Origin of the sequence: Desulfotomaculum sp. OF05-3, assembly GCF_003435535.1 — a bacterium.
GTDB lineage: Bacteria > Bacillota > Clostridia > Lachnospirales > Lachnospiraceae > Pilosibacter > Pilosibacter fragilis.
In genome coordinates, this window is record NZ_QWGO01000005.1 from 55,658 (window position 1) to 113,328 (window position 57,671).

48 protein-coding genes and 2 pseudogenes are annotated in these 57,671 nt (G+C 46.7%); 42 read left to right on the forward strand and 8 right to left on the reverse strand.

Annotation, left to right across the window (positions count from 1 at the left end):
• Positions 1–201 (reverse strand): hypothetical protein (locus tag DXA87_RS18250; protein WP_207659033.1); only part of this gene is annotated, 201 nt, incomplete at its 3' end.
• A 138-nt stretch (positions 202–339) separates the two neighbouring features.
• Between DXA87_RS18250 and DXA87_RS04280 the strand changes: the two genes are divergently transcribed.
• From DXA87_RS04280 to DXA87_RS04330, 10 genes are all read left to right on the forward strand, one after another.
• Positions 340–1,149 carry an AzlC family ABC transporter permease gene (locus DXA87_RS04280; RefSeq protein ID WP_117470084.1) on the forward strand — a complete coding sequence of 270 codons (810 nt, stop codon included), beginning with the start codon at positions 340–342 and terminating at the stop codon, positions 1,147–1,149.
• Between the two features lie 58 nt (positions 1,150–1,207).
• Positions 1,208–1,516: an AzlD domain-containing protein gene (locus DXA87_RS04285; RefSeq protein WP_117470083.1), complete on the forward strand. Its 309-nt coding sequence runs from the start codon at positions 1,208–1,210 to the stop codon at positions 1,514–1,516.
• A 421-nt stretch (positions 1,517–1,937) separates the two neighbouring features.
• The gene (locus tag DXA87_RS04290; RefSeq protein WP_117503391.1) at positions 1,938–3,383 is read left to right on the forward strand and encodes a sodium:proton antiporter; all 1,446 of its coding nucleotides are present in this window, start codon (positions 1,938–1,940) and stop codon (positions 3,381–3,383) included.
• A gap of 15 nt (positions 3,384–3,398) precedes the next feature.
• Positions 3,399–4,442, forward strand: a complete 1,044-nt coding sequence (locus DXA87_RS04295; protein WP_117470081.1) for a cytidylate kinase-like family protein — start codon at positions 3,399–3,401, stop codon at positions 4,440–4,442.
• Positions 4,443–4,553: 111 nt separating this feature from the next.
• Complete coding sequence (locus tag DXA87_RS04300) at positions 4,554–5,909, forward strand: MATE family efflux transporter (protein WP_117503392.1); 1,356 nt, start codon at positions 4,554–4,556, stop codon at positions 5,907–5,909.
• A gap of 122 nt (positions 5,910–6,031) precedes the next feature.
• Complete coding sequence (locus DXA87_RS04305; protein WP_117503393.1) at positions 6,032–6,871, forward strand: class B sortase; 840 nt, start codon at positions 6,032–6,034, stop codon at positions 6,869–6,871.
• A 187-nt stretch (positions 6,872–7,058) separates the two neighbouring features.
• Positions 7,059–7,589, forward strand: coding sequence for an isochorismatase family cysteine hydrolase (locus tag DXA87_RS04310; protein ID WP_015552652.1), 531 nt, complete (start codon positions 7,059–7,061; stop codon positions 7,587–7,589).
• Between the two features lie 267 nt (positions 7,590–7,856).
• Entirely contained in the window at positions 7,857–8,138 is a 282-nt protein-coding gene (gene spoIIID / locus DXA87_RS04315) for a sporulation transcriptional regulator SpoIIID (protein ID WP_015552650.1), read from the forward strand.
• 225 nt (positions 8,139–8,363) lie between these two features.
• Positions 8,364–9,086: a thioesterase family protein gene (locus DXA87_RS18690; protein ID WP_348982199.1), complete on the forward strand. Its 723-nt coding sequence runs from the start codon at positions 8,364–8,366 to the stop codon at positions 9,084–9,086.
• A gap of 25 nt (positions 9,087–9,111) precedes the next feature.
• Positions 9,112–10,464, forward strand: a complete 1,353-nt coding sequence (locus DXA87_RS04330; RefSeq protein ID WP_117503394.1) for a M20/M25/M40 family metallo-hydrolase — start codon at positions 9,112–9,114, stop codon at positions 10,462–10,464.
• Positions 10,465–10,541: 77 nt separating this feature from the next.
• Here the strand turns inward: DXA87_RS04330 and sigG are convergent, their stop codons facing one another.
• Positions 10,542–11,318, reverse strand: a complete 777-nt coding sequence (gene sigG, locus DXA87_RS04335) for an RNA polymerase sporulation sigma factor SigG (protein WP_117472242.1) — start codon at positions 11,316–11,318, stop codon at positions 10,542–10,544.
• A 257-nt stretch (positions 11,319–11,575) separates the two neighbouring features.
• On the opposite strand from sigG, the gene DXA87_RS04340 reads away from it, so the two are divergent.
• Entirely contained in the window at positions 11,576–17,605 is a 6,030-nt protein-coding gene (locus DXA87_RS04340) for an MBG domain-containing protein (RefSeq protein WP_117503395.1), read from the forward strand.
• A gap of 518 nt (positions 17,606–18,123) precedes the next feature.
• Here the strand turns inward: DXA87_RS04340 and DXA87_RS04345 are convergent.
• Positions 18,124–19,458: an ATP-binding protein gene (locus DXA87_RS04345; protein WP_158553018.1), complete on the reverse strand. Its 1,335-nt coding sequence runs from the start codon at positions 19,456–19,458 to the stop codon at positions 18,124–18,126.
• Between the two features lie 295 nt (positions 19,459–19,753).
• On the opposite strand from DXA87_RS04345, the gene DXA87_RS04350 reads away from it, so the two are divergent.
• From DXA87_RS04350 to DXA87_RS04370, 6 genes are all read left to right on the forward strand, one after another.
• Positions 19,754–20,869: an iron-containing alcohol dehydrogenase family protein gene (locus DXA87_RS04350; RefSeq protein ID WP_117503397.1), complete on the forward strand. Its 1,116-nt coding sequence runs from the start codon at positions 19,754–19,756 to the stop codon at positions 20,867–20,869.
• Entirely contained in the window at positions 20,853–22,031 is a 1,179-nt protein-coding gene (locus DXA87_RS04355; RefSeq protein WP_117503398.1) for a hypothetical protein, read from the forward strand. Before DXA87_RS04350 ends, DXA87_RS04355 begins: the two co-directional genes overlap by 17 nt.
• 329 nt (positions 22,032–22,360) lie before the next feature.
• The gene (locus DXA87_RS04360; protein ID WP_117503399.1) at positions 22,361–22,801 is read left to right on the forward strand and encodes a DUF4869 domain-containing protein; all 441 of its coding nucleotides are present in this window, start codon (positions 22,361–22,363) and stop codon (positions 22,799–22,801) included.
• A 9-nt stretch (positions 22,802–22,810) separates the two neighbouring features.
• Positions 22,811–23,332 (forward strand): Fis family transcriptional regulator, encoded by a 522-nt coding sequence (locus tag DXA87_RS18695; RefSeq protein WP_348982200.1) that lies wholly within the window; start codon positions 22,811–22,813, stop codon positions 23,330–23,332.
• Between the two features lie 92 nt (positions 23,333–23,424).
• Complete coding sequence (locus tag DXA87_RS18700) at positions 23,425–23,616, forward strand: hypothetical protein (protein WP_348982201.1); 192 nt, start codon at positions 23,425–23,427, stop codon at positions 23,614–23,616.
• Between the two features lie 132 nt (positions 23,617–23,748).
• Positions 23,749–24,012, forward strand: a complete 264-nt coding sequence (locus DXA87_RS04370) for a pyridoxal-phosphate dependent enzyme (RefSeq protein ID WP_117503400.1) — start codon at positions 23,749–23,751, stop codon at positions 24,010–24,012.
• Positions 24,013–24,022: 10 nt separating this feature from the next.
• Here DXA87_RS04370 and DXA87_RS04375 read toward each other — a convergent pair whose 3' ends face one another.
• Positions 24,023–25,345 carry an acetyl-CoA hydrolase/transferase C-terminal domain-containing protein gene (locus DXA87_RS04375; protein ID WP_117503401.1) on the reverse strand — a complete coding sequence of 441 codons (1,323 nt, stop codon included), beginning with the start codon at positions 25,343–25,345 and terminating at the stop codon, positions 24,023–24,025.
• A 220-nt stretch (positions 25,346–25,565) separates the two neighbouring features.
• Between DXA87_RS04375 and DXA87_RS04380 the strand changes: the two genes are divergently transcribed.
• Complete coding sequence (locus DXA87_RS04380) at positions 25,566–27,302, forward strand: phospho-sugar mutase (protein ID WP_117503402.1); 1,737 nt, start codon at positions 25,566–25,568, stop codon at positions 27,300–27,302.
• A gap of 368 nt (positions 27,303–27,670) precedes the next feature.
• On the opposite strand, the gene DXA87_RS04385 is transcribed toward DXA87_RS04380, so the two are convergent.
• Positions 27,671–28,660 (reverse strand): LysR family transcriptional regulator, encoded by a 990-nt coding sequence (locus DXA87_RS04385; RefSeq protein WP_158553019.1) that lies wholly within the window; start codon positions 28,658–28,660, stop codon positions 27,671–27,673.
• Positions 28,661–28,943: 283 nt separating this feature from the next.
• On the opposite strand from DXA87_RS04385, the gene DXA87_RS04390 reads away from it, so the two are divergent.
• The 9 genes from DXA87_RS04390 (at position 28,944) to DXA87_RS04430 (ending at position 40,792) form a co-directional block, all read left to right on the forward strand.
• Complete coding sequence (locus DXA87_RS04390; RefSeq protein ID WP_015552637.1) at positions 28,944–29,657, forward strand: DUF5058 family protein; 714 nt, start codon at positions 28,944–28,946, stop codon at positions 29,655–29,657.
• A 13-nt stretch (positions 29,658–29,670) separates the two neighbouring features.
• Positions 29,671–30,345 (forward strand): hypothetical protein, encoded by a 675-nt coding sequence (locus tag DXA87_RS04395; RefSeq protein WP_117470065.1) that lies wholly within the window; start codon positions 29,671–29,673, stop codon positions 30,343–30,345.
• A 106-nt stretch (positions 30,346–30,451) separates the two neighbouring features.
• Positions 30,452–31,888: an amidohydrolase gene (locus DXA87_RS04400; protein ID WP_117503404.1), complete on the forward strand. Its 1,437-nt coding sequence runs from the start codon at positions 30,452–30,454 to the stop codon at positions 31,886–31,888.
• A 191-nt stretch (positions 31,889–32,079) separates the two neighbouring features.
• The gene (locus DXA87_RS04405; RefSeq protein ID WP_117503405.1) at positions 32,080–33,072 is read left to right on the forward strand and encodes a Wadjet anti-phage system protein JetD domain-containing protein; all 993 of its coding nucleotides are present in this window, start codon (positions 32,080–32,082) and stop codon (positions 33,070–33,072) included.
• A 6-nt stretch (positions 33,073–33,078) separates the two neighbouring features.
• Positions 33,079–34,689, forward strand: coding sequence for a hypothetical protein (locus tag DXA87_RS04410; RefSeq protein WP_147326517.1), 1,611 nt, complete (start codon positions 33,079–33,081; stop codon positions 34,687–34,689).
• Positions 34,690–34,692: 3 nt separating this feature from the next.
• A complete protein-coding gene (locus DXA87_RS04415; protein ID WP_117503407.1) occupies positions 34,693–35,439 on the forward strand; it encodes a DUF6063 family protein in 747 nt (248 codons plus the stop codon).
• A complete protein-coding gene (locus DXA87_RS04420) occupies positions 35,432–39,991 on the forward strand; it encodes a hypothetical protein (protein WP_117503408.1) in 4,560 nt (1,519 codons plus the stop codon). Before DXA87_RS04415 ends, DXA87_RS04420 begins: the two co-directional genes overlap by 8 nt.
• A 43-nt stretch (positions 39,992–40,034) precedes the next feature.
• Positions 40,035–40,376: an arsenate reductase family protein gene (locus DXA87_RS04425; protein WP_117470060.1), complete on the forward strand. Its 342-nt coding sequence runs from the start codon at positions 40,035–40,037 to the stop codon at positions 40,374–40,376.
• A gap of 95 nt (positions 40,377–40,471) precedes the next feature.
• A complete protein-coding gene (locus DXA87_RS04430; protein WP_117503409.1) occupies positions 40,472–40,792 on the forward strand; it encodes a nucleotide pyrophosphohydrolase in 321 nt (106 codons plus the stop codon).
• Between the two features lie 122 nt (positions 40,793–40,914).
• Here DXA87_RS04430 and DXA87_RS04435 read toward each other — a convergent pair whose 3' ends face one another.
• The gene (locus DXA87_RS04435; protein WP_117503410.1) at positions 40,915–41,979 is read right to left on the reverse strand and encodes a P1 family peptidase; all 1,065 of its coding nucleotides are present in this window, start codon (positions 41,977–41,979) and stop codon (positions 40,915–40,917) included.
• 315 nt (positions 41,980–42,294) lie between these two features.
• Here DXA87_RS04435 and DXA87_RS04440 point away from each other — a divergent pair, with 315 nt between their 5' ends.
• From DXA87_RS04440 to DXA87_RS04505, 15 genes and pseudogenes are all read left to right on the forward strand, one after another.
• Complete coding sequence (locus DXA87_RS04440) at positions 42,295–42,912, forward strand: Fic family protein (protein ID WP_117470131.1); 618 nt, start codon at positions 42,295–42,297, stop codon at positions 42,910–42,912.
• Positions 42,913–42,946: 34 nt separating this feature from the next.
• Complete coding sequence (locus tag DXA87_RS04445) at positions 42,947–43,837, forward strand: Fic family protein (protein ID WP_117503411.1); 891 nt, start codon at positions 42,947–42,949, stop codon at positions 43,835–43,837.
• A 129-nt stretch (positions 43,838–43,966) separates the two neighbouring features.
• Positions 43,967–45,013, forward strand: coding sequence for a hypothetical protein (locus tag DXA87_RS04450; protein WP_117503412.1), 1,047 nt, complete (start codon positions 43,967–43,969; stop codon positions 45,011–45,013).
• Between the two features lie 8 nt (positions 45,014–45,021).
• Positions 45,022–45,234: pseudogene (locus DXA87_RS18335) on the forward strand (site-specific integrase); the annotation flags it as partial.
• A 311-nt stretch (positions 45,235–45,545) separates the two neighbouring features.
• Positions 45,546–46,010 (forward strand): hypothetical protein, encoded by a 465-nt coding sequence (locus DXA87_RS04460; protein WP_117503413.1) that lies wholly within the window; start codon positions 45,546–45,548, stop codon positions 46,008–46,010.
• Positions 46,011–46,125: 115 nt separating this feature from the next.
• Entirely contained in the window at positions 46,126–47,022 is an 897-nt protein-coding gene (locus DXA87_RS04465; protein WP_015552623.1) for an ankyrin repeat domain-containing protein, read from the forward strand.
• A 215-nt stretch (positions 47,023–47,237) separates the two neighbouring features.
• Positions 47,238–47,606, forward strand: coding sequence for a resolvase (locus DXA87_RS04470; protein WP_117503414.1), 369 nt, complete (start codon positions 47,238–47,240; stop codon positions 47,604–47,606).
• 3 nt (positions 47,607–47,609) lie between these two features.
• The gene (locus DXA87_RS18610) at positions 47,610–47,738 is read left to right on the forward strand and encodes a hypothetical protein (protein ID WP_015552622.1); all 129 of its coding nucleotides are present in this window, start codon (positions 47,610–47,612) and stop codon (positions 47,736–47,738) included.
• Positions 47,731–48,882: an IS91 family transposase gene (locus tag DXA87_RS04475; RefSeq protein ID WP_117503415.1), complete on the forward strand. Its 1,152-nt coding sequence runs from the start codon at positions 47,731–47,733 to the stop codon at positions 48,880–48,882. The genes DXA87_RS18610 and DXA87_RS04475 overlap by 8 nt, the downstream gene beginning before the upstream one ends.
• Positions 48,883–49,242: 360 nt before the next feature.
• Positions 49,243–50,622, forward strand: a complete 1,380-nt coding sequence (locus DXA87_RS04480; protein ID WP_117503416.1) for a hypothetical protein — start codon at positions 49,243–49,245, stop codon at positions 50,620–50,622.
• A 489-nt stretch (positions 50,623–51,111) separates the two neighbouring features.
• Positions 51,112–51,603, forward strand: coding sequence for a low molecular weight protein-tyrosine-phosphatase (locus DXA87_RS04485; RefSeq protein ID WP_117470051.1), 492 nt, complete (start codon positions 51,112–51,114; stop codon positions 51,601–51,603).
• Positions 51,604–51,705: 102 nt separating this feature from the next.
• Positions 51,706–52,044 (forward strand): IS200/IS605 family transposase, encoded by a 339-nt coding sequence (gene tnpA / locus DXA87_RS04490; protein WP_242990570.1) that lies wholly within the window; start codon positions 51,706–51,708, stop codon positions 52,042–52,044.
• A gap of 111 nt (positions 52,045–52,155) precedes the next feature.
• Positions 52,156–52,251: pseudogene (locus DXA87_RS04495) on the forward strand (transposase); the annotation flags it as partial.
• Between the two features lie 17 nt (positions 52,252–52,268).
• Entirely contained in the window at positions 52,269–53,372 is a 1,104-nt protein-coding gene (gene tnpB, locus DXA87_RS04500) for an IS200/IS605 family element RNA-guided endonuclease TnpB (protein WP_117470050.1), read from the forward strand.
• 224 nt (positions 53,373–53,596) lie between these two features.
• Positions 53,597–54,856 carry an FAD-dependent oxidoreductase gene (locus DXA87_RS04505; protein ID WP_117472246.1) on the forward strand — a complete coding sequence of 420 codons (1,260 nt, stop codon included), beginning with the start codon at positions 53,597–53,599 and terminating at the stop codon, positions 54,854–54,856.
• Positions 54,857–54,979: 123 nt separating this feature from the next.
• On the opposite strand, the gene DXA87_RS04510 is transcribed toward DXA87_RS04505, so the two are convergent.
• Together DXA87_RS04510 and DXA87_RS04515 are read right to left on the reverse strand one after the other, a co-directional pair.
• Positions 54,980–56,011: a L,D-transpeptidase gene (locus tag DXA87_RS04510; RefSeq protein WP_133304047.1), complete on the reverse strand. Its 1,032-nt coding sequence runs from the start codon at positions 56,009–56,011 to the stop codon at positions 54,980–54,982.
• 170 nt (positions 56,012–56,181) lie between these two features.
• Complete coding sequence (locus DXA87_RS04515; protein WP_117470130.1) at positions 56,182–57,657, reverse strand: DUF1846 domain-containing protein; 1,476 nt, start codon at positions 57,655–57,657, stop codon at positions 56,182–56,184.
• Positions 57,658–57,671: the final 14 nt, after the last annotated feature.

The following is a 57,671-nucleotide window of genomic DNA, read 5'->3' on the forward strand; positions in this document are numbered from 1 at the left end:
AACTGCAAAACTTCTGTAATTATTATAAACAGTGGCTTTACGAATGTAAAGAAGAAGAGTATACTGTACATGTTTGGTCATTGCACACAGGTAGGAATTTTCTGACCTGAAAATTCCGTACAATACAGTGGTGGCAGTGGATTTTGCCGATTTGGAATGCGAAGCATCGGCAAAATCAGTTACTGTTTGGGCTTCTTTCATGCCCGTATCGACAATGATGTCAGAATAATGGAAAGCGGCAGCTCTGGATGAAAATTCCTGGGTGCCGCTAATTTACGCGGAATGGCAGCGCATAAACAGGACAGGATGTCTGCTGTTTCTGTTTGAGGGAGGAATATTATGGGGAACAACAAGTTTTCAATCGCCAGTGTTGGAAACCGGCGGGCATTCCGGGATGGAGCCCGGGATGGGGTGCCGATCGCGCTCGGGTATTTTGCGGTATCTTTTTCACTGGGAATCGTGGCGCGGAATGTCGGGATGACACCGATTCAGGGAATGATCACAAGCGCACTCTGCAACGCGTCCGCAGGGGAATACGCGGGCTTTACGATGATCGCCGCGGGGGCAGCGTATATTGAGATGGCGATCGTGACACTGATCGCGAACGCGAGATATTTACTGATGAGCTGTGCCATGAGCCAGAGAATGGATCCGGATATGCCGTTTTTCCACAGGCTTCTCATGGCATTTGATATTACCGATGAGCTGTTCGGAATTACGATTGCAAGACCGGGCTGCTTAAATCCCTGGTATATGTACGGGGCAATCGCATTAGCGCTTCCCGGCTGGGCTGTCGGAACAGCCCTCGGTGCGCTGGCAGGTAATCTGATGCCGTGGCGTCTTGTGAGCGCCTTCAGCGTGGCACTCTACGGAATGTTCCTTGCGATCATCATTCCACCGGCGAGAAAGAGCCGCATCCTTGCAGGTCTCATCGCCATCAGCTTCGCGGCAAGCTACCTTGCGGAGCATCTGCCGGGGATCTCATCGATCTCCAGCGGCACGAGAACGATCATTCTGACTGTTGTGCTCTCATCCGCAGCAGCGATTCTCTTCCCACATCCGGCAGAGGACAGCGCGGCTGATACTTCCAAGGAAACAACGGAAGAAACTCATGTCCATTCTGCAGACGCGGCAAAACAGGGCGCTTAAAAGAAAAAGAAATTTTTGAAAACTGTCTTGTTAAATTAAGAAGGAACACAGAAAAAACATGGAAAAGAATATTTATCTTTATATTGCGGTGATGGCGGGTGTCTCTTACATGATCCGTGTCCTGCCGCTCACATTGATCCGGAAACCGATCAAAAATCAGTTTATCCAGTCATTCTTATATTACGTCCCATATGTGACGTTAGCTGTTATGACGTTTCCGGCGATCCTCTCCGCCACAAACAGTACGGTGTCGGCGGCGCTGGCGCTGGTCATCGGAATTATCGCGGCATGGTGCGGAAGAAGTCTCCTGTCCGTTGCGGTGATCTGCTGCGCGATGGTATTCATTACGGAATTTTTCTTAGTGTAGTAAAAATACATAAAACACATATATTAAATAAAACAAAAGCAGTTTCGGTATCTGATCATCCATCAATCAAATGACCGTGCTGCTTTTTTACTTTATAGAAGACCGATTACGGCATTCTCGCAGGGCGTGAAAAACCAAGAAAAAAAAGCAGTACATGGCGCAGAAAAACGGAATGCGGCGGTATCCCAGACCAATGCTTTAACGTTGTAAAATAAATGAGATAAAATCCCATTGTCTGAAATTTCACAATACGAAATATATTCCATTTTGGCAAAAATGCTGATTTTCTACGCGGAAATTTGGCAATTATTTGGAAGAATCGTACTTGTATTTGTGCGGGAAAGTTGTTATAATCAGTAGCCGTGTTGAGCGAAAAAAAAGAGTAATGGCTCATAAAAGCTGATTACATGGAGGTTTACCCATGAAGAAATTATTTGCATTCTGCGCAGGACTTCTGGCGGTCTTAAACCAGACTGCAGTTACAGCGCTTGCGGCAGAACCAGAGGCTGCCGGGGCGGCAGCACAGACGCCGTTATGGCTTTGTATTCCATTTGCAGGACTCCTGCTCTGCATCGCGGTCCTTCCGCTTGTGAAAGCAGAGTGGTGGGAGGCGCACCAGCCGCATGCGGTCGTGTTCTGGTCCCTGCTGTTCCTGATCCCGTTCGCCGTGAAGTACGGTGTGCCGAAGGCGGCGGAGACGACACTGGAATGTATCATAAACGACTACCTGACATTCATCGTCCTTCTGTTTGGACTGTTCTGCGTGTCCGGTAACATTACTCTGTCAGGCGACCTGGCCGGTTCCCCGAGGATCAATGTGGGTCTTCTGGCTCTTGGAACCCTGCTTTCCAGCTGGATCGGTACGACCGGTGCCAGCATGTTAATGATCCGTCCGATCATCAAGATGAACGCATGGAGAAAGAGAAGACGTCATATCGTGATCTTCTTTATCTTTATGGTATCAAATATGGGCGGCTGCCTGACTCCGATCGGCGACCCGCCTCTGCTCATGGGATTCATGAGAGGTGTGCCGTTCTTCTGGAGCTTAAAGCTTTTACCGATCCTGATCTTCAATATGATCATCCTGCTGTTCATCTTCTATCATTTTGATATGAAGGCATATAGAAAAGATATCGCGGCAGGCTTAAAGCCGGATATCAGCAAACCTGGTACTGAGGTGAAGATCCGCGGCAGCCACAACCTGGTCTTTATCATTATGATCGTGATCGCCGTTATCTTAAGCGGTACCCTGCCGTCCATGCCGATGTTTCAGGATGCCGCAGGAAATGTCCTCGGGATTCATGTATTCGGAGAAGTTACATTATCCTATCCGGCGATCATTGAGTGTGTGATCATCCTTGTATCCGCATTTCTGTCCTTTAAGACGACGGATGGATCGATCCGCCGAGAGAACCACTTTACCTGGGGCGCGATCCACGAGGTCGCAGTTCTCTTCGTCGGTATCTTTATTACGATGCAGCCGGCGCTTATGATCTTAAAGGCAAACGGAGCGGAGCTTGGGATCACAGAACCGTTTGAGATGTTCTGGGCGACCGGTCTGTTATCCAGCTTCCTCGACAATACGCCGACCTATCTGGTATTCCTGACAACAGCAGGCGCCTTAGGATTGTCACAGGGCATGGTGACGGCCCTCGGAACCGTTCCGGCCAAGATGCTGGAAGCGATCTCCTGTGGTGCTGTATTTATGGGCGCGAATACATATATCGGTAACGCGCCGAACTTCATGGTCAAATCCATTGCGGATGAGAACGGTATCCGGATGCCTTCATTCTTCGGATATCTGATCTGGTCCTTTGGAATTCTTGTTCCGGTATTCATTGTGGATACTCTGGTATTCTTTTTATAGGAAGGGGGAGGAAATATGGCTGCAACGAAAGAAGAAATCAAAGAACTGGCAGAACATATCTACGATCTGGACGCGGAGGTCTATGTCCACCTGGGTTCCTCCCTGGGACGTGTTTTCAACCGTGACAGAGAGCGCTGTGTGAATGAGCTCACAGAGCTTCTGACCACAAGACCGCAGGGACATTTAGTCCGCAGCGAGCTTGGATTGATTGCGAACATGGCCCGTACCATCGAGGATAAAGAAGAACGCGCGATGTGTATGACCGAGTACAACCGCATCCTCAATGAGGTCATGAGTCTTCCGACAAGCTTCGCCAGCGGCGATGTGATCGACCCGATCCTCGCGAAGTTAAACAGCTTCAACGTAGCGAACCGTTTCTCCAACGACGACCATCTGATTATCTGCATCAGCTGGACATACGGAAGCGGCGGAATCGATGTCGGCTTCAAGCTTGCGGATAAGCTTCATATTAACTACTACGATGCCGATATTTTCGCGGCAGTATTAAAACGCCTCGACGCGGAGAAAGATAAGACGATCCGTGACGCGGCGGGATATGCCCACGTCTCTGAGGAACTGCAGCAGAGTCCGGCGAGCGAGTTTGAGGCAGTGACCCATATGTCCCTGAAGGATCATATCAAATATTTCAGCCGTTACCACGGCCTGAACCGTCAGGATGCCGTCTTCTTCAACCAGAGCGACCTGATCTGTGATATGGCGAAAAAGGAAGACTTTATTATCATGGGCCGCTGTGCCGATGCGATCTTAACGAACAACGGTATTCCGCATATCAGTATCTATATCACTGCACCGATCGAGCAGAGGATCCAGCGCGCGATCGAGGTAAACTCCGGATTAGACCGGAAAAAAGCGCGCCATTTCCTGAAAAAACTTGACAAAAAACATGCGCATTATTACAATTTTTATACCGGAAGAAGCTGGGGAAACGCGAATAACTACGATCTATGCATCAACAGCGCAAGCTACGGAATTGACGGTACTGTCGATTTTATTCTGAGAATGATCGGTCGCGATAAGGATAAGAAAAAATCGGAATGATCCCCAAATGAAATGTGCTGCCGGCCTGTTTGCCGGACATGACAAATTATGATTTTGATGCCTGGCTGATATCAGTCAGGCATTTTTATGTAAAAAGAAAGGATCAACAGCATGCAGCTCGATATGACAAAAGGAAAACCGCTGCCGGTGATTTTGCAATTTACGATTCCATTGGTGATCGGAAATATCTTTCAGCAGCTTTATAATATGGCGGACACGATCATCGTCGGCCGCTGCGTCGGTGCCGGGGCGCTGGCGGCGGTCGGCTCCACCGGAACGATCATGTTTCTGGCGACCGGCTTTGCTCAGGGAATCACGGCCGGTTTTTCGATCCTTACCGCCCAACGGTATGGGGCAGGGGATGAAAAAGGTGTGAAACGCAGCGTGGCAAACGGAATGATCCTGGCGGTGATCGCAGCGGTCATCCTGACACTGGTCTGTGTGGCGATCATGAACCCGCTTTTGCACCTGATGAATACGCCGTCAGATATCTTTCAGGATGCCTACACGTATATCATGGGAATCAGCGTCGGACTCACGGCAAATATCTTCTACAACCTGTTTTCCTCCTATCTGCGGGCGGTGGGAAACAGTCAGATCCCACTCTTTTTCCTGATATTTTCCGCCTGCCTGAACGTGGGTCTGGATCTGCTTTTTATCATCCGCGGCGGCATGGGTGTGGCAGGAGCAGCCTGGGCGACGAATCTGTCCCAGGCGATCTCGGCGGTGCTCTGCGTGGGATATATCTGGGTTAAGGTTCCATCCTTAAAGCCGGAGAGGGAACATTGGAAGATCCACGGAAATGACACGAGAAACCAGCTTGCGGCCGGGATTCCCATGGCGTTCCAGTTCGCGATCACAGCGTCGGGAACCATGATCATGCAGTCCGCTATCAACCTCTTCGGTTCCGTGGCAGTTGCGGCTTACACGGCTGCGGCGAAGCTCCAAAGTCTTGTGATCCAGGGCATGATCGCCATGGGACAGACGATGGCGACCTACGGCGGACAGAACTACGGATGTGGGGATGTAAAGCGGATCAAGGCGGGTGTAAAGGCAGCGCTTCTCGCGGAGTTTGTGTATTCTGTCGCGGTAGCATTGCTCATGTGTGCGCTGCTCAGGCCATGTCTCGGACTTTTCTTTACCGGGGACGTAGACATTTCAGCGATGATGCCGTGGGCGGAGACTTACTGCTATATGACCGCGATGTTTTTCCTGCCGCTCTGCACGATCTTTATTTTCCGCAATATCATGCAGGGCTGCGGATATGGCTTTCTGCCGATGATGGGAGGTGTATCGGAGCTCATCGCGAGACTGATTGTCTCCATGGCGGCGATGAAGCTTTTGAGCTATCCGCTCGCCTGTTTCGCCGATCCGGCGGCATGGATCGCAGCGGCGGTATTTACGGGTGTCTCGTATCTCTTTGTGATAAAAAAGATCGGGAGAGAGCTTAAGGAAAAGACAACTTAGGTTCCTGAGACTGGTGATGTGACACATGGCTATCTGTGGTTTTTACTTGCGGGAATTTCCCTCACTGGTCTTCTGGCACGGATACTCGGAAAGGAGCACTCTGACAGAAGGAGAAAGAGCTGATGGCAGAAGGAAAGAAGAAACAGAAAAAAAGCCCATGGTGGTACAAATTAGGAATCCTGGTGTTCGGCGCGGTGTTCTGCGTCTCCGCCTTTATGGCGGGCCGGGATTATCTGGCGGCCAAAAAGGAAGCGGACGCGTTCGACAGCCTGAGTAAGCTGGCGGCGGATTACGCGGAGGAAAAAGCTCCGGCAGATCTGACGGAGAGTGCCGGGGAGACAACGGATCAGGAGAAAGCGGCGGAGTGGGCAGAACTCTTAAAGGAGGCTGCCGGATACGCGGCGCTTAAGAATGAGAACCCCGATTACGTCGGCTGGATCAGGCTGCCGGATACAAGGATCGATTACCCGGTGGTGGACCGGGAGTCTGATCCGGAATATTACCTCCACAGGGCCTTTGATGGTTCCAAGTCATTTGGCGGAACCCCGTTTCTCGGCGAGGCATCCGGCGTGGACACGAAGTGTCTGATCATCTATGGGCACAACATGAAAAACGGGTCCATATTCGGAACCCTTGATTCCTACAAAAAGGCTGATTACTGGAAAGAACATCCGCTCGTCCGTTTTTACGTCGACGGAGAACCGCGGACTTATGAGGTCTTTGCGGCGGTGGAGACGCAGGTGCTCTATGAAGATGAGGATGGATTCCGGTATTACCGCTACGACGGGGATATTCCGGAGGAGGAATACGATGAGCTGGTGAACTGGCTCAGAGGACATTCCGACTACGACACGGAGATCGTCCCGGAGTATGAGGATCAGATCCTGATGCTGTCCACATGCAGCTACCATACGAAAAATGGACGGTTTGTGGTGGCGGCGAGACGGGTTGCGGAGCCGTAAATATAAGCTGCTATCGCGCAGGTCCGCGATCAATGGGATGCGGGCCGTGCAGGGAAAAGAAAAATGCCTTCTGGGTGGAAACTCAGGGGCATTTTGCTGCTGATCCGGAAAAACGCTTGACAGGGCAGGTGGTCTGGGGTATCCTCGACCTAAGACAGATCCGGATTCGGAGAAAGGAAGATGAGCTATGGCAGAGAAGATTTTGATCGTTGTGGATATGCAGAAGGATTTTGTGAACGGAAGTCTCGGCAGCAAGGACGCGGAGGCGATCGTCCCGGCTGTTGTAAAGAAGGCAAAAGAGTTTGATGGGGACCTGATCTTTACGAAGGACACACATTTCGAGAATTATATGGACACCCAGGAGGGACATTTCCTTCCGGTTCCCCACTGTATGAAAGGAACCGACGGATGGAACCTGATTCCGGAGCTTGAGAAGATTTTCGTGGAGCGCGACGCGGCGATGTATGAGAAGATCACCTTCGGATGTCCGGAGTTAGCGGAAGACCTTCTTGAGAGAAATAAGAAGACACCGATCGAGTCCATCGAGCTTGTGGGACTCTGTACGGATATCTGTGTGGTTTCAAACGCACTCCTCATCAAAGCGTTCCTCCCGGAGACCCCGGTCTTCGTGGATTCCGCATGTGCGGCAGGCGTGACGAGGGAAAGACATGAGGCGGCTTTAGAGACCATGAGAAGCTGTCAGATCGTGGTGAAGTAAGAAAATTAAAGATTTAGAGTGAAATGATGTGCAGATATGGAGATCCTTTTATGGAGGGGACCTATATCTGTACATTTTTGTATATAGGAAAATTCGAGGAATACATTGCTATACCAGAGGACGATAACGTATCGGGAATACGCATCTGCGCGAAAATACAGCCTGCTGCGGCGCGGGAATGCGTTGAGATATAGGATAGGAATCTTGCCCGCATAAATTCTCAAATTCTGTAATAAGATGGTAAAAATATCATCGAGGGGCAACCCTATGAAGGAATATATTGAAGAACGGGCGATCCAGATCGCGAACTATATTATTGACGAGAATGCGACGGTAAGACAGACGGCGAAACGGTTTGGAATCTCAAAGAGCACGGTACACAAGGATGTGACGGATCGTCTGATCCATATCGATCCGTCCCTGGCGGCACAGGCGAGAGTGGTTCTGGATATCAACAAGGCGGAGCGGCATATCCGCGGCGGGCTTGCGACGAAGGAGAAGTACGAGCATGAACATCAGCTGCAGGCCTGCAGCAGGGTGGAGATGTGAGAGGGAAACTGCTGCGGATTGCCGCGGATATTTTGAGAGAAAAAATCTCAGTATCGACAAAAGGTCTGAAAACTGTGGAAAAATCCGATTGAATTTTCGAAATACATGCGATAGAATGGGAGCAGGACTGTTTCTGCAAGGGGAAACCCGGAAAAGATTCCTTCCGGAACAGCCTTATCAGAGGCAGAAAAAGTGACATGAAAGAAACGAACGGAGGAATAAATCATGAGCAAAATAGAGGCAATGATCGAGAAAGTTAAAGCACTTATCAACGCGCCGTCCTGCTGTGCGGAGGCAAAGGAAGCTGCAAACAAATGGCTTGAAGCCGTCAATACAGAGAAACAGGACGAGGCAGCAAAGGCGCTGATCGAGGAGATCGCGGCAGACATTATCCCGATCGACGGCCTGATCGCTTTTGCGGGATCTGAGGATGGGAAGAAGATCCTTGGAGAGGAAAAGGCAGCAGGAATCGAGGCTCACGCGAAGAAGATCAAGGCAGAGGGCGCGAGATTCTGCGACTGTCCGGCATGCACAGCTGTTGCTGCAATCTTAGCTGACAAAGCAGACCTCTATGCACCGACATACAGCCTCACATGGACTGTTACCGATGACATGACCGCAAAACGCATCGGCAGCGCCGGTTCCAAGATCCTCTCCACCCCGAACATGGTGGCTCTTATGGAGGACGCAGCCCTGGAGCTTGCGAAATCCTACCTCGAAGAGGGACAGACGACCGTCGGCGCGGAGATCCACTGCCGCCACCTGGCACCGACACCGGTGGGAATGAAAGTGACAGCTACCGCGAAGCTCCGCAGCATCGAGAGAAGAAAGCTCTGGTTCGACATTGAAGTGAACGATGAAAAAGGCAAGTGCGGAGAAGGTTCCCACCTGCGCGTTATCGTAAACTCCAAGGCGATGAGTGAGAAGGCGGAGAAGAAAGCAGAATAATCCGACAGCAAAGGAGAAGAGACACATGGGAAAACACACCATCGATCCGCAGATCAGCGCGGAACACCTCGCGGGCGCGGTCCGCTTCGCAACCGTATCAAACGCGGACAATTCACTGACTGACTACACAAAATTTGACGCGTTCCACGAGTATTTAAAGGAAACATACCCGTTAGTACATAAACACCTGACCCTGGAACATACCGGACAGGCAGGACTTCTCTATCACTGGAAAGGAACCGGAAAATCCGGTGCCGCGCCGCTTCTCTTAATGGCGCATCAGGACGTTGTCCCGGAAGGCGACCTTGAAAAGTGGACATATCCGCCATACTCCGGAACCATCGCCGATGGAAAGATCTGGGGCCGCGGATCCAGTGACTGCAAGAGCAACCTGATCGGACAGCTGGAAGCCGTTGAGGCACTTCTGGAAAAAGGCTACGAGCCGGACTATGACCTTTACCTTTCCTACGGATACATGGAGGAGGTCGCAGGTGGAAAGATCCCGGCGGAGACACTCCGCGGAACCGGCATCCGCTTCGGCGCCGTCCTTGACGAAGGCGGCGGAGTCCGCGCGGGAAGTGATTACGGAATCGACGATAAGGGACTCTGCACCATTGGTCTCTGCGAAAAAGGATATGTGGACTTTGAACTCTCCTACACCGCAAAAGGCGGACACTCCAGCCGCCCGGGCGAGAATTTCGCGACGACCATGATTGCAAAGGCACTGATCGCGATCCAGGAGAATCCGATGCCATATCGCGTGACGGATACGATTCGATGCCGCTTCGAGGTCCTTGCGCCGTATATGGCGAAGGAAAATCCGGAGCTGGCAAAGCTGCTTGAGAAACCGGATGAGAATCTGGAAAAGCTTGTTCCGTACTTTAAGAAAGATCCAGCCCTCGACGCGATGTTCCACACCACCGTCGTTCCGACGATGCTTTCCGGATCTGCCCAGGCGAACATTCTTCCGGCGAAGGTCACCGCAGTTGTAAACAGCCGTATCCTCACGGGAGATACCGTTGAGAGCGTAAAGAAACACCTGGAAGACATTGTGCCGGATGAGGTGGAAGTGCGCGTTCTCAAAGGCAGCACCGCGTCCCCGACATCCCTGTACGACGGAGCCATCAAAGACCTTCTCGTTGAGATCAGCGGTAAGATCTATGGCGATGTGATCCCGTGTCCGGAGATGATGCTCGGCGGAACAGACGCGAGATACGTCTACGACCTCAGCGACCGCGTATACCGCTTCTCAACGATCTACGCGCGAGAAGACCATCATGTCCATGCAGCGAACGAGTTCACAGGAGTAGAAGAGCTGGCGGACAGCATCGACTTCTATATGGAACTGCTGACCAGATATGGGGAGACAGCGAAATAATTATATGAAAATCTTTTAAGCTGACCAAAACAAACTCAGAGCCAGGGATATAAGTCTCTGGCTCTTTCTGATTATTATTAATCTAAATAACTTTTCATTGCCTTTAAGGCATTTTTTTCCAGACGGGACACCTGCGCCTGACTAATTCCAACTTCCCCCGCAACCTCCGTCTGCGTCTTCCCCTCAAAAAATCTCATATCAATAATCCGCCTCTCCCTGACCGGCAGCCTCTTCATCGCCTCACTCAGAGAAAGCTGCTCCACCCAATTCTCCTCCCGGTTCTTTTTATCACTGATCTGATCCATCACACAAAGCGGATCCCCACCATCCGTATAAACCGGCTCATAAAGACTCACCGGACTCTGGATCGCATCCATCGCATAGGTGATCTCCTCTTTCGAGATCCCCACCTCATCCGCAATCTCCATGATCGTAGGTTCCCGCAGATTCTTCTTCGTGAGAAGCTCCCGCGCTGAAAGCGCCTTATAAGCCGTATCCCTGAGCGACCTGCTCACCCGGATCGAATTATTATCTCTCAGATACCGCCGCACCTCCCCCAGGATCATCGGCACCGCATAAGTTGAAAACTTCACATTCTGCGACAGATCAAAATTATCGATGGCCTTGATAAGCCCGATGCACCCGATCTGAAACAAGTCATCCAGATTCTCACTGCTCCCTGAAAACCTCTGGATCACACTTAGAACAAGCCTCAGATTCCCCTTAATATATGTTTCTCTTGCGTCCGTATCTCCATTCTGGATCCGTCTGAAAAGGTCGGTTTTTTCCTCATTCGTCAGAAGCGGGAGCTTAGAAGTATTCACCCCGCAGATCTCAACCTTATATCCTGCCATGACAAGAACCTCCGCAAATTATTTTCATAGAAAAATGATTTACGAAAACAGGACAGTTTATACATGAAAAAAACGGGAGCTATTTCCTGAGAATTATTCCTGATTTTGACATCTTATGCGGAATTTTGACATCTTGTGCAGAAAGAATTGCGGGTGGAACAGAAAAAACGTATAATAAAATCAACTATGAACCGTGGAACGGTCTGAAAATTTACAAGTATAATCCAAAAGAACCTGTCATAAAGGGGGAAATGAATATGAGAAAGAGAAAATGGTATGAACGTATGTCTGCAGCAGCCCTGATTGCGGTCCTTCTGGTCAATCATGGCGATATGGGGATTATGGCGAAAGCGGAGACGATCCCGGCGCTGGAAGAAAATCTGGAAGAAGAGAATAAAAAAATCGAGGCCGAGACAGCCAGCGAGTCCAATGCGGACGAGAAACGGGATACAACTGTGGATTCAAACGAGACGACCGAGTCTGACCTTGAGAAGGAGACCGCGACAGCATCGAATGGGAAAGAGACCCCGGAGATAAAGAGAAAAATGGCTAAGAGTGCGATGAATGCGGAGACAGTTACGGAAGAGACGTATTCGATCAGCCAGACAGATGGGAAGTTTAAGGTTGTTGGCGGAAGCTTGACAGAAGATGGAGAAAACTTAAATAGTCTGACAGATGCGTTCAACAAGATTTTGAGTTTCGGTACAGATACGAACATAAATATTAATTTTGATAATGTCAATATTAGTAGAGAAGCGCCGACACTTACGGAAAGCTGCGAATTGACTTTGAAAGGCACATATACGAGTGCAGCTGAAGCATTTATTATTGGCTCAAATGACACATTTATTATACACAATGAGGCTGATATAACAACAAGTTCGTACGTTATTCGTAGGTCTTCTGCTAAGAATTCTAAGAATTCTACAGTTATTTTTGAACAAAATGGCGGTACTGTTAAGTCTGTAGATGGCTTTTATATGTATGAAAATGATGTGATTTCTTTAAATGGAGGAACAATTAATGGAAATGCCAGAGGAAACGGTGGAACAGGCAGTATTAAAATAAAAGACGGTACATGGAATGGACAACTGGCACAAATAAAAGATATAGATATATGTGGGGGACAACTCAATAATATAAAAGATGATACGAGTACGATTACTGCAATTAGCGAAAGCGAAGAGGTTTCTATCAGTGGTGGAAAAATTTATGCCGAGAACACTAATTCATCGGGAAGAGCTTTTGCAATTTCAATGTTAGATAAGACAAAATTATCATTATCAGGTAATATTGATATATCTGCTGCAGGTAAAAATACGTATGGATCGATATATTATGGTTACAGTGCTCAATCCTGTGCTACTATTGTTGCAGTGAATTTAAAAACGATAAATGGCTCATTCAAATTTGTGGTAAGTGACCTTGCAATGCAGGCCAGTTCATCATTGAAAAACTGGATCAAAGGTTCATCTGAGAACATGGATACGTTAGTCAATGGGATTCATTTAAGCATTGTCAATCATAATTCTTCTGTAGGAAGTGCGGGCCAGTATCAGAGTTACAAAGCGAGAGCGGTGGGCATCTATATCCGCATTATGAATCAAAATGCTGAATCCAGTTTGATTCCGGCAGGAAATATTAAAAGTGCGGAAATCCAGTTACCTTCCGATCCGGAAAAGTATCAGGTTACGATTACGTATGACAAAACTGAGGATGGGACTGAGAAAGTAGAGACGGTCAAGTACACTAAAGCCCAAGTTACAGTATCCGGAATTATAGATGAAATTCTGCTGAGAAACACTGGAACGGATGGAGTAGAAATCAGTGTGGGAACAACAAAAAATCCAATTGCTGGAGATATTACAGTAGATTCAGGCAACGCTGACGATAAACCAGTTTTGCTTAAGGGAAAGATCACTGGAAAAGTAAATGTTGTTGGAACGGGAACTTTGGAATCTGAAATTAACTGCAGCGGTTTCAATGGAGAGACAAAAAGTACGATCCATATTACAGGTGGGGAGATTATTGGAACTGTGAATGCAGATAATGCGAATGAGTCTGTTATCACATTGAACTCTGCAGATCTGATTGTAGATGGTAATGCGCATATTGTAGATCAGTCCGCTTATTCTTCGCAAAACCGATATGCAATCAGCGCAACTGGTGGCGTAAAAGTAACAGTTAACGGTGGAACGATAGAGTCAAAAAAGAATACGGCGGTTTATCTGTATAGATCTGGAAGCAGCGGATTGCAGGAAGACCATGCTAAGTTCGAGATGACAGGGGGAACGATCAAAGGCGGAGAGTATGGTTTAAAGCACACACATCTCAATGAAGTTACCTTGTCAGGCGGAAAAATTTCCGGTGGTGAGAATCGGCCGGATGTTTATATGGCTTGGGAGAGAAATAGTGTCAGCGGGACTGCAAAATTTACGGTTAAAGGAAATTTCCCGTTCTCATCTATGCAAATCGAAAGTGCTTCAAAATTAAATGAGATCGATTTTACAAAGGCAAAGGCAACAGGCGAAGAAAACCTTAAAATCAATCTCCCGTTGGACGGAAATGACACAGGGGCGAACATGAAGCTTTTCAAAGCCTCGACCTCAAATTATCGGGATCTCCTTGAACATATTACACTGTCTGGCGGAAAGACTCCGATCTTTGCAGTATATAATGAGCATAAGATTTCTGATAATCCGGAAACAACTGAGATTTATGCATTCAGCGCACCGAATCTTTATACAGTTCATGTGAAGTATTATACTGGAAAAGATGAAAAGGATCCATTTTACGATGAATATCTTCTGAATCTTGACGATAGCCATCGAAGCTATTTGAGCAATCTCGGGTTGCCAGATGGTGCGGCTTTTTCAGTATGGAGGTACAAAGAAGATTCAAACAGAAATGGCACTGCGACAGATACAACAGCAACAGTGAATCAACTTGTCGAAGATAGGTTAAATCCACAAGGTCAAATACCGGAAATTGAACTTTACGCAGGATATCAGGTTAAGTTTGACGCAGCAATATCATCTGATGATATCAAAGAGAATTTTGCGACTATAAAGGGAACTTCAGATGGAACAAAAGTATACTATACAAATTCTAATTATCAAGGATACACTGGAGAAGCGCTCAGAGCAGAAGCAAAGAAAGAGGATAGTAAGGCGAGCTTTGCAACAGTAGATGTAGAAAATGGTAAATTTTCTATTGAATTGAATAATCTCTCTGTTGATACGTCATATACATATTATCTTGTAGCAGAGAATGATAATAATGATGTGTCGGAAATGCAGACAGTCAAATTTAAGACTCTCAAACGCACGCTGACAACGGATGATTTCCAGATAGTTGGATCCACTGAATTTACCTATACACATAATGGTGATATACATGAGATAGAAGTGCGACCTGTAGAGGGAAAAGAAGGATCGTTTGGCATCGGTGCTGTTCAGTATAAGGAAAAAGTTGGTGCAGAGGATGCTGATAATTTCATCGGTGCTCCGGCGGCAGCAGGAACCTATGGAATCTATGTAAGCACCAATAGTGAAAATGGAGTTGAACGTGTTACAAATTTACGAATTGGAGAGATAACGATCAAGAAAGCCACGTTCAATCCTGACTGGTTTCAGACTGTAACAAGCATCAACTATGGCAACGATAAAGAGGACTATCTTAAACCGGGAATAAAGGATGCTTATTCCGTTGGCGGACATACGGTGACAGGTTATGGAGAGATCCGGTTTGAACTGTATCGTGACGCAGAGTTGACCCAGAAGGTTTCGAGAAATGCAGAAGGACATTATGAGGTCAATGCAGATCCGGATCAAGAATATGCAACTTATTATATGGGAATTACCAGCAGCGGTGGAAAGAATGTGGAAGCGCAGGAAAATCCTGTACGCATAGGGACAGATTTAAAGATCTATCGCGCTTCAAACACAATCTCCACAGTAACATGCCCGGATATCCGCTACGGAGAAACACCGAAGCCGGAGCTCACGGCAGCGGACACCACAGGAGAAATTAAATACATCTACAGTAGTAACGAAAACGGTGAATATAAGGAATGGAATGCAGAGAATAAACCTGGACTCTGGTATGTAAAGGCAGTCGTAAGCCAGAGCCAAAATTACAAGGAAGCGGAAAGCACCCCGGTCGCATTTACAGTCTCCAAAGCGCGGCTCGTTCCTTCTGTAAACACTCTTCAGTCAAAGACTTATGATGGAGGTACAAACGCTGAGGGAACGCTTACGCTCAGTTCTGCTGACGGAAAACCGATCCTGCCGGAAGAAGCGGGAAAATTAAAGGCCAATGGAACTTTCCAATGGACCTCCAGTGATTCCGGGACAGATACTGTGAATGTGACAGAGATCAAATTGGATCCGGAATTTGCGGATTGCTATGAACTTACAACGAGTAAGCTTTCCAATGTCTCCTGCAGCGGTGCAAAGATCGAAAATGCCAAAATTCGGAACATTTCTGTACGGCAGGTGAGGGAATTGACCTACAATGGAAAGGAACAGCTGCCGGAAGTCACGGCAACAGGAAGTACAGTCGGTGGCACGGCTATCACCTTCCACTACGGTCTCACAGCAGAACAGGCCGCAGACGAAACGAAGGCATTAAAAAATGCTCCTCCTTTCAAAGATGCTGGAACCTATACGGTATACTACACTGTGTCTGCTGCAAATCATGATTCCGTATCTGAAAGCTTTGAAATCGAGATTAAAAATGCCTCGATCACAGGCGTCGACGCAGCCGGTTATACAGGAATCTACGACGGACAGTCTCACGGAATCAAGATCACCCTTACCGGAAACGCTGAAAACGGTAAGATCCTTTACGGTGAATCCGAAGATAACTGCACACTCGCAGAAAGCCCTGTATACAAGAACACAGGCAGCTATACCGTTTACTACACGGTAACAAAGAAAAACTTCGACACCTTAAGCGGTTCCGCAACCGTTGCGATCACCCCGGCTCCGCTTACTGTGACGGCAGAGTCCAAAAATGTGACCTATAAGGACGAACCGCCAGTATACAGCAGCACGTTCGAAGGTTTCGTAAACGGAGAAAACACAGAAATCCTCGGCGGAACACTTTCCTACGAGTGCGCGTATGCGGTCGGCAGCGATGTGGATGAGTACGAGATCATCCCGTCTGGTCTCACAGCGGAAAATGGAAATTATGAGATTACATATCTGCCGGGCAGACTGACTGTAGTTCAGGCAAAACCGAAATTTGAGCTTCGAAATCCGGCTGAGTTAAACCGTGTCTATGACGCGAAGAACACCGCGCCGGAGACATGGACGGACAGTGATGGAAACGTGACCGTGACGATCAAAAACGGCAGTGAGATCTTAACGGAAGCTCCGGCGGGCACCGGAACCTATACGGTGGAAGTACATGCGGATGCCGGAAAGAACTACGAAGCGGGAAACCGGATCTTTTCCTTTGAGATCAAAAAAGCACCGCTCAGCGTAAAAGCTGTGGATCAGAATGTCACAGTTGGAGATACGATTCCGGAGTACACAGTCCTCTACGAAGGATTTGCGGGAACAGATACCGCGGATGTGCTAAACGGCAGCCTGCAGTTTACCTGTGAATACACGCCAGACAGCGCGGCGGGCGATTACGCGATACAGCCGTCCGGCCTGACATCTGAGAATTATGAGATCCACTTTGAGAATGGAACACTTCATGCAGTCCGCAGGGCAAGCAGTGGATCCGATGATTCCGACAATTCCGGCGGTTCCGGCAGCACAAAGAACCCGGTGGCAACGAACTTTGGAAAGAATGTTTCTAACAACAGCTCTTCCGAAAAGGATGCACAGGGAACCTGGAAACGCGATAATAAGGGCTGGTGGTTCGAATTCAAGGACGGCACCTATCCGGCAGGAGAAAAGATCAGTGATCAGAACGGTGAAAAGCTGGGCTGGATCCAGAAAGACGGAAAATGGTGGGCTTTCGGTTCTGACGGCTATCTGAAGACCGGCTGGGTGTTCGATGGCGCAAGCGGAAAATGGTATCTGCTTAATGAGAAGAACGGAATGCAGATTGGCTGGCACTACGATGAGTCAGGACGCTTCTGGTATTACCTTGATCCGGTGAGTGGAGCTATGCTCACAGGCTGGCAGCTCATCAATGGAAAATGGTACTACTTTTCAAAGACATCCGGAGCTGTGCCGCTTGGCTCCATGTACAAAGAAATCAGGACACCGGATGGATATTATGTCGACAAAGACGGTGCATGGGATGGACTTGAGGCAAAAGAAAATTAAGACATGAAGTAACTGTTCAGTAGGTCTGCGCATTTACTGCGCTGACCGTAAGAAAACTTAGAATAGAAGGCAAAAATCCTATCGGCACAGCCGATTAGGAATGGATTTTTGCGCGTAACTGTGAGGGCACTGAACAGTTACAACATGAAGTAAAAAAGATCCGCAGGATCCTAAAAGTGGGAACCTGCGGATCTTTCTTTTTCTGCAATCGAAATTCGTGTGAAATGAAGCCATAATACGCTTCACTTCCGGCATTTATGCGATATTTAAGTGAAAAAAAATCTCCCCATGCATTGCTGCATGAAGAGACGATGGTTTTCACCGCGTTACCACTCCGATTCGTCCATAGAAGACGCTGCTTTACAGGATACCGGCCGGATATCCTTTCCCTGTAACGGGAGAACCCGTTTCCGCCTACCGTTCAATTTCAGCGGAACCGCAATGTAAGATAGTCAAGAAAAAGTTTGAAAAATTACAGTGAACGATCGAAATTGCCCGGAAACATTTTGCTATTTCTATCATGACTCCGCAGACGGAATTAAGATCACCGATGCGTAGAACATCCCGTTCTTCCATTCAAACCGCGCATCTCCATGGTGCCGTTCAGCGATGAGACGGATAGACTGGGTACCTATGCCGGGGCCACTGTGCTTTGTGGAGAGAAAACGCTTTCCTTCAAGAGCTGGCGGCTTCCGGCAAGGATTGTCCACTGTGATGGCTATGAGGGAGGTGCCGGTCTGACGGATGTGGACCTTGATCGCGCCGCTTTCTTTGTTTTCCCGACATGCGTCCACCGCGTTTTCCAATAAATTTCCCAAAAGAACGCAGAATTCCGGTTCTGGGACCGGTATTTCCTTTTCCATCTGTGCCTGGATCTCCAGAGTAGTTCCGGCGTTTTCTGCAATCTGAGCGTAGTAGCCAAGGATCGCGTTGACGGCCTGATTTTCACAGTAAGCAGGCAGCCATTCCGGCATCATATGTTTCCGGAAGGACGCGAGATAGTCTGAGATCGCGTCAAGATCTTTGTTCGCCGCGTATCCCGAGAGCACCGTGAGATGCTGACGGAGGTCATGGCGGGCGATCCGTGTCTCATCGATGGAGCGCTGGAGATTGCGGTACTGGGCGCTCTGGAGCTGCAGGAGCTCATTTTCCCTCAAAAGTCTCGTATTCTGATTCATCTCCGATGCCATCAGGTAGAACATAAAATAGAAGAGCAGGAGGAATGTCAGGAGCGCCAGAATTAAAATCGGGTAAAACTTCATGACCCGGTTCGTGTAGAGCGTCTCATAGTAGCGCGGACGAATCAGGCGGTTCAGCAGAAAGAATGCCGCCGGGAATACCCAGAATATATACCAGGTCTTCGCCATTTCGATATCGTCCACCAGCCATTTCGCGGCATGGGTTGCCGGATACCATACGATGGCCACGATGAGAACGGAGAGCAGCAGGTGGATCCCCGCGCCCGGAAGCGTGAACAGACCGGAGGTGTTCGCCCGGTCAATGAGGGCATCTGCGACGAGTGTCAGGTTTGTGATACAGGAGAAGACCGCGCAGACGGCGGTCAGGATACTGAACGGCTTCCAGAGGGCGAGATCACAGACCCGATGGAAGAATACCGCAAACAGGATAAAGGACGGCAGGACCCAGAAGTCTCTCGCAATCCCGAAACCTGCGCAGACGAGGCCTCCGGCGAAAGCCCAGAGGATCGAGAGCGGGATACCGGTGAGAAAAAGATTCAGCGGTTTTATGCGGAGCCGGTCCTGAACCGGAAGAAAGCAGAGAACCGCACAGGGCACCATGGAAAAAAATTCCAGAAAATTCCGCATGACAAGGGACCAGAATGGGCTGTTCATACTCAACAATCTCCTCTCGTTTCTATATGATCCATTATAACAAAGTTTTACTATCCTGAAAGTACAACTCATGCAGGATTTTGACATCTTGTGCAGGGATGAGAAGTTTTAGGATACACAGAAAAAAAGGTATTCTTTTTTTACGATCTATGCTATACTAACCCCATCAACTTGAAACTTTACAGTGATATAGTGATGTAGCGGGCGGATCATGATCGCCCGGAGATATTTATGGTGTCGAAAAGTGAAAAGTTGATCACATCGAGGGAATTTTTTGTTAAGAAGGAGAAGATACATGAAGCTTGAGAATTATGAGGTACATCTTCCGAGCTATTCCATCGGAAATACCATTTACGATAAGATCGGTCCGGTCTGCGAATCCTACGGAAAGACAGTCCTGGTGATCGGCGGAAAGCTGGCTCTGGAGGCGGCTTATGATAAGATCAAGGCGGCTGTGGATAAGACGAACCTCACGATCATCGGAAAAGAACTGTTCGGGGAGGACTGTACCTACAAGACTGTGGAGGCGCTCCGGGCGCTGCCGGTCTATCACGAGGCAGACATGGTCTTTGGTGTCGGCGGCGGAAAAGCGCTGGATACCGTAAAGTGCCTCTGCATCACGGACGATAAGCCGGTATTCACATTCCCGACCATCGCCTCCAACTGCGCCGCGACGACCTCCGTCTCCATCATGTACAACGATGACGGGACATTCTTAAAACCGCACTTCTTTATCCGCCCGGCGATGCACGCCTTCATTGATACGGAGATCATCGCAAAAGCTCCGGCGAGATACATGTGGGCTGGAATTGGCGATACTTACGCAAAATATTATGAGGCGAAGATCTCATCCAGGGACGAGCGTCTGGAGCACTTCACAGCGGTAGGCGTCGCGGTCAGTGAGATGTGTCTGCAGCCGCTTCTTGAGTATGGTGTAAAGGCGTATGCGGATCATCAGAAAGGTCTCTGCACCTACGATGTGGAGCAGGTGGTCCTCGCCATCGTTGTCACCACGGGAATTGCGTCCATCTTTTTAACGAAGGACTGCACCCCGGATTACAACAGCGGACTTGCCCATGCGGTCTTCTACGCGCTGACATCTTATCCGGTGATCGAGAAACGCCATCTTCACGGGGAGGTTGTTGGCTTTGGTGTTCTCCTTGCACTGCTTGTGGACGGACAGGAAGAGGAGTTTGAGAAGATCTATAAGCTGAACCGTGAAATCGGACTTCCGGTATCCCTAAAGGAGATCGAGATCACAGAGGACGAGTGGGAGGAGAGCATGAACCGGATCCCGGAGATGTCCGATGTTGCCCATTATCCGTACAGGGTGACAAAAGAAATGCTGAGAGATGCCATGGATCGCTTAAAGGAACGGGCAGGAAAGGACGCCTATGACACAGAAAAATAAAGCCGGTTCCATGATCTTAGGGGTTGCGTTTGTGTGGTTTACGACCCATTTCGGCGGTGGTTTTGCCTCCGGCGCGCAGATCTACAGTTACTATGTGCGTTATGGGATCTGGTGCCTGATCATGCCGGCGGCCGCAATGCTCTATAATACAGTGTTTTTTGCATACTGCCTGCGGTTTGCGAGAAAACATGAGGTGTACGATTACCGGTCCTACAATAACGCGTTTTACGGAAAGTTTGCACCGGTCTTTTCCAACCTGTTTGAGATCCTGTATCTCTGTGTGATGTGCGTGGCCCCGGCGGTTGCCTTTGCGACGGGCGGTGCGACGCTGTCTGCGCTCACGGGACTTCCGTATTTACTCTGCACGTTTGTGATCGGTGTGTTTATTTTTATCGTGGCGATCTTCGGAACAGATCTTGTCCGGAAAGTGGCATCGGTGCTTTCCGTCTGCATCATCGCGGGACTTCTGATCGTGTATATTCCGAACATCGCGGCAGGCTTCGGCGCGATCAAAGAGACCGCAGCCGCAATGCAGGCGGAGCCGGTTCCTTTCGGGAAAGCGCTGTATTCTGCATTCCTCTACGGAACATTCCAGTTAGCGAATGTGGCTGTTTTCGTGCAGCACGCGAAGTCCTTCGAGAAACCGGATGACGCGGTGAAAAGCATGGGGATCGGATTCGTGGTGAATACGCTGATGATGACTATGGTAGTTCTGGGAATCATGACGGTTTGCCAAAACCCGGAGATGAAAAACCAGAGCGTTCCGACTTTATTTATGGTTCAGAATGGTGTCGGAAAGGCATTTATGACACCGCTGATCTCGGTCCTTATTATTCTCGGGGCAGTCTCCACAGCGGTCAATATGGTGGCTGCGATGGTGAGGAGGATCTGCAGCGGAATCGAAGCCGGATGTGCTGACAGAAAGAAAACTGTTTTGGCCGGAGAATCCGTGAAAAACGCAGGCGAAATTCCTAAGAGAAAGATCTCCCGTCACGAGATCATTGCAGCCCTGATCTGCTGCATTGTAGATTTCGCCATCGCCCAGTTCGGTCTCCTGACCCTGATCCAGCGTGCGTACAGCGTCCTCGCGTACCTCGCGATCCCTGTGATCCTGATCCCATATCTGGTGCATATGGCGGTTACGAGATTTGATACGAAATAAATAGAAATTGTATGGATAAAAAGCATCTGTGGTGCATCCGGTATGTCTCTGTCTGGAAGGCAGGGGGGATATTGGAGGCGCTGTGGGTGCTTTTTGTTATGGAGTTGGGGTAAGTGATCAGCAATCAGTGAAATAGTGGCGTCAGAGGATCCTGCCTGTTTGGAATGTGAAGAATAGAAAGAAATTTGTTCTTAAAAATATGTGTATGATATGAAGCAGGTATGATATACTTTATAGTATGATATTCTGCAGTTAGCCATTATATATGAACAAGATAACAGTAGGCAAGAAAATAGAAATCATATAGAAATATTTGGAGTGAAAAAGGAATGCTGAAAATCTTTCTCGGAAACATGGGTGGAGTTATTTATCATCCGCCTACATATTTTGACAATCAGTATGAAGATGAGTGGATCACAGATCCATTGACAAAAGAGATGGTTAAGGATGTGGATCAGTCGGAGGTTATCAGCTCCAGACTAATCGACAGCCCTGTTCTTGGACCGGTTTCAGTAAAGGAATTGTCAGGTGGTGTGAAAACCCTGATCCTGCTTGCATTTGATAAAAATCAGAAGATATTTAATATATCCGTATGTGGAAACAACTGTGCGAAGTGGATTCTGGAAATTGGGAAAAAGAAAGATCTCACGGTCAATCTTCGTCATGTCATGAATTTTGGAGACGGAAAATTCGAGATCGAAATACTGAACACGGGTGAAATTGTTTATGACATGGAAAAGTTTTCGGAAATCGCCGGGAAATATGTGTAGGAGAGAGGTATGAAAGGAAAATATAAAGTAATTGTACAGAATAACCGGCTTCACTATGAACTGGAGATCAGACGAAATATCACGATTATTCAGGGCAATAGCGCGACAGGGAAAACTACGCTGGTCAATATGTTAAGGCAGGCAGAAAATCTGGGGAATTCCAGTGGAATCGATGTTCAGTGCGATGTGCCATGCAGAATTCTGGAGGGAACATCCTGGAAACTGATTCTTGAGAATTCACAGAAAACGATCTTCTTTATTGATGAAGAAAATGCGTTTATGAACACAGAGGAGTTTGCATCAGCTGTATGCAAGTCCGATAATTATGTTGTTCTGATTACAAGAGAAAATCTTTATAATCTCCCTTACAGTGTCGAAGAGATATATGGCTTGCATTCATCGGGAAAATACCAGAATACAAGAAAAGTGTATCAGCAAATGTATCAGATTTATTCCAATATGGAAAATGTTCCGGTGAAACCGGAAATATTGATTACGGAAGATTCAAATTCCGGTTATATGAAATTGTGAGGAAAAAGAAGAGGATTCATCTGTATTTGCCGGAATCCTTTGAGTGGCTGGTATTGAGTTCAGGATTGATTGAGGGGAAAGACATTGAAAACATGCTGGAAGAACCAGAGAAATATATAGACAGCAAAGAGTATTTTAGCTGGGAAAGGTACTTTACAAAAGTCCTTGTAGATCGGACGCAGGACAGTTATCTGCAGTATAGGAAAGCAAAGCTTAACGCGGCATATCTGCATGAGAGAAATAAGAGGACGATTTTGAAAAGTATTCGCGGAATTGAATTTTAAGTGTCAAGTATATGTGATAAGCAGAAAATATGATTCTAAATAACGAAAGGAGACGACTGATTGCCGTCTCCTTAATTGTTTTATAAATAAATACCAGCCCATGGTCTGAGCGGGAGGTTCAGAGTTACCCATATGATTAACTTGTTGTCCCAGATAACAGCAAATTATTTTCTTGCGAAGCCAAGAGCTATCGGCATATATGTAAAAATGGAGGTCCGGGAGCATATCTTTGTGCCGCTGGGCAACGGAACCCTGTTCTTAGGAGTTGTGTTTGGACTGGAACATCTCCTCGCCAGCGGCGTGATCGAAAAGATGCCGAAGGTCATTGCGATCCAGAGTGAGCACTGCGCACCGTTTGCGGAGGCGGTAAAACAGGGATTAAAGTCGGATCATTAGAAACTATTTCTCAGTGGAACGCCTCTTTCGCATACTGCTCCAGCTCATCCCTGAAATCCGGGTGCGCAATCGCGATCATGGACTCAGCGCGCTCTCTTAAGGTTTTTCCGGAGAGGTTCGCGATGCCGTACTCGGTCGCAACACTCTGGATCATGGTACGCGGTGCGGAGACAGTGGAGCCGCCCGGAATGAACGGGACGATGTTGGACTTTAAGGTTCCGTCCTTTGTTTTTCTCGCAGAGTTGATGCAGATGTATCCCTTTCCTCCAACGGAACGGTAAGCGCCCTCAAGGAAATCCATTTGTCCACCGATGCCGGAGAGCTGGCGGGTTCCCGCGGACTCAGCATTCTCCTGACCCATCAGGTCAAGCTGCACGCCGCCATTGATGCTGATGACATTCTTCATGGTTCCGATGCGCTGCGGATCATGGACATAATCGAGATCAGCCGGGTGGAAAAGTTTCGGATTCTCCGCGATCCAGTCATAGAACTCCTGGGAGCCCATCGCGAGATTCCAGGTTGAGAGACCGGTGTCAAATTCTTTCTTCGCATTTGTGAGCTTTCCGGCTTTCCAGAGGTTTAAGTAGGCGTCACTGATGGTTCCGGTATGACAGCCAAGGTCTTTTAGGTCAGACTCCGCCAACATGTTTGCAACGGTGAACGGAACGCCGCCGACACCGAGAGAAAGGACAGCGCCGTCCGGAATCTCGTTTACGACGAGCTTTGCGATCTGGATATCTGTCTCAGACGGAGCTTTGTAAGTTCTTACCGGAAGCGGCTCATGAGCGCCCTCTACGATATAATCCGCCTCGGAGAGATGGACACGGTGGGAACCGTCCACACCCTGAAGCTTCGGATAATGTTCATTGATCTCAAAGATCACAGTTCCTGCACTCTCAAACATGGTTCTCCATGCGAAGTTTGAGATGCCGAGACCGCAGTAGCCGTTCTCATCCGGTGCGGATACCGGGACGAAGGCAACATCTGTCCGGATATAGCGCTGGCGGTAGAGCGTCGGGAGAAGGCGGAGTACCACAGGCATGAATTTTACGAGACCGCGGGTCTGGAGTTTTCGTTCGTAGTCACCGATATGCCAGCTGTAGTAGGAGAAGCTTTCCTGTTCCGGGTCAGCCTCAACGACCTCGATGCGCGGGCGGATCACGAGACCGCCGCGGATCTTAACATCCCTCAAATGCCCTTTTCTTGCAGCAAGTGCTTTATCAAGAAGTTCCGGGAATCCGCCGCCGAATCCATAATCGACCCAGTCGCCATCTTTTACGGCTGCCGCAACGGCAGCTTCCGCAGTTACGATCTTACTCTTGTAATTTTCCATATAAATCCTCACTCATTATAATATTTTTTTACGAAATATGAATTGCACCACACAGGTTCATTATAAAAGGTTTTTGGGGTTAAAACAAGAAGATTATCAGGAAACGGGATATGGAAATAACTTTATTTTTCATTAGAAATGTAATATAATGAACCTATCTTACAGGCGGCTGGAATTATATTTTCCGCCCCGGAAAATAATGCATGAGGGGAGTCAAAACATGAAGGATTACATGAAGATCTACCAGGAATGGCTTGCCAATCCGTACTTTGACAATAAGACGAAAGAAGAGCTTCGGGCAATTGCGAACGATGAAAACGAAATCAAGGAACGTTTCTATATGGATCTGGAGTTTGGCACTGCGGGACTCCGCGGGATCATCGGTGCCGGAATCAACCGTATGAATATCTATACAGTCCGCCGCGCGACCCAGGGACTTGCGAACTATATTATCAAACAGGGCGGAGCCGACAAAGGTGTTGCGATCGCTTTCGATTCCCGCCATATGTCCCCGGAATTTGCCATGGAGGCGGCAATGACACTTGCCGCAAACGGCATTAAGGCGTATAAATTTGAATCCCTGCGCCCGACACCGGAGCTGTCCTTCGCAGTCCGCGAGTTAGGCTGCATCGCCGGCATCAACATCACCGCGAGCCATAACCCGCCGGAATACAACGGATATAAGGTATACTGGGAGGACGGCGCACAGTTCACACCGCCGCATGATAAAGGGGTAACGGCTGAAGTTCTTGCGATCGAGGATCTCTCCACCGTGAAAACGACGACCGAGAAAGAGGCGTTAAAGAGCGGAAAATTCCAGGTGATCGGAAAAGAGATCGATGACAAATATATCGCCCAGGTAAAAGCCCAGGTAGTCAACCAGGAAGCGATCAACCGCATGCAGAAAGACATCACGATCGTCTACACACCGCTTCACGGAACCGGAAATATCCCGGCCCGCCGCGTGATGAAAGAGATCGGCTTCGAGAATGTCTATGTTGTGCCGGAGCAGGAACTTCCGAACGGAGATTTCCCGACCGTCAGCTACCCGAATCCGGAAGCTGCCGAGGCATTTGAACTCGGATTGAAGCTTGCAAAAGAGAAGAACGCGGACCTTGTTCTTGCAACGGACCCGGATGCAGACCGTCTCGGTGTTTATGTAAAAGATACAAAGTCCGGTGAATATATCCCGCTTACCGGAAATATGTCCGGCTCCTTGTTATGTGACTATGTGTTAAGCCAGAAACAGGCAGCAGGAAAGATCCCGGCCGACGGAGAAGTCGTAAAATCTATCGTTACCACAAATCTGGTTGATGCCGTCGCGAAACATTACGGCTGCAAGCTTGTCGAGGTTCTGACCGGCTTCAAGTATATCGGTCAGCAGATCTTAAAAGAAGAGACAACCGGCAAGGGAACCTACATGTTCGGTATGGAGGAGAGCTATGGCTGCCTGATCGGTACATATGCCCGTGATAAGGACGCGATCTCCGCAACAGCTGCTCTCTGTGAGGCTGCTGCTTACTATAAGGAAAAAGGAATGACCTTATGGGATGCTATGGTTGCCATGTACGAGAAGTACGGTTACTATAAGGATACCGTAAAATCCATCGGCTTAAAGGGCATTGAGGGACTCGCAAAGATCCAGGAAATTATGGAGAACTTCCGCAAGAATCCGCCGAAGACACTTGGCGGCTACGAGGTGACTTCTGCCCGTGACTATAAGAAGAACACGATCACAGATATCGCGACCGGAGAAGTAAAGGAGACAGGCCTTCCGGAGTCCAACGTTCTCTATTACGATATGAATGACGGCGCATGGCTCTGCATCCGTCCGTCCGGAACCGAGCCGAAGATCAAATTCTACTATGGCGTTAAGGGAACCTCCCTTGATGACGCTGAGGCAAAGTCCAAAGCTGTCGGTGATGAGCTGATGGGCATGGTGGATAAGATGATGTAAGATTCCCGGATGTGGGGATAAAGGCAGCAGATATCAGAACGCTGTGAAAGATATGAAATGAATCCTTGTCTGGACTGGCTGTGTGAAAACAGCCGTCCGGGCGGACATAGAAAAGCTCCCGGAGAGACTGCGGATCAAAAGCAGTTTCTCTGAGAGCTTTTTAGCGTCCGGGTATTTTTTTAGAAACTCGCCTAAAGGGTGATCCGTTACTGTTCACGCCTTGCGCAAACAGTAACTGATTTTGCCGATGCTTCGCATTCCAAATCGGCAAAATCCACTACCACCACTGTACTGTACGGAATTTTCAGTTCAGAAAATTCCTACCTGTGTGCAGGAACGGCGATCCTGCAGATTTCAACGAAACAATTCTACAAGCTTTTGTTCTTCGAACATTCTTCCTCATACCCTGAATCCGGACCGTAAAACTGTTCCAGAAACGTGATATACGCCCTGGCTGCCTTCGGCAGCTGGATACCTTTCTGGAAGATATAGGCGCTGATAAAATCGCCATACCGGTCGGCTTCCGGCCGCATCCAGTCCGGGAGCGGGAATGAGACGATATTATAGTTTTCCACCTGCTCCCGCATCGGGATCATTCCGATTCCGAGATAGTCGGAGCGCTGGATCACGTTGTGGAGCAGGGCGCGGCTGTTGACATAGATGACCTGGGAGATCCTGTTCCAGTTGATGAGCTGCAGCGTCTCGTCATTGTAAACGCTCTCAGCGGCCCGGGTCTTTGTGCTCTCGCTTGGATAGAGGACGAAGTTGTACTGGTACAGCTTTTCCGGTGTCAGGATATCCAGTTCCTTTAGAATCGGATGTCCGACCCGGCAGAAAAACTGTGTCGGGGACTGGAACAGCGGGCGCGCTTCCAGATGGCGGAAGGTGAGAAGCTCCTGGATCTTGTCTGCTTTATGGGCCGGATACATGATAAATCCGATGTCGGCGCGGTTCGTGTAGACATCCTCGATGACTTCATTTCCGGTCATTTCCCGGTAGAAAAAACGGAACGGCGTGTCCGCAAGAGAGTTCACCATGCGGATAAAGGCATCGCTGGCGTGGGAACAGCTGCTGGAGGAGACCCGCAGGCGGTAAGCTTCCGAATGTTCCTTAAAGGTGGTCTTAAAATGTTTCGCGTGCTCGATGAGATCCCGGCTCATGTCGAGAAAGAGCCGTCCGGATTCCGTCGGGATAATTCCGTTTTTTCCGCGGGTAAAGATTGTGAGCCCGTATTCTTTTTCCGTCTCCCTGAGGACCTTGCTGAGATAAGGCTGGGTCACGAAGAGGCGTTTTGCGGCGGCGGAGATGGAACCGCAGTTTGAGATCTCGATGAGGTATTCCAGATTCTGAAAATTCATAGGGATGGTCTCCTTTCTGAAATTAAAGCCGGGTGTTTTGCTGCTGCAGTCATGGACCGTGAGCAGAAACATATAACGTGTCAGCCATACGACAATCCAGATAAACACTGATTTATAATATTTCGGTTATAACGTGATGAAAACGGGGAATTTGCAAAACTCCATAGAAATAGTATAATCAAGTGTATACCAATAAACCGGATATGTCAAACCAAACAGATATAGAAACTGGCGAGTGATCTGTAACTATTGCATTCCGGGCTATACATAAGGAGGAATCACTATGAGTACGCATCTGCAGTTAGCAAACAGTACGACGATGGCAATTCTCTGTGGAATCACCATCCTGATCGTTCTTCTCCAGCCGGTGATCTTTATGATCGTGGCATTCAAACGCGGAAAAGAACTGAACATGACAGACCAGGAAATGAAGGAAGCCGCACGAAGCAGCGCGATCTTCTCTATTATCCCGTCACTCCCGATCATCGTGAGTTACCTGCTCCTGGTTCCGTCCCTGGGCCGTTATTTCCCGTGGCTCCGCTTAAGCGTTGTAGGTTCCGCGGCATATGAGACAATGGTCGCGAACATGGCGGCAGAAGCGCTGGGCCTGGAATCCATCACCGTCCCGGACATCCCGGCTGATACTTTTGTGTTTATTTTGTTTGTTGTAACAATTGGAATTCTTGGCGGAAATATTTTCAACGTTTTCTTCTTAAAGGCGTACGATAAGAAAGTCGAGTCCATCAAGAACAGCAACGCGAAGCTCGTTCCGATCATCACGACAGCAATGTTCCTCGGTCTCTATGGAACCATGGCAGCTCCGCATTTCACAAATATCGCGAATATCCCGGCGGTTGCAGCCATCCTGGTTGCCGGTATCACATCGATCTTCGTAAACAAGTTTGCGGCGAACCACAAGAAGCTGAAAGAGTTCGCGTTCCCGCTCAGCATGATCGTTGGAATGCTCGGTGCATGTGTAGCGAATCTGCTTATTTAGGAGGAAAAACGATATGAAAGATAACAGCTTTTATAATAAGATCCACAGACTTGGAAGAATCACCGTCGTCTGTGCCCTGATCAGCTTCATGGCGGTTCCTTTCGGACTTGCTGCAGTAAATGGAATTTCCATGAATATTCCGGAAATTCTGAAAAATGCGATCCCGCTTCTCCTGACATTCAGCATCAGCGGTATCTGTGAGAACCTGTCCTTCATGCCGATCATCGGAAGCGGCGCGCTCTATATGTCCTGCGTTACCGGTAATGTCAGCAATATGAAAGTTCCGGCGGCGGTCAACGCTATGGAGGTTGCAGGATACACAGCCGGAAGTGACCGCGCCGATGTCGTTGCGATCATCGCTGTTGCGGCATCCACATTCGTGACAACAGCCATTGTATTCCTGGGAATGCTGTTCTTAGCCCCGCTCTTTGAGCCGATCTACAACAACGCGTTCTTACAGCCGGCATTCCAGAACATGGTTCCGGCACTTATGGGTGCCCTGTTGTTCCCGTTCATCTTAAAGGCCCCGAAGCAGGCCATCGTTCCGATCGCACTTCCGATCATCGCGATCTTAGTGATCGGCCGCAAGGTGTTCTCTTCAAACCAGAGTTATATTATGGTCGGTGTGATCATTTTGTCGGTGATCTACTCTCTGGCACTTTATAAAAAGGGAAAAATCAGCGAGTAAAGGGAAAATAAGCGTCCTGGTCGGCGGAAAATATGAAAACGTGCGGCACAGGCGTAATTTCCTGATAAATTTAGGAAAGGAAGATCCGGAAATTCGGACAAATAATATGGATAAAAAAGAATTTGTCTTAAAAGCAGTTGCAGATAAAAAAGCTCTGATCGTTGATGTCAGCGACAAAATTTTCGACTACGCAGAGGTCGGATTCCATGAATTCAAGACCGCGAAGCTCTACGAGGAAGTCCTGAAAAAAGAGGGATTCCAGGTGGAGATGGGAGTCGGCGGCATGCCGACGGCGTTCAAGGCTGTATACGGAAGCGGAAAGCCGGTGATCGGTTTCCTCGCCGAGTATGACGCCCTGCCGGAGCTGTCCCAGGAAGGCGGCTGTACGATGCGAAAGAAAGCCGCAGGGGACAACCCGGATGGACATGGATGCGGACATAACCTCCTCGGTGCGGGTGCCATGGCGGCGGCGCTTGCTGTAAAAGCTTATATCGAGGAACACCCGGAAGCGGGAACTGTGATCCTTTTTGGATGCCCGAGTGAGGAAAAGGGAGACGGAAAGGCGATCATGGCACGAGAAGGTGTATTTGACGGTGTGGATGCTGCTTTTACATGGCATCCGGGCGATAAGAATGCGATCTGGTCCGAGTCTACACTGGCGAATGTCAGCGTGTTCTTCAATTTCAAGGGTGTGACCTCCCACGCGGCGGCAGCTCCGGAACTTGGACGTTCCGCACTGGACGCTGCGGAGCTCATGAGCGTCGGCGTCAACTACCTGCGGGAGCACATTATCTCCGACGCAAGAGTCCACTACGCGTACCGCGATGTGGGGGGAATCGCCCCGAACGTTGTCCAGGGACACAGCAGAGTCCACTATTTTATCCGTGCACCAAAGTCATGGCAGGTGAAGGAGATCTACAAGCGCGTCGTTGATGTGGCGGAAGGCGCCGCAAAGATGACGGGAACCGAGATGACATACGAGCTTTACGCCGGACTTTCCGACTATATCCCGAACCATGTCCTCTCAGAAGTTCTCCACGAGTCCATGGAGGAGATCGGCGCCCCGAAATACGACGAGGCGGACTTTGCCCTGGCATCAAAATTCTTCCATGAGACCGCGACACCGGATGAGATGGAGGCAAAGCGCGCGTCCTTAAGGAAGCTCTTCGGCGCGGACCACATGGAGGAGATCGAAGCCCACCCGCTCCACACATCCATCGCTCCGCTCGTCTGGAACGGAAAAGTTCAGGCCGGCTCCACCGACGTCGGTGACGCCAGTTATGTGATCCCGACCGCTATGTGTACAACTGCTACCGCAACTCTTGGCACCGCCTCCCACACCTGGCAGATGACCGCCCATGGAAATACGGAGATCGCACATAAGGCGATGCTGAATGTAGGCGAGGCGATGGCACTGGCTGCATTAAAGACCATGGAAAGCCCGGAGATCCTGAAAAAAGCTCATGACGAGTGGATGGCGGAGACAAACGGCATCTACGAGTGCCCGATCCCGAAGGAGGTTGGGCCGAGGCTGGAGGATTAAATTTCTGATTCCGGAACATAACATGAATGAAGATAAGAACCAGAGGGAGAATGAATCCTTCTGGTTCTTTTTGTGTAACAGGAAATATTCTTTCTGAATCAGAGAGAATCGCGAAATCACCTTGGCATTTCCGGCTCCTGATGCTAAGATACATATAAAGCGAGCGCGGAAAAAGGAGCGGAGTCAGGGAGATGAAGAAGCATAAGGTCTACTTACAGGAGCTGTCAGAGGAGTTTTCGGAGGCAGATTATTCAAAGTTTTATGAAGTTGTCATGCGGCGGATCGAGAACGGAGAGCTTGTTCCGATGAAAAGTGCAAAGAATAACGGGAGGAAGCCGGCACTGCCGCTATGCTTTTGGGAATACGAAAAAGAAGCGGATTATACGGAGCTTTATGAGGAACTGAAATATCGGTATCATCCCAGGATCAATACGTTCTATTACCGAGAACATCCGGAATGCTACGAGAGGGACAGGGAGAAGCTGCAGCTTTTGAGCGATTATCTAAAGGATCATTCGGAGCTTTTGTTGGTTCAGGAAACAATGAATGAGCGCAGTTTTGAGATTTTCCACAGGGAGAAGTATTTCCAGAGAGAGGGCGGTCTTGAGCTTTGTAAGAGAGTTGCGATCACTCCGGAAACGCTGGCTTTTTATGAAACATCAGAGCCGCTTTCTTATTATTCCTGTTCCAAGCAGACACCGCAGAATATTCTGATCATAGAAAATAAGGACACCTTTTTTGATATTCGGAGATATATGAATTCCGGAAATGACAGGATCATGGGAAGGGAGTTCGGTACAGTGATCTACGGAGCCGGAAAAGGAATCTGGAAGACCTTTGAGGATTATGTCAATGGTGCGGAACGATACTTCCTGGGAAAGAATGCATTGTTTTATTTCGGTGATCTTGATTTTGAGGGCATTCTGATCTTTGAACATTTGATCGGGCAGAAGCAGTACCGGGAGAGCGGAATCCATATTTTTAAAGAGGCGTATGAAAAGATGTTAGATAAGGCATGGCAGCTTGGGTTTTCCAGACTACCGGATATGAAGGAAAAGCAGAACGCCAACATCGGAACCAGCTTTTTGTCGGCATTTGATGCGGAGCGGAGGCATCAGATCCGGGAGCTGCTTGATATGGGAAAATACATTCCACAGGAAATTTTAAATGAACATGATTGGTGATAAATGATGATCGATAAAGATTTTTTGAAAAATTTTGATCAGAGAATGAAGTGCGTCGGCCGATATTCGGTGCTTTGCAGCAACAGCTTTGATAAAAAGCTCTGGAAAGAATATGGGATCGAGACACGGGATGAGCAGATGAATATGCTGTTTACATTGCTCCTTTTCATTATGGAGTATTCTCTGCGGGAAGAAAACTGCACGATGGACGAGATCGCATCATTTGTGGAGGACATCAGCTACGGATATTACGGGCGGAAATTAAACTTTGAGAAAAGTCAGGAATTTGCAAGGTTTATGGTGGAAGATATCCTTGGGAACAGCGGTTCTTCCATGTATTTTAAGGCCTTTGATTATGAAAAACGGACCTATCAGGACATCAATATCCGCTATATTGATAATAAGGTCGTGTATCTGGAGAATGGAGTCAGGAGAACCTCCTATTATCTGACGGACGAGGGATATAACATGCTGCTGGCAACAATGGAAATGGAAAATAATATGAAGCTTTCTGTTCACGAAATGCTTTTTAAAATGCATTTGGAAAAGGCAGATTATAACCGGGCTGTCGATGACATCAAAAATATTTTCGGTCAGCTGCGCAAACAGAGCCAGAAGATCGAGGAGGCAATGTTAGCCGTACGGAGAAACGCTTTATCCTATTCCGTGGAAGAGTATGGAAAATTAGTGGAGGACAATATCAGCACCGTGGTGGAGACCAGGGAAAAGTTCCGGCTCCACCGTGACTTTATTGAAGAAAAAATTGAAGAATTTGAAGAAAAGCAGATGAATGCGGAAGAGTTCACGGAAAAAGAAAAAGCGAATCTGGGAAATCTCAGGACGATCGGACGGTATCTGACGCAGACGCTGGACGAGCATCAGCGGATCCTGGGACAGCACTTTGACCTGAAGAAACTGTACGATGAGGAGCTGGAAAATTATTCCAATATGACATTGGTGCAGCGGTTTCCGTTCCGGAGCGATGTCTATGACAAGATTTTGAAGGATGTGTCACTTTTGAAAAACGCGGATAAAATATTTGCGCCCCTGTTTAGCAGCCGGATCAATAAGATCTTCAACCCGGAAAAAATGATGGAATATCAGAAAAAGCTAAAGAAATCAGATGTGGAAGATGAGTCCATGGAACTGGATTTTGATGAGGAAGAATACAACCGGGAAAAGGAGCAGCGCAGGCAGGAACGGATGAAAAAATATGAGGGCTGCGTCAATGTCATTCTGGAACAGCTGGTAATCCATAAGGAAACGACACTGGAAACATTAAATATCAGCTGTAAAGAGGAAGAACGGGAACGGCTGCTTCCAACTGCGGAAATATTCAGGGAAGTCATCATCGAGTTCCTGACAGCCGGAACGATCGATATCGGGACGATTCAGAAAGAACAGACAGACTATCTCATGGATGCCTCAGAGGGCTTTGTACTGAATGAGATGCTTCTGGCTATTCTGGAAGACCGGAGATACCGGAAAATCGGGAAGATCCATATATTCCCAATGGAAGACGGGAAACATGTACATTTTAAAAACGTGATGGACGAAGCCGGGAACCGGAGAAATTTCAAATGTTCCAACGTGGGCTTTTGTTATGAGGAGAGATAAGAGATGGCATATGAAGCAGAGATGATCACATACAGCCAGAAAATATTTTACTACCTTTTGTGCCATGGTGCGTTAAGCGATCTGGACGCGGGAGTCAATGATCTGTACCGCGCCTATGTGGAGCACGAGGAGGTCATGAATTTAGTGAAAAATCAGGCGGAGATTGCAGATTGTAAGATCGAGAGATATGGAACCACGATCTATCTGATGCCGGATATCGACAATAAATACCTTGGATTTACGAAGGCAGATCTGAAAAAAGAATTATGTAAACCCAATGCCACGGACCGGGACTACTATCTGGCTCAGTTTGTGATCCTGACGCTGCTTGCAGAATTCTATGACGGGCAGGGAAGCACCAGCAAATCCAGAGAATTCCTGAAACTCGGAGAGCTGCAGAATATCGTGTCAGAGCGGTTGAAGGCGGGACTCGCGCTTGAACAGGAGAGGGAGCAGGATGGAACAAATCTTTACACCGAGATGTACGAAACGGTTCTGGATTATAAGAGCATGAGTGAAGCTTATGAAGCGTTAAAGAGTGTGGAGGCAGGCAGCCGGTCAAAGTATACGAAGGAAGGATATGTGAGCATTATCTGCAATTTTCTGGACCGGCAGGGGCTGATCATCTTTATCCCGGAAGATGAGATGATCAAGACCACAGCAAAACTCGACAACATTATGGAATACAAGATCCTGAACAAGGAAAATTACGCAAGGATCATGGAGACATTGGGGGAGACACATGAGTAAGATATCGCGGATCCGGATTTTAAACCTGAATTACAATAATAATACCATAAAGATCGACGACGAAACCTTTGATCTCGGTGGTCAGAATACGCTGATCTCCCTGCGCAACGGCGGTGGGAAAAGCGTACTGGTGCAGATGATCGTGAGTCTTTTTGTGAACCGGACATACCGGGATTTCGGAGATCGGCCGTTTAAGAGTTATTTTACGACGAACCGTCCGACGTTCCTCATGACGGAATGGATCCTTGACAATGGAATCGATCGTTTTCTGGCGGGGATGATGGTGCGGAAAAACCAGAAGGAAGATAATGACACGGAAGAGCTGGAAATGTACACATTTACCGGGAGCTATTCGAATGGCTGTAAATATGACCTTGACAATCTTCCAATCATTCGACAGGACGGAAATAAAAAGATCCTGAAGGGCTTCGGAGAATGCAAAAATCTTCTGGAAGAGATCAGCAGGAATGAACCGGGAGATTTCCGACTGTATGATATGGCGAGCCAGTACGGGAGACGCCAGTATTTTTCCACACTCCGCCAGTATCAGATCAACAATAAGGAATGGGAGAGCATTATCCGGAAGGTAAACCAGAAGGAGTCCGGACTTTCGGAGCTGTTCCAGAACGCTAAGGATGAAAAGGATCTGGTGGAAAACTGGTTTCTGCGTCCCATCGAGGATAAATTAAATCAGGAAAAGAATAAGATCGACGAGTTCCGGAAGCTGGCATTCCAGTTTATTGAACAGTACCGGAGCAATCAGTCGAAGATCCGCCGCAAGGGGATCATTGAACAGTATTTTGAGGACACGAAACCGCTGAAAAATATGATTGATGATTATGCGCAGAAAGACCGGGACGCTGTGAACCTAAGAACAGAGATAATCCTCTATGCGAAATCGCTCCGGAAAGAACTGGATCGGCTGCAGACAGAGATTGCTGCCGGTCAGGAGAAGTTCGAACAGATCGAGAGAGAGCAGAGACAGATCGTTTATGAACAGCTCTCCTACCAGATCTATCTCAGTGAGGACCAGAAAACAGAGATCCTTTCACAGAGAGCGCAGCAGGAGATCGAGATCACAAGACTCACGTCTCTGAAAAATCATCTGCTGCGGAAGATCGATACGTATGATCTTCATAAGATCTATCTGGAATTAAAGGACTTTGAACGCCAGAAGGCGGAGGTGGACGCGAAACTTCAGGTACTTTTACAGAAAACGGAAGAATCGAAGGATGAGATCGAGAAGATCGGATGCCGCTTATATGCGCTGTATTCGGAAAATGCCAAAAAGCTGAAGGATCAGAGACAGTCGGAGGAGGAAACACTTGCGGAAACGGAAAGAGCCCGGGAAAATGCACAACGGGAGCGGGACGAGAAGGAGCGGGAGATCCGGAAATTAAGCGGAGATATTGGAGCGAAAGAGAGCAGAGTCAGGAGCTATGATGAGGTGGAAGACTCCTTTAACAGGGAGTTTGGCGCCGACCTCAGGAGAAATCTCCTTGGGCTTTATGAAGATGGAGCGCTGGAGATTTTCCGGAAGGAGATCGATGCGGGACTGCAGGAGAAGAAAAATAAGTCGGTGAAATACGCCCGGAAACTTATGGAACAGGAACAGACCCGGAAAAAGCTTTCGCAGGAAGCTTCGGACGGAACTGTGACGTTAAATGACATTGCCCATAAGTTAGACCATGTTTCTGAGAAACTTGCAGATCTGGAAAGACAAAAAACGGAACGTCTGCGGATCATGAAATATGCCAATGTGGACGAAGAACATCTTGACAGAAGAGATCTGATCCTGGATCAGCTTGACGGAAAGATCAGGGAACTGGATGTCGCGAGAAGCAGACTGATTCGGAAAAAGGGGGATCAGGAAAAACATTTCAGACAGTTAAAAGAGGGAAAGATCACGGAGCTTCCGGAAAACATCAGGACTTATATGGAGCAGAACGGGATCGACCTTGTATACGGAATGGAATGGCTCTCAAAAAATGGCAGGACAGCCGAAGAAAATGCCGAACTTGTGAAGAAGAATCCGTTTATTCCCTACTCGATCCTGATGGAACGGTCGATCCTTGAGCGATTTCAAAAGAACGGGGAGGAATTATATACAAGCTTCCCGATCCCGATCATCGTGAAGGAAGAGCTGGAACAGGAGCAGGAACATGTGGATCCCAGGTTTGCGGATTATGGGAATGTACATTTTTATGTCATGTTCAACACACATCTTCTTGACCGGGAGGAGCTGGAAAAGATTCTGGAGAAGATCCGCCGGGAGATCGAAGATCTGAAAAAGGCGGTGGAGGACAAGGACGCCGATCTTGAGACCTACAGAAACTACCGGAGTGTGGTTGAAAATCAGACGTTCAGTATAATTCTCTGTCAGCAGACAGAAAAAGAGATCAGTAGTCTGAAGGATGAGAGGACAGCCTTAAAAGGACGTCTGGAAGAGATCTATCGGGAGCAGAGCAGGCTGGAAGAGGAGAAAAAAGAGATCGAAACGCTTGCGGATACGGTAAAGGAACAGATCGACGGCTTAAAGAGAATGGACGTACAGTTTGAGATCCTCCTAAAAAAATATGATCAGTATGAGACGGACCGGACAAGTCTGGAACGCCTGAAAAAGGAGAATCATGAGCTTACGGAGAAGCAGACAGCGCTTTCCGTGCGTCTGGGTGAACTCCGGGAACAGGAGATGGGACTTAGGGCACTGGTGAAGGAATTTGCGGAGAAGATCGACCGCGAGGAGAAGAAACAGGCGGAATTTGAAGAGATCGCGAGAACAGCGGAGAACAGGGATTTGTCTTCCTTGGAGCAGATGACTTCGGAAGAGCTGGAAGCGAGATACTATGCGCTGACAAAGGTGATATCGGACAGTGTGGAAGAGCTTAAAAAGTCACAGACGGACTGGATCGGAAGAATCAGCGGGAAGAGGACGGAGCTCAAAAAGAAAAATGAGGACAGTCAGATTCCGGAGAAAGAATACCAGAGTCTCGTGTGCCCGGAAGAACAGTATGACGCATGGAAACGGCAGAAAAAGCAGACGGAGAGGGAACTCAACAAAGAGAATGAAGAAAATACGGCTCTTGGAAGAAAAGAAGGTGCGCTGACAACAACGATCACGCTCTATATGAGGAATCTGAAAAAGGAAACCGGATATGAGCAGCCGGCAGAGAGAAAGACGATCACAGATACGGAATTCGAAAAACGTCTGAATCTCAAGGAATATGAGCTTACGGCACATCAGAAGAAATTGAGTCAGCTTCGGGAGAGAAATATACAGATAGCTTCGCAGGCGGCAGGCGTGGAGGAATATGTGGATGAGCCGATTCCTGCAGAGTTGATTTCTGGAGATGGCCTGAGTTCCGCAGATGAACGGATGTCTGTGGAGCGTTCGATCGCGTCAGGTGGTCTGATTCCAGAGAGTGGGGCTGACGCGTATTCGGAAACCGGAGAGAATAAAATTCTTTTGTCCATTCAGGAGCGGATCCCGGATGTGCGGAATGAGGAAATGGATGTCATAAAAGGGTACCAGAAGGAGATCCGCAGGAAGATTACGGAGAGTTCCAAGGCACTGGACCGGTGCAGGGGTGACGTATCAGAGATAATCCGTGAGATTGCGTCCGGAAAAACGTACGCGGATGATTACTTTAAGAAGACTTTCGAAAGTCTGCTCTCCCAGACAGCCAGCCCGCGGAATCTGTTCAGGCAGTTTGAAATGAACCGGCAGGCGTACGAAAATCAGCTGGAAAAACTGAAGATCGATCTCGCCCATATCGATGACGAACAGAAAAATCTGGAAATGATGTTTCTGGAATACGTTGAGCAGATCAATGCGAATATCGGCATGATCGATAAGAACTCTACGATCTCTGTGAGGGGAAGAAATCTGAAGATGCTGCGGATCCAGGTGCCTGACTGGGAGACGGAGAGAGAGCATTTCCGGCTGAAGCTGCATGACTATTTTGAAAATATCGTGAAGCTTGGAATCGAGACGATCGAAAAAAATGGAAACCTGACAGAGTTTCTGGGAAGAGTGATCACCACCAGAAAACTGTATGACGATGTTGCAGGGATCCAGAACGTGAAGATCCGGCTGTACAAGATCGAGGCGGAGCGCGAAGTGCCGATCTCCTGGTCCGAGGTATCCGCCAACTCCGGCGGCGAAGGTTTCCTGTCCGCCTTCGTGATCCTGACCTGCCTTTTAAGCTATATGCGGCGCGATGAGACGGATCTCTTTACCTCCGGTGAGGAAGGGAAAGTCCTGATCATGGACAACCCGTTTGCCCAGACAAATGCGGAGCATCTCTTAAAACCCCTGATCGAGATGGCAAAAAAGACAAACACGCAGCTGATCTGTCTTTCCGGATTGGGCGGCGATTCCATCTACAACCGGTTTGACAATATCTATGTACTAAAGCTTGTCGAATCCAGTATCCGGAATGGGGTACAGAGAGTGGATGTGACCCATATGAAGGGTGAGGAGACGAAACGGATGGTATTGTCGGAGTTTAAGATGGAGCAGATGAGTTTGTTTGAGATGATGGAAGAGTAATAGCCAGGGCATATTTCCAGGACAGAAAAGGAGTAAGAATGTTTTGAACATACAGATTTTTGGCACAAAAAAGTGCAATGATACAAAGAAGGCGGAGCGTTTTTTTAAAGAGCGCGGTATCAAATACCAGTTTATTGACATGAAAGAGAAGGGAATGAGCAAAGGCGAGTTTCGTTCAGTTGCAGAGGTCAACGGCGGAATCGAAAATATGGTCAACTGGGATGGAAAAGATAAGGATACGCTTGCACTGATCAAGTATATCGCGGATGAGGATAAGTTAGAGAAGATTCTGGAAAATCCGTCCGTGATCAGGACGCCGGTTGTAAGAAACGGGAAACAGTCCACACTGGGGTATCAGCCGGAGGTGTGGAAGGAATGGAAGTAGTAAGCGGCAGATAGGAGCAGGATAGGAACGGTTTATCTGCTCATGCTCAGAACACAACTGAAATGAGATCATTTACTGGAAAAGAGGAAATTTTTATGAAACAGGAAACCATAGACAGAATCCGCAAATTCACCGATGACCGCGACTGGGAGCAGTTCCATTCTGCCGCGAACCTTGCGAAATCCATCGTCATCGAGGCAGCAGAACTCCTGGAGTGCTTCCAGTGGAACGATGAGGAGTATGACCTGCAGCATGTAAAAGAGGAGCTGGCGGATGTGATCGTATACTCCCAGAACCTTTTGGACAAGCTGGGACTTGACGTGGATGAGATCGTGAATATGAAGATGGGGATGAACGAGAGAAAGTATCCGGTGGAGAAGGCGAAGGGGAAGTCGGCGAAGTATGATTGCTTGTGAAAGAGTGTAGATATCGCCCAATGGACTGATTCTGAACAGAGGTTATCGCTGGGCATTTAGAATGAAAGAAGCACCAGAACCGGTGAAATGCCGGAAATGGTGCTTCAAGTCTATTTTGAGGTTCAGGCTTCCCTGTCCTTAAGATATTCTGCAAGACTGTAATACAGCTCTCCCTCTCTTCCGCGTGTCTGTTTTGCTGCCGTCATGGAATTTAAGATCGCTTCCTGTTCGGCTTCCGCCGCAGCAAGAAAAGCCCGGTTGATCACATGCTCCGGAATTGCTGATATCTGGAGCAGTTCCTCCTCGCGACCGGATGGGATCCGATTTGCGGTTGTAAAGCCGATCATGACTTCCCCGCTTCCATGTCCCGTATAACCGCCGGTTCGTGCGATGCCGACCCCTGTTCTTTTCAGGATCCGTTTGAGCTGACGGCTTGTCAATGGGAGATCGGTAGCCAGAATGCTCATGATCGAACCTTTGTCTTCTTCGGATGCAGCCATATCATTCTTTTCCTGCTTCCATTCCAGAATTTTTGGACCAACAGCTTCTCCGTTCAGCACAAAGTCTTCGGTTGCACCAAAGTTTGACTGAACCAGAACGCCGATGGTGTATTCCTTTTCACCAATACAGATCACGCGGGACGCAGATCCGATTCCGCCCTTCATGCCGTAGCAGATGGTACCGGCGCCGGCGCCGACATCCCCTTCTTCGAACTCCTCGGCAGCGACCGCAAAAGCCTGCCGCACTTCTTTTTCACCAACTGCACGTTTCTGGATCTGGTTGATCCGGCAGTCATTGCACTCGCCAACGACCGGATTAATGCTCATTGGTTCCAGCCCATCATTCTGGCACTGCTCGATCACGATACCGGCAAGTGCATCCCAAACCTTTCCGACATTTAACGTATTTGTAAGGGCAATCGGTGTTTCAAGAGTCCCAAGCTCTTCTACCTGTACCAGACCGGCACTTTTTCCAAATCCATTGTGGACATAGGCTGCCGCCGTATAGTGATTTGCAAATGCATTGTCCGGTCCAGGGATGATCACGGTCACACCGGTATGATTTTCTTCTGTGTTCACAGTACAGTGTCCTACCAGTACACCAGGTACATCCGTAATCGCATTTCTTTTTCCTGTTTTCACTCTTCCGGGTACGATTCCAAAGTCCCGAATCCGTTTTTTCTCCACGTTGCTTTCCTCCTTGGATTTTGTCGGCTATTTCTAATGATTGTATCATAGTTTGTGAGAAATAAAAACAGGATGAGGGGAATTTTCACACCAATCGTATTTATAGGATATTTTATTTACCAACATCCAACGGTGAAATGTTGTCGATAAGCACTTTGCCATTTTTTATGTTAATAGGAAGGAAGAACTATTAAATACGGCAAAATAAAAGTTGAATATTCATAATAAAATGGATTTATTGCCGATATTATGGTATACTTATAAAAATAGATTTGTGACTGGAAAAGTGATCGCATGAAGAATGTGAGGGAAACTATGCTTGAAAATAAATTAGGTATTACAGATTCTACAGAATTAGCAAGAATGGAAGAAAGAATCAGTAAGCAAAAAGCGCTTGAAATGTTTGAAAGTGGCTTTTTTGAGACATTAGAACCAGGGACTTATAAAAGTCTTGCGATGATCCATCAATGTCTTTTTGATGAGATTTATGATTTTGCCGGTAAATTACGAAAGGTTAATATTTCAAAAGGAAATTTTAGATTTGCTCCGCTGATGTATTTGGAAACAGCGTTACAGAATATAGACAAAATGCCACAGTCAACTTTTGATGAAATTGTCGAAAAATATGTTGAAATGAACGTGGCTCATCCGTTCCGAGAGGGAAATGGGAGAAGTACAAGAATATGGCTTGACTTGATGTTGAAAAAAGAAATCGGCTATGTGGTTGACTGGAGCAAGGTGGATAAAGAAGATTATCTGCTTGCCATGGAGCGAAGTCCTATCAAAGATATCGAAATAAAGTTTCTTCTGAAAAATGCACTTACGGATCATGTAAATGATCGAGAAATTTATATGAAGGGTATTGATCACAGTTATTACTATGAAGGTTATTATGTGTTTAAGATGGAAAATTTGACGGACACAAAGGATTAACTTGATTTAACGTTAGAAAAGTGGAGGGATATGGATGCAATATCGTTCAGTTAATGAAATAGCGAAAAAATGGAATGTGTCGGAACGAAGCGTTCGAAATTACTGCGCCCAGGGGCGTGTGAACGGTGCGTTTCTTACCGGCAAGACATGGAATATTCCCGAAAATGCAGAGAAGCCGGAGCGTTCCAATAAAAAGAAAGAACAGCCGATTACCTTGCTGGATATTTTGCAGGAGCAGAAGGTAAGTAAGTATTCCGGAGGCATTTACCATAAGACACAGATTGATTTAACATATACCTCCAATCATATCGAGGGCAGCCGTCTGACCCATGATCAGACCAGATACATCTTTGAAACCAATACCATTGGTGTAGAAAAAGAAGTGCTGAATGTGGACGATGTGATTGAAACAGCAAATCACTTCCGTTGTATTGATATGATTATTGGTCATGCAAAGGCAGCACTGACAGAGAAGTTTATCAAGGAACTTCACTTGATTCTGAAAAGTGGTACAAGTGATTCCAGAAAAGATTGGTTCGCTGTAGGCGATTATAAAACAATGCCGAATGAAGTTGGCGGCGTGGCAACCGCACTTCCGGAAGAAGCTGCCGATAAAATGAAGGCCTTGCTGACGGAATATAACGCCAAGGAAGAAAAGTCCTTTGAGGATATTCTGGACTTCCATGTGAAGTTTGAGCGGATCCATCCGTTCCAGAACGGCAATGGCCGTGTGGGCAGATTGATCATGTTTAAGGAGTGCCTGAAATACAATATCGTTCCGTTTATCATTGAGGATAATTTGAAGCTGTCCTATTATCGTGGATTGAAGGAATGGGACAACGAAAAAGGCTATCTGACAGATACCTGCCTGACTGCGCAGGACAAGTATAAGGAGTATTTGGATTATTTTAGGATTGCTTATTAAAAGTGGTTCAAAGAGTAAAGTAAAAGGGCAAATTCGCACTTTGAGATAATTAGATGACATACATTTTAAAGACAGGAGTAAGTACATGTTCTATACCAAATATAGATTGATAAGGATGGAATAAAAAGCATGGAGAAATTGATCTTTTCGCTGGTTTTGCTATTGACTACAAAAATCATTTATCTGATCACAGGAAGAAACCGACGGCAGATAGCGCGTATCCCCAAAGGGATGGCAATCTTATGCCAGCCGCCAGGACGACGGTATGTCGCTTATGCAGTAGGCGTATTCCAACTTCTTTTTGTTGCCTTTTTCCTCGTACTTTACATAAAAGACGGCGCACCTGCAGAAGCGCGGCTGATGTGGAGCCTGCTCGTCATAACTTCAATCTTGAGCTGCATGCTTCTGATTTTCAGCGGGAATGTGGCAGGTCGGGACTGCGTTTATTTTAACAGCAGGGAAGTCCGGATTGAAAAGCCCTTTCGCAAGTCCAGAACCTTTCAGTGGGAGGAAATCCGAAAAGTAGACGGTAACTTTGACAATGCAGTCAACTTATATCTTCTGGATGGAACCAAGGTTCTTACCGCAAGGCTCGGAATGGTAAATTATGATGTATTTTGCGATATGATCAAGAAAACATGCCCAGAAAAGATTGCCAGCTACTATCGTTCCCATATGTACGAAGAATCGCAAAAATGTATTCTGCGCTATGGCTCCGAGTATTATCTTCTGGCAGCTATGGGCATCGGCATTCTCCTGATTTATATGGCAAGTCTGGTGCCCGCAGCAGCGGAGAACAGCATCATACAGCAGTTTCTGCAGGGTGATTTCTCCCAGAAGTTTGCGCTTTGGTTTGCACCTGTCTGCGGAGTCATCAGTATCGTGTTCCTGGTCGTGATGCTCAATACAAATATCCGGTATTCACAGGAAAAAATGACCATCAAATACCCACTGCACAGAAAACGTGAACTTTACTGGAGAAACATCCAAAGAATCGAAATGGCTGCAGTGGAAAAAACGGAAAAAGCGGAATGGATGAAGCTGCGGCTGTACACACGGGAAGGTACTTACAAGATCAGTTTCAAATTCCTGACACATGGAAAAGATGAATTTTTATCCATGCTTTTCAAGATGATTCAAAAATATGGAATTTCCTGCATGCAAACAGATAAATAAACAGAGTTAAGACGGAGATCGGAGCGACTAAGCGAAAGAAAATCCGTACTGTGGACTTCTGCGACACACTGGCGGCAATTCTTAAGACAGCCAAAGCCGAACAGCACAAAAACTGCTTCCGATACGGAGAACTGTACAGCCTCAACTATTACAGTGAGGTCAAAGAAAAAGACTGTACTTATTACGAGGTGTACAGTCTGCCGAGAACGGAAGAAGTCCCTGAGGGATATATTGCCAGATAAAATAAATGCACTTTGGGAATAGATTCTTTTGTTAGTTATATGACGAACAGTACATAAGCCTTGAGGTTTAAGGAGACAGAATGGTATATTGTGATTTCAGTAATAGTTTATATAAACAAAAGATACGATTATCGGAGATGCAGATTATTTTACAGCGTTAAATGATGTTGAAAAATATGCTCTCGATTCAAAGAAAGATAGCGTTTTAGTTAAGGGACTTTCATTAAGTGAATTGGAAAGTTTAAGGGGATAAACATTTCAATCAAATTGAAATTTGCGAAGGAAGTGCAATGATAGAATTAAATTCTAAGATTAAGAATGCTCTAATTAAAATTGGCTTTATTGAGCGATATGAAGAATTATCTAATAAATTTAATGCTAAAAGAACACCTTCAAGTAATCGTTTGGCTTATATTGATAGTGAAGAGGTCATGGAGATAATTCAAAATTTAGGCTATTCTCCGGTGTTTGATGTAAAAGAAAAATTTTATAAAATCAAGGAAGAACAAATTGGAAAGATTACTTTGGAAGTTCATATTATTCTGAGATATGGAATGGTAGATTTAGTTTGGATAGTCAGAGAAAATGGAGAATTGCTTCTTGGGGCTCCTTGGGGAACATATTCAAGGAGACTTATTGATAATAATTACAGGATAAAAAAACCTATCATAGGAACATATGAGGATTTAGAAGAAATTTTGAAAATTACTTTTAAAATGTATGAAGACTTTAAGAGTACATTAACTGGTAATTAGCTTATTTAGCCATTCTGGCAAAAGATTAAAACTAGAAGGATATAAACAAGCATCATTAGCTGTATTTTATGTCAAATTATATAAATATATGATTTGTATACGAGGATAGAGAACAATGAATTCTGATATGACAAAGTATTGTTATCAACATTTTGAAAATGCTTACAATATTGGGTGGAATACAAATTTTGATAGTACAGTGGAAAGTAAAGAGACATTTAATTCAATATTCATAGAAAAGTTGACTTCTTATTGTGAGAATCCATTAAATAGCGACTTGAATGGTGTATGTCGTGAAACAGAGATTGATGGAAAAAAGTATGTAAAAGGGTTTGGAGAAATACGTATCATTGATTTAAAAAAGAAAATAAGATATGCAGCTCCTAATGTTATTATAGATGATATATTAAGTGGAAAATATATACCGCCAATAGAATTTATCGATGCAGTTTTAACAGGACCGACTTTTGATTCTGAAGAATATCAGGAATTTTATTTGAATTATTCGGAAAAAAACTTTTGGGGAGAAAACGAAGAAAATTTTGAAAAAATAGCTAAGGTATTGGAATTGGCAGGAGATTTGGAGGGCTTTAAAGATTATATTTTGAATAACGATTTAATAAATATAGTTGTCCCTGAAGGTTCGTTACTTAATTATGCAATCACAGAAGGGAAAGAAAAGGAAGCACTTTGGCTTATTGAAAATGGTATAGATATTAATGCTTTTGACGGTTTGGAACTTATGACGGCAATAAAAAAGAACAATAATATAATTGCAAAAAAATTAATAGATGAAGGTATTGTTATTAATAGTAGAGAGATGAACGATAATCCTTTAGTTAGTGCGATTCGTTTTTCAAATGCCTTTCTTGTAGAGGAACTTATGAAAAATTACAGGGATTTGATAGTAGCTTATTCAAACGAATATGTAAGAAATTGTAGTGTTTTAGATATTGCTGAAAGAACGAAAAATGAAAAAATAATAAATATAGTTAAGAAGTATTTAGTATGATCTATTGATGTTAACATAAATTCAAAAAATTTGATAATAGTTGCTTTTCAGGTTTAAGTTCGTAAGAGAATAATAATTTTTTGATATGTTTATAGGTTGCTATGGAGATTAAACTAATAGAACAATTAGGACTTAATGATTTAGATGTAGTGGAAGCGTTGATAGATGATTTAGAAAATGCCGTAAGTTTATTTAATTGATTGGAAAATATAAATGTGAGTAAAAATGTAAGAGAGTTTTTTGAAAAAATGCAAGAATTTTTTCCATCAACGAAGAATGCATACATTGAAAGTGTAAAAGAATATGGAGAAGTATTAGAAACAGTTGTAATAGAAGATATTTTTATGCCGGAGCTTTTAACATTATTAGCTAAGAATGAAGATGCTGAATTATTAAGCAATATGTTTAATTATTTTGAAGAAATATTAAATAAGAATGATTCACATTTGATTAATATTTTTTCTGTTACTGTGTTAGAAATTTTAGGAAATGATAAGGCAATTCTAAAGGTGGCTAAGCAATATATGGGGGAAAAAACTGCATTGCTCCAAATGAAAGTTGATAACGAATTGGGAAGATTATAAAAAATGGCGTCCCAGCTTGGACTTCCGTTAGTGCCGGACACTAGCTATTATTATCCCCGTTTTTATCTTGGACTGCTGGAAGGCGAGTATAGTGGTCCTTTTGACAGAAAGGATGGTACAGCCAATGGATAAGCCCACAGTACAGGATATTTTTCATCGTTTTTATCCGGCATACCTTGATCAATATTCACCTTCCCCTGTACAGGCAAAGGTTGCACATAACATCATGAACTGCAAGACCGGTGCCTATGGTGCAAATGTATGTGTATGTGAGGATTGTGGCTTCATACAGATTCATTACAATTCCTGCCGTAACTGTTGCTGCCCCATGTGTCAGGCTGTTCCGAAAGAAATGTGGATGGATGCACGCAGAGAGGATGTCCTTGATGCTCCTTATTTCCATCTGGTTTTTACGGTTCCTGATATTTTAAACCCTGTCATTTACAGCAACCAGAGACTTCTTTATGATGCCTTATACCATGCAGCTTCTTCCACAATCAGCGAACTGACTGCCGACCCAAAACATCTCGGCACAAAGGTGGGATACATCTGCATTTTACATACATGGGGTTCTGAAATGAACTTTCATCCCCACATTCATACCATCCTGCTGGGTGGAGGACTGGCTTCCAACAACCAGTGGAAGGACAATGGTGAAAATTTCTTTCTTCCCATCCGGGTCATCTCCAAAGTGTTCCGCGGAAAATATCTGGAGGAACTAAAGAGGCTGTGGGAAGAGGATAAGCTGGTATTTCATGGTACTGCAGAAAAATTTCGTAACCATTATACGTTCAAGGAGCTTTTAGATTCCTGTTATGGTATGGACTGGATTCCTCATTGTAAAAAGACATTCAATGGTGCTCAAACAGTAATGAAATACCTTGGTAAGTATACTCATCGCATTGCCGTCAGCAATCACCGCATCGTCCGTATGGATGATGATACCGTTACATTCTTAGTAAAGGATTACCGTAATGAGGGACAGTGGAAGGAACTGACCATTTCGGGTGTAGAGTTTGTCCGGCGGTTTCTCATGCATGTACCACCAAGGCGTTTTGTCCGCATCAGGCACTACGGACTGCTATGTTTCCGTACTAAAAACCAGAAGCTCACCCTTTGCAGAAATTTACTTGGATGTAAGAAGTATCTTTCAAAGCTTCGTGACATGGAAATGCCTGAAATATTGGAACATCTTTATGGCATCAAAGTCTGTGCGTGTAAAGCATGTGGTGGGCATCTCGGAAAGCCACAGATGAGAATGCCACTGCGCTGCTAAAGAGCAACATCTAATACTTTCAAAAGCCTCAGTTTCTGAGGTTTTATCGTCATGCCCATTTGCCTGTTTTTTATAAAATGTTGTAGCTTTCATACCGAGAATCATATATAATCATGGACAGGAACAAAGAATTGAAAGTCCATAGGTTGCGGCTACCCGGACGCTCACTTTGTTCAATTAGGTCAACTCGAAAATGGTGTAAACGAAGGGGCAGTTCTCTGCAATGTCAAAACTGCTTTTTCGTTTACCCCATCATCGATTGTAACCTAAAGAATTAAAGGAGACATTTTTAATGACTATGAACAAGGGTGTTTCCGTAAGAATAAACAGGATAAATCTCAATAGGGAGAAGAGTGAAAAATGATAGAGGCGTTCTTGGATTTCTTTCAATTATATACGATGGATGCCGATTATTTACCAGACTTTTGGCTTACAATGATACTTCTTTATCTGAATGCAGGTCTGTATCTTAACGACCTATATAATCTGGTGAAGCGCAAGTCAAAAGCGGAAACATTCAGTCTGATGGCGATACCAGGAGTCTTTGCAGTAATTTTCGTGTTGATACTATCAATTTTTGAGCATGTACCGAATCTGCAGAGCATAGCTTCACAGGCCAAACGCCTGAGCCTGCTTATAACGGCAATACAGCCACAAACGAATCTTGCGCTGCTTCTTATTGCATTTCTTTATCCGATTCTATGGGGAATCGGGCTCTTACGACAAAAGAGGCATGAACACGGCAGCCGCAAACGCTGGGTGCTGTCCTGCATTCCTGATTATATTGCATGGATCATACTGATATTGGGCATCGGTTATCACCTGTTTTTCGGGGAAAATATCCTGAATAGTGTTCTGGAAAATGCGGAGGCTGGAGATTTACTGGCCCTTTATGGCTCCCGCAGAACCTGGCTCTATATATGGATGTATGGAATTTATATCCTTGTATGCAAGGAAGCGGTGCTGCTTGTCGGCCTTTTATCTGAACTTTTGCTTATGCGGATTCCGCTTCGCTACCATAGTGGGCAGAATGCTGTTACCTTTGTCAGCTTTTATTATCTGTTTTGCCAGAATGCCATTTTTCGTGGGATTTCCCTGCTGGAAGCTGCGTTGGTGATTCCGCTTTGTGGAGTGATGCTTCGGGAAGCGGCATCGCCTTTCAGCGATTACTCGTCGACTATGATATACGCAGCCATTTTGCTGCTGACAGGCGCAGTGTTTGTCGTTCTTATCACCATTGGTCCGGTCATGCGGACACTTTCCTGCTTCGATGCATGGGGACAGCGCAAGCAGATCAGAGAGCTTTTCTGTACGGAATATTTTCTCATGCAGCCAGTTTCCAGCAACAGATCGTTCACGGTCACTCATCATTTTATCATTGACGAACAGGACGCCGCTGGTGTTTACTATCTTCCGCTTCTCACAGACATCAGCGGATGGGCCTCCCCGAGAAAGAAAGCAGGCAAATGGAAAATGCTCTCTTTCGCAGATGGCAGAACCCTTGAATTGTCAGAACACGAGGCAGAAGCCGCCAAGGAAATGCTCTCTTATGCATCCAACCGTCTCTATGCCCAGAAGATAACTGGAGAAAATTGGAGCAATAAAAACAATATGCCTGGCACAGAGGAAACCTGGAACCCACTCATAAGTCCGGCAACAACGATGTATCAGAAACTGGTCAAGATATTTTTAGGTCTGATGGTTATTCTTTTTATGATGAGCTATCAGATACTGAAGTAATTGAAAAAAGAAGAAGCAGGCAAACGAGTATATGACTATCAAGAGGGCGATTATATGAAGCTTTGGATTGAATAACATATAATTTCAAGTTTGTCGGATTGTAAAGACAGAGCCTTATGCAAGGTGCAGGAGAAAGACTCTGCTCGGGTTAAGGGCGAAGCGCCTTAGCCGGTCAAGGGTGCAACCATTGCCCAGTTAGTGGCGTTTCGCCACTAAGTACTGGGTATTGCTTGTAGCAGAGCTTCACAGGATGAAGCTTAAAATATTAAGAAAATTGATACAACTAAATGATAACCTAAGTGGAAAAAGTCTTTAGTAAAATGAGAAAATCGAGCTGTTTTACTAAGATTTTTACTAAATCTGAATGATAAGATATACGAGTTTATGCCACGATATGCGACGAAAACGAAGAAAACAATCTATCACAGCAAATCGTAGAAAGTGGTGTAAAATCAAGGAAAATCAGTATTTTCAAGGAGTTTTTAAGGCATGATAAAAATACTTTTCATATGCCTCGGCAACATCTGTCGAAGCCCACTCGCCGAGTTCTACTTTAAAGACCTCGTAGCAAAACACAACCTTTCCGCTGAATTTTATATCGAATCCGCGGCGACCTCCTATGAGGAGACCGGAAACCCGGTACATCCCGGAACGCGAAAGAAGCTGGCGGCGGCAGGTATCTCCTGCGCGGGAAAGACCGCGAGATGTATGGAGAGGGAGGATTACCGGAAATTCGATTATCTGATCGGGATGGATCAGGCAAATATCCGGAATATAACGCAGATCGCGGGCGGTGATCCCGAGAAGAAGATCTATAAGATGCTGGAATTTGCCGGGGATGGCTGGAAGGAGCTTAAAGCCGGAAAGCGGAACCCGGATAAGGTGCCGGATGTGGCGGATCCGTGGTATACCGGGAATTTTGATAATACCTGGCGGGATGTGACAGCCGGGTGTCAGGGACTTTTAAAATTTCTGTTATAGTTGTGCAAATATTTCGACTTGAAATAGGGCTACCGCAATCCCACTGGCTTTAGACGGTGGGTTAAGGTAGCCGGAAGTGGAGGTTTGTGCTATACTTGCGTTATGGGAACGTGGAAATCAAAAAACAGACACAAATATTTGTTACAGTATCATATTATTTTCGTATGCAAGTATAGAAAGAAATTGCTGATGTCAAAACAAATATCAGATGATATAAAGCAGTTTTCTTATGAGATATGTCAAAAGCATAAAGTCATTATCAGATATATGGAGGCAGATAAAGATCATATTCATTACATGATAGAAACAGAACCAACAATGTCTATCAGTAAAATAGTAAATCTGATGAAGAGTTATACAACCTATCATATTTGGAAAAGATATCCGGATTATCTACGAAAACATTTCTGGAAAGAACATAACTATTCAGTGCCTTCATAGTTACGAGCAAAAATCCATTCCAGATCAGCTTCGCTGATGGGATTTTTGCTTTCTGGCCTATGTGTTCTTACGGTCAGCGCAGCATGTGCGCAGACCTACTGAATAGTTACGAAAGAACATACTTTTTGGACGGACGGATATTTTGTCTGCAGTGTAGGAAATGTTTCAGAAGAGATGCCCCGAAAATATATAGAAAATCAAGGGTAGAAAGGTGGCGGCAGTGGGTGTTAAAAGCATATAAATACAGGATATATCCTAATAGCGAACAAAGAATTCAGATTGCAAAAACATTTGGCTGTTGCCGTTTTGTTTACAATCAGACATTGGCATATCGGAAAGAAATATACGAGAAAGAGAAAAAGTCAGTTAGTAAAACGGATTGTAATAATTACTGTAACAGAGAATTAAAGAAAGACTATGAATGGTTAAAAGCAATAGATAAATTTGCTCTGACCAACGCAATCTATAACATGGACGCCGCATATCAAAAATTCTTTAAGGAACATGCGGGATATCCGAAATTCAAGAGCAAACACGATAACCATAAATCATACACAACAAACTTCACAAATGGAAACATTGCGGTAGATTTTGAGACAGGGAAGATAAAATTGCCAAAATTAAAAGCGGTAAAAGCAAGGTTACACAGGGAATATCGTGGGCAGATTAAGTCAGCGACCGTTTCGCAGGTTTCCAGTGGAAAATACTATGTGTCCATACTTGTAGAAACGGAGCATAAGGAACTGGCACATACAAATCATAACATAGGAATCGATTTAGGAATTAAAGATTTATGTATTACTTCCGATGGGAAGGTATATGAGAATCTAAAAATCATAAAAAAATACGAGAAACAGCTTGTAAAGCTGCAAAGGCAAGTGTCACATAAAGGAAAGAGAAGCAAGAACTATTATAAAACAAAGAAAAAGATAGCATTATGCCATGAGAAAATAAGGAATATAAGAAAAGATTATCTACATAAAGTTTCACATGAGATTATTGGCGAAAACCAAGTGATAGTTTCAGAGAATTTACAGATAAAAAACATGGTAAAAAATCATCATCTGGCAAAAGCCATAAGTGATGTATCATGGTATGAGCTGACAAGACAGTTAGAGTATAAGGCAAAATGGAATGGCAGGAAATACATCAAAATAGATACATTTTATGCTAGTAGTCAATTATGTTCTGTTTGCGGGTATCAGAATCCAGATACAAAAGATTTGTCAGTGAGGACATGGATATGTCCGAAATGCGGAGCAGAACATGACAGGGATATCAATGCCGCGAAAAATATACTGACAGAAGGATTAAGACAAATAGCATAAAGAAATATATAGGGCAGGGACTGCCCAAATTAACGCCTGTGGAGATAGTAGGTTACGAGGTCGATGAATCAGGAAGCCCATTAGCTTAAGACAATGGGTAGTTCACCCTGGTCAGATAAGCCACACCTTTTTCCGATCGTGAATTATCGTAAATTCATATCGGCGGGAGTAGTGGCTCTGACTTGATTGACAACATGTGCTTACAAAAAGGAGTGAATCTTGATATGGAGCGTTCCTATCAATATGATATAGTAGTTGTTGGCGGCGGTACTGCAGGTGTGGCCGCGGCAGTCGGAGCGGCGAAGGCTGGAGCGAAAACGCTTTTGGTGGAGCGGAATGCTTATCTCGGAGGAGAGGCGACGAACTCAGGAGTTAATTGCTTCTGTGGATTTTATACATGCGGATCGGATCCGGTGCGGGTGGTGAAAGGGATCGGGCAGCTTGTGCTGGATGAGATGAGGGCACTGGGTCCGACGATCGCTGAGGAGATTTCCGCATCCGGGAACCGGGATATTATCTTTCAGCCGGAATATTTGAAATGCGCGCTGGATAACCTGTTGGAAAAGGAACATGTGGATTATTTTTTACATACGGTGCTGATCGGGGCAGAGACTGTGGAGAATACGATCCGGACGATTCAGTGTGCGGATGATGAAGGCCTGTTTACCGTTTCAGCAAAGGCATTCGTGGATGCAACTGGAGACGCAAATCTGTCCAGACTTGCGGGTGCGAAGCTCATATGGGGAACCGATGGCGGACATCCGCAGGCAGCGACGCTGACCTTCCGGCTGAGCGGTGTGGCAGCGGATGTGGATCTGTCACCGGCGGCGGTTGAGCGGGCAGTGGTGAGAGCGAAGGCAGAAGGGATCAGAAACCTTACCAGAGAAAAAGGATTTATTCTCAAAATGGAAAATTCTGGGATCGTCCATGTACTTCTTCCGAGCATTATTCCGGAAGGACTTTCAGCGGAAGAGATGACACGGATGGAGAGGGAGACGAGGAAACAGGTGCTCGGGTATATCCAGGCGTTGAGAACTTATATGCCGGGAATGGAGCACAGTGAGCTGGCGGTGATCGGACCATCGATCGGTTTTCGGGAGACGAGAAAGCTGGTGGGAAAGGAGACGATCACGGCGGACGACGTGATCTCCGGGAGAAAGCGCCCGGACGGTGTGGCCCGGGGCGGATGGAAACCGGAGATTCACAGGGATGTCAACAAGATGGCGACTTATATGGAAGTGAAGTCGGGAAGCTATTTTGACATTCCTCTCGGGGCACTTCAGTCGGAGAATGTGAAAAATCTGTTTGGGGCAGGGAGAATGATCTCGGCGGATGAGGCGGCATTTGCGGCTGTGCGTGTTATGGGAACATGCTTTGCGACCGGGCATGCAGCAGGCGTCGGGGCGGCGTGTCTGGCGGTGGATGAAAGAGCGGAGATCGAGCATGTCAGGGAAATATTGAAGGAGCAGAATGCTTTGGTATAAATATTCAGAAATTGCAGTGAAATAATATGGCAGCCGTTCTATTGGTGGAAAAGAGAACTAAGCAATTGAAGCAGTTGAAATACAAAAAGGACCTGCGAGCGTCAGGTCCTTTTTGTAAATAGTTTATCCGATCTCCGGATCCGTAGGATCCCAATCCTGACCTTCCGGAATCTTCTCGGCTTCCGGTCTGTCAAACGGTGCTGGAAGATTGTCGCCTACGGTGACGACAGTGCCGGACGGGCAGTGGTCGTAGATCCATTTGCAGTCGGCAACGGTCATGCGGATGCAGCCGTGGGAGGCAGGAGCGCCGAGTTTGTTGTATTCCTCAGCGGTAATGTTGTGAATGCTTGTGGTCTTTCCCGGGACGCTGTGGAAGAGGATGTTGGTGTTGCCGAGTCTTGTACAATATTGACCGTATGTGGACTCGACGAGGGCATGCCATCGGTATTTGCGTGTGGTTTTAAAGGTTCCCGTTGGAGTCTGGGAATTTTCTTTTCCCGGGGAACAGATAAAGGTCCGGTAAGGAATGATATATCCGTTTCCATCATCCGGGGCATATACGGTTACCTGGCAGCGGGCACGGTCCACAACGATCTGGAAAGACTGTGCAGAGAGGATGCCCTCAAGGTTCTGGACCAGCGTGCAAGCATTCTCATCGAAGTAGAATTTGTATCCGTCAATATACTGCCATCCCTTGACGGCATGACCCGCAGCGTCGAAATAGTACCAGCTTCCGTCCGAGCTTCTCCAGGCGTTCGCAGCGAGCTCGCCGCCCTCGTCGCGGTAGATAAGCCCGCCTTCCTGTTCATGAAGTCCGGTTGGAAGGTCCTGCACCGGCGTTTCACGTTTCTGTACCTGTCCACTTACGGTCCAGAATCCGTCGGAATTTACCTGGAAACCGTCTGGTGTTCTTGTGTCCGCCATCATAAAGCCGTTTTTATCGAAATAATAGCATTCCTCCAAGCCGTCCTGATCTCCGTCGATCCAGTACCAGCCGTCGGCGGCGCTTGTATTGTCATCGGTATAGTATTTCCACTGGTTCGGTCCGCCCTCGTTGGACCATGTTCCGGCATAGGCTATAGCCGGATTCGCGAGCATGACCGCAAAAACAGTCCCGAGACCTGCGTAAAGTGCATTTCTTGATTTCTGATTCATGATCTGATTCTCCAAAGTTTTCTTCCTACCTATTGTAGGTACATTCTGTCGAAAAGGCAATCATTTTTTTCGACAAACTTTGCGTTTCAACAGAGTGTCGGACGAAAAAAGAACCGCTCGTCTGTCGCAGGACATCCTACTGGCAGACGGCGGTCTTTGCAATCTAGGAATTACCCAATTTTCTTATCTTCCTGCACCGGCTCACAGGTAAGTCCGATGCCGAGCTTCTTAAAGACATTCTTATCTACATTGGACAGCATAACTGTTGTGTGTACCTGGCAACCGCGGAGCTTCGGGAGCTGTTCTAAAGCGATCCTTGCGTTCTCGTCGGTAGCAGCACAGGTGGAGAGGGCGATGAGCACCTCATCGGTGTGCAGTCTCGGGTTGCCGCTGCCGAGGTAACGGACCTTTAATTCCTGGATCGGAGCGATGGACTCCGGGGAGATCAGGTCGATGGAGTGGTCGATTCCGCCCAGCTCCTTCACTGCGTTTAAGAGAACGGCAGCGGAAGCGCCGAGGAGCTCCTTTGTCTTACCGAGAACGATCTTTCCGTCCGGGAGTTCCAGGGCAGCAGCCGGGGCATCTGTCTCTTTCGCAAGATTTACAGCGGCAGGAACAACAACGCGGTCCTTCGGGGAGATCTTTGCCTGCTTCATGATCAGTTCGATCTTGTATGCCTCGTTCTGGCAGGAATCATCTTTTACGACCTTCTCAAGAGCCTGGTAGTAGCGGCGGATGATCTCCTGGCAGGAAGCCTCGCGGCATGCCTCGTCATCGAAGATGCAGAGACCGGCCATGTTGACACCCATATCGGTCGGGGATTTGTACGGGCATTCGCCGAAGATTCCCTCAAAGATGGCGCTGAGCACAGGATAGATTTCAACGTCGCGGTTGTAGTTGACGGTGGTCTTTCCGTAAGCCTCGAGATGGAACGGGTCGATCATGTTCACATCGTTCAAGTCTGCAGTTGCGGCCTCGTAAGCTAAGTTTACCGGGTGCTTTAACGGCAGGTTCCAGATCGGGAATGTCTCGAATTTCGCGTATCCGGCCTTTACGCCGCGCTTATTTTCGTGGTACAGCTGGGAAAGGCAGGTCGCCATCTTTCCGCTTCCCGGCCCCGGAGCTGTAACGACAACGAGTGGACGTGTCGTCTCGATATAGTCATTCTTTCCGTAACCTTCATCGCTGACGATAAGCGGAATGTTGCTCGGATAGCCGTCGATCTCATAGTGGCGGTATACCTTAAGGCCAAGCTTCTCCAGCTTGTGTTTGAACTGCTGGATCGCCGGTGTGTCAACGTAGCGGGTAATTACGACACTGCTGACATAGAGTCCGCGGTCGGTGAATACATGGATCAGGCGCAGCACATCCAGATCGTATGTAATGCCCAGATCGTAGCGGACCTTGTTCTTTGTGATATCAGCGGCATTGATGGCGATGACGATCTCTGCCTGGTCAGCCAGCTGCATGAGCATGCGGAGCTTGCTGTCCGGCTCGAAGCCCGGAAGTACACGGGATGCATGGTAATCATCGTACAGCTTGCCGCCAAATTCCAGATATAATTTATCGCCGAATTTGCTGATCCTCTCGCGGATATGGTCAGACTGCATGGCGAGGTATTTGTCGTTGTCGAAACCCTGCTTGATCATTTGTTTTTCTC

Coding starts and splice junctions, on each gene's coding strand:
- DXA87_RS04280 (WP_117470084.1), top strand. CDS start 340: ATGGGGAACAACAAGTTTTCAATCGCCAGTGTTGGAAACCGGCGGGCA.
- DXA87_RS04285 (WP_117470083.1), top strand. CDS start 1,208: ATGGAAAAGAATATTTATCTTTATATTGCGGTGATGGCGGGTGTCTCT.
- DXA87_RS04290 (WP_117503391.1), top strand. CDS start 1,938: ATGAAGAAATTATTTGCATTCTGCGCAGGACTTCTGGCGGTCTTAAAC.
- DXA87_RS04295 (WP_117470081.1), top strand. CDS start 3,399: ATGGCTGCAACGAAAGAAGAAATCAAAGAACTGGCAGAACATATCTAC.
- DXA87_RS04300 (WP_117503392.1), top strand. CDS start 4,554: ATGCAGCTCGATATGACAAAAGGAAAACCGCTGCCGGTGATTTTGCAA.
- DXA87_RS04305 (WP_117503393.1), top strand. CDS start 6,032: ATGGCAGAAGGAAAGAAGAAACAGAAAAAAAGCCCATGGTGGTACAAA.
- DXA87_RS04310 (WP_015552652.1), top strand. CDS start 7,059: ATGGCAGAGAAGATTTTGATCGTTGTGGATATGCAGAAGGATTTTGTG.
- spoIIID (WP_015552650.1), top strand. CDS start 7,857: ATGAAGGAATATATTGAAGAACGGGCGATCCAGATCGCGAACTATATT.
- DXA87_RS18690 (WP_348982199.1), top strand. CDS start 8,364: ATGAGCAAAATAGAGGCAATGATCGAGAAAGTTAAAGCACTTATCAAC.
- DXA87_RS04330 (WP_117503394.1), top strand. CDS start 9,112: ATGGGAAAACACACCATCGATCCGCAGATCAGCGCGGAACACCTCGCG.
- sigG (WP_117472242.1), bottom strand. CDS start 11,318: ATGGCAGGATATAAGGTTGAGATCTGCGGGGTGAATACTTCTAAGCTC.
- DXA87_RS04340 (WP_117503395.1), top strand. CDS start 11,576: ATGAGAAAGAGAAAATGGTATGAACGTATGTCTGCAGCAGCCCTGATT.
- DXA87_RS04345 (WP_158553018.1), bottom strand. CDS start 19,458: ATGAACAGCCCATTCTGGTCCCTTGTCATGCGGAATTTTCTGGAATTT.
- DXA87_RS04350 (WP_117503397.1), top strand. CDS start 19,754: ATGAAGCTTGAGAATTATGAGGTACATCTTCCGAGCTATTCCATCGGA.
- DXA87_RS04355 (WP_117503398.1), top strand. CDS start 20,853: ATGACACAGAAAAATAAAGCCGGTTCCATGATCTTAGGGGTTGCGTTT.
- DXA87_RS04360 (WP_117503399.1), top strand. CDS start 22,361: ATGCTGAAAATCTTTCTCGGAAACATGGGTGGAGTTATTTATCATCCG.
- DXA87_RS18695 (WP_348982200.1), top strand. CDS start 22,811: ATGAAAGGAAAATATAAAGTAATTGTACAGAATAACCGGCTTCACTAT.
- DXA87_RS18700 (WP_348982201.1), top strand. CDS start 23,425: ATGCTGGAAGAACCAGAGAAATATATAGACAGCAAAGAGTATTTTAGC.
- DXA87_RS04370 (WP_117503400.1), top strand. CDS start 23,749: ATGATTAACTTGTTGTCCCAGATAACAGCAAATTATTTTCTTGCGAAG.
- DXA87_RS04375 (WP_117503401.1), bottom strand. CDS start 25,345: ATGGAAAATTACAAGAGTAAGATCGTAACTGCGGAAGCTGCCGTTGCG.
- DXA87_RS04380 (WP_117503402.1), top strand. CDS start 25,566: ATGAAGGATTACATGAAGATCTACCAGGAATGGCTTGCCAATCCGTAC.
- DXA87_RS04385 (WP_158553019.1), bottom strand. CDS start 28,660: ATGAATTTTCAGAATCTGGAATACCTCATCGAGATCTCAAACTGCGGT.
- DXA87_RS04390 (WP_015552637.1), top strand. CDS start 28,944: ATGAGTACGCATCTGCAGTTAGCAAACAGTACGACGATGGCAATTCTC.
- DXA87_RS04395 (WP_117470065.1), top strand. CDS start 29,671: ATGAAAGATAACAGCTTTTATAATAAGATCCACAGACTTGGAAGAATC.
- DXA87_RS04400 (WP_117503404.1), top strand. CDS start 30,452: ATGGATAAAAAAGAATTTGTCTTAAAAGCAGTTGCAGATAAAAAAGCT.
- DXA87_RS04405 (WP_117503405.1), top strand. CDS start 32,080: ATGAAGAAGCATAAGGTCTACTTACAGGAGCTGTCAGAGGAGTTTTCG.
- DXA87_RS04410 (WP_147326517.1), top strand. CDS start 33,079: ATGATCGATAAAGATTTTTTGAAAAATTTTGATCAGAGAATGAAGTGC.
- DXA87_RS04415 (WP_117503407.1), top strand. CDS start 34,693: ATGGCATATGAAGCAGAGATGATCACATACAGCCAGAAAATATTTTAC.
- DXA87_RS04420 (WP_117503408.1), top strand. CDS start 35,432: ATGAGTAAGATATCGCGGATCCGGATTTTAAACCTGAATTACAATAAT.
- DXA87_RS04430 (WP_117503409.1), top strand. CDS start 40,472: ATGAAACAGGAAACCATAGACAGAATCCGCAAATTCACCGATGACCGC.
- DXA87_RS04440 (WP_117470131.1), top strand. CDS start 42,295: ATGCTTGAAAATAAATTAGGTATTACAGATTCTACAGAATTAGCAAGA.
- DXA87_RS04445 (WP_117503411.1), top strand. CDS start 42,947: ATGCAATATCGTTCAGTTAATGAAATAGCGAAAAAATGGAATGTGTCG.
- DXA87_RS04450 (WP_117503412.1), top strand. CDS start 43,967: ATGGAGAAATTGATCTTTTCGCTGGTTTTGCTATTGACTACAAAAATC.
- DXA87_RS04460 (WP_117503413.1), top strand. CDS start 45,546: ATGATAGAATTAAATTCTAAGATTAAGAATGCTCTAATTAAAATTGGC.
- DXA87_RS04465 (WP_015552623.1), top strand. CDS start 46,126: ATGAATTCTGATATGACAAAGTATTGTTATCAACATTTTGAAAATGCT.
- DXA87_RS18610 (WP_015552622.1), top strand. CDS start 47,610: ATGGCGTCCCAGCTTGGACTTCCGTTAGTGCCGGACACTAGCTATTAT.
- DXA87_RS04475 (WP_117503415.1), top strand. CDS start 47,731: ATGGATAAGCCCACAGTACAGGATATTTTTCATCGTTTTTATCCGGCA.
- DXA87_RS04480 (WP_117503416.1), top strand. CDS start 49,243: ATGATAGAGGCGTTCTTGGATTTCTTTCAATTATATACGATGGATGCC.
- DXA87_RS04485 (WP_117470051.1), top strand. CDS start 51,112: ATGATAAAAATACTTTTCATATGCCTCGGCAACATCTGTCGAAGCCCA.
- tnpA (WP_242990570.1), top strand. CDS start 51,706: ATGGGAACGTGGAAATCAAAAAACAGACACAAATATTTGTTACAGTAT.
- DXA87_RS04505 (WP_117472246.1), top strand. CDS start 53,597: ATGGAGCGTTCCTATCAATATGATATAGTAGTTGTTGGCGGCGGTACT.
- DXA87_RS04510 (WP_133304047.1), bottom strand. CDS start 56,011: ATGAATCAGAAATCAAGAAATGCACTTTACGCAGGTCTCGGGACTGTT.